This window comes from Kutzneria buriramensis (genome assembly GCF_003387475.1).
GTDB lineage: Bacteria > Actinomycetota > Actinomycetes > Mycobacteriales > Pseudonocardiaceae > Kutzneria > Kutzneria buriramensis.
The window spans coordinates 1-52,339 of the sequence record NZ_QUNO01000037.1 but is presented as its reverse complement, the minus strand read 5'-3'; the positions used below and the strand labels follow the sequence as shown (position 1 = coordinate 52,339).

Genomic DNA, 52,339 nt, shown 5'->3' with positions numbered 1-52,339 from the left:
ACCCCTTGCCGAACCCGGTTTGAAGGCCCCCAGGCTCCTACGGACCCGGGTCTTTGGGGGAGTCATCAACGAGTACCGCTACGCATCCTGAGCTGTGACAACGAGTTTTCGAGCCCCACAGGTCGTGCCGAGAACGTGGACGTAGCGGCTGCCGACCTCCAACACGAACAACACGCAGATCCGCTGGAGGGTGACCGCGCGGTCGACGTGGAAGAAGTCGCACGCCAGCATCGTCGAGGCCTGCGTGCGCAGGAACTGCGGCCAGGTCGTATCGGTACACCGGTCCGGTGCGGGAGGTATGCGCGCCTGCTTCGGGATTCGCCGGATCGTCGAGGAACCGACCCGGTGTCCAAGTTTGAGCAGCTCGCCCTGGATCCTCTTGTAGCCCCACTTGTGGTTCTCGGTGGCCATCCGTTCGATCAGCCTGGTAATCGCCTTATCGACGGTCGGACGGCCGACCCGATGTGGGTAGGTCCATTTCGCGGCGACCAGGCGTCGGTGCCAGCGCAGGATCGTTGCGGGGGTGACCAACCTGTGCAGCCGTAGCCCCGTGGGCAGCAGGCGGACCAACGCGGCGACCACGGCCCGGTCGGCCCAGTCGAGGCGAGGTTTCGGGTTGCCTCTGCGCAGCACGGTGACCTCGTGGCGAAGCACCAGCAACTCGACGTCCTTCGACGCCGACGAGCGACCGAGCAACACCAGCAGGCCCACCAGCCTCAGGAAGATCAGATAGAGCAGACGCAGCACCACGGATGGCGATCATGCCCTGCCCGGCACGTGTCCGTTGCCCCAGGTCGGACGCGTGAACCGACTTCTGGAAGCCCACAGGTGCCCGTGCCCGCTGATGTCCCGGCCGACTTGTTCGGGGAGGGCTTTCTGATCGCGGCACCGAGTATCCACGATGATTTGGTCGCTCTGCTCACCCGGGGTTGAGGTGACGCGCCCCGGCGTGCTGTGGTGAGTGACACTCGCAAAGAAGCGTTGGAAACACGCTAGGGTGGGGAAACGTGACCGACAGTGACGCCATTGCCTTCGACGACGCGAGGTTCTACTCGATCCCGATGACGACCCGGTTCCGGGGCATCACGACCCGGGAGGGGGCATTGCTGCGGGGCCCGAACGGGTGGGGGGAGTTTTGCCCGTTCGACGACTACGACGACGCCGTGGCCGCGACTTGGCTGGGTACCGCGGTGGAGCAATGCACTCTCGGCTGGCCGGCGCCGGTGCGGGACCGGATCCCGATCAACTGCACGGTGCCGGCGGTCGGGCCGGAACAGGCGCACGAGATCGTGGCCAACTCGGGCTGCGGCACGGCGAAGGTGAAGGTTGCCGACCATCCGGACTCGCTGGGCGAGGACATGGCCCGGCTGGAGGCGGCCCGCGACGCGCTGGGCCCGAACGGCAAGGTGCGAGTCGACGCGAACGCGGTATGGGACGTGGACACTGCGATCCGGCATATCCAACAGTTGGAACGGGCGGCCGGCGGCCTGGAGTACGTGGAGCAGCCATGCCGGACGATCGCGGAGCTGGCGGCGGTGCGGCGCAAGGTGGACGTGCGGATCGCGGCCGACGAGTCGATCCGCCGGGCCGAGGATCCGCTCAAGGTGGCGGTGGCCGGCGCGGCCGACGTCGCGGTGATCAAGTGCACCCCACTGGGCGGTGTCCGGCGCGCGATGCGGGTCGCGGAGGCGGCGGGCCTGCCGGTGGTGGTCTCCTCGGCCCTGGAGACCAGCGTCGGTCTGGCCGCGCAGCTGGCGCTGGCCGCCGCACTGCCGGAGCTGGATTTTGCCTGCGGCCTGGGCACTCTGTCGCTGTTGACGGGTGACGTCGTGGCCGCGGACGAGTCGTTCCGGGTGGTCGACGGCCACCTCCCGGCGCCGGTCAAGGCGCCGACGCCGAACCCGGAGCTACTTGACCGCTACGCGATGACCGACCCGGAACGGCTGTCCTGGTGGCGGGACCGCGTTTCCCGCGTCCGAGCTGTGCTCGACGAAGCCTGACTACGCCAGCGAGTCCCGGATTCGCCTGGTCACGGGGGTGTGCTCGGGGACGGGGTCGTGGCCGGGCAGCCGGTGCAGCATCAGCGTGGCCAGGATCTCGGCCTCCTGCTCCTGGTCGTCGGTGTAACCGGTGCGGTGCAACACCTCCCGCACCAGCCGCGGGTCCAAGCCGGGAAATAGGGTGTCGATGCTGGTGTCGTCGAGCACGCCGCGGTGGCCGCAGATCATGTGGCCGAGCTCGTGGGCGATGATGTGTTCCTGGTGCGGCGTGGAGGTGTTCGCGTCGTACACGATGAAGTCCGCCTCGCCGACGGCGAGCCAGCAGCCGGAGGGCGCGGTAGCGCCGAGCGTGGCTGGGAGCAGATGGATGGGCCGTCCCCGGCGCTGGGAGAGCTGGGCGCGGATCCGGTGGAGGTCCCCCAGCGCCAGCCCGGCCAGCCGCGCGGAGCACCGCCTGTGTAGTCGCCGGAGTGTCCGGCGCTGCCGCAGGTTCATTGGTCGTTCTCGTCGTCGACGGGTGGCAGCCCGCGCTGGCGGCGGATCTGGTCCAGCACGGCGGTGATCGCCTCCAGGCTGTCCTGCGGCAGACCGATCGCCCGGAGCGCGATGCCCTGCACGCCGGCCTGCCGAAGTTGGTCCAGCAGGGCCAGCTGGCAGTCGACCTGCTCGGCGTATTCGGCGTCGACGAAGTACGCGGGCGACACGCCGAAGAACTTGGCCAGCGCGGCCTGCAGCTCCGGCGACGGTCGTGTCCGCCGGCCCTTGCGCAGGGCCGACAGGTACGACCCGCTCACACGGAGCTCGGGGTCCGTCTGCTTGATGGCCTCGGCGACTTCGTCGTTGGTCCAGTGGCGGTTGCCCGGCATGCTGAACCGGAACAGCGAGTCCAGTCGTGTGGCCAGCACTGGGTCTCCGGGGTCGGTCATGCGTCGAGATTAGCGGAGTGGACTGACAGTCGAGAAGGATCGCCCTCGGTGCCTATCTGGTTGACTTGTAGTGATCGATTGGGTAGTCCTGGTGGTGTGGGCTCAACTGTTGGTCGAGCGTGACGGACGGTGGAGGACCAGTCGACACTGGGGGCGGCGGCCGGCACGGCCGCAGCCGAGTCGACGGCGTCCGGGCCGGCACGACGGCTGGCCGAACTGCGCAAACCGGCACGAGACGACGGCCGCAGTCAGGGGCGCGCCGCGGTACGCGTGCCGTCGCCACAGCCGCGGCCCACCAGTTCCGGTGTGATCGAAGACGACGGACGGGGCGCCGCAGTCGCGCCCGCGCCCGGCCAATGGGGGATATCGAGTGAATCGGTTTGACAGCACGGTCTCCGCGGCCGACGCCGCGGAGCCGGATGACCATCGCCTACGCGCGGCGGCGTACCTCGATCGGACCGATGTGGTCCTCGTTCCGGTCGGCGCGCTGCTGCCGCCGGACTCGCCCCGGCTCGACGGCGAGAGCGAGGAGCACGCCCGTGTGCTGGCCGAGTCGCAGGCCGATCTGCCGCCGATCTTCGTGCAGCGCGGCACGATGCGCGTGATCGACGGCGCGCACCGGCTGAGGGCGGCGATGCTGCGCGGTGAGCGGGAGATCGGCGTCTGCTTCTACGACGGTGACGACGAGGATGCCTTTGTCCTCGCTGTCGAATCCAACATCGCGCACGGACTGCCGCTCTCGCTCGCTGACCGGACGGCGGCGGCCGCCCGTATCATCGCCGCTCGCCCGCAGTGGTCGGACCGCGCGATCGCCCGCAGCACGGGCCTTGCGCCGAACACCGTCGCGGGCATCCGGCGGCGTGCAACCGCGCAGAGTGCGCAGTTGCACGCCCGGGTCGGCCGTGACGGTCGGTCCCGGCCGGTCAACGGCGCCAGCGGTCGGAAGCTGGCTGGCGAACTGATCGCGGTCAATCCGGAGGCGTCGCTGCGGGAGATCGCCAAGGTCGCCGGCATCTCGGTTGGCACGGCGCGGGACGTGCGGGACCGGGTGCGTCGGGGCGAGGATGTCCTGCCGCCCCGGCAACGGAGCCTGGAGAACCGCGGCGCGGTCGAGGTGAACGGGCGCAAGCCGACCGGCGAGCGGACGTCGACGTTGCAGAACCTGCGGCGGGATCCGTCGCTGCGGTTCACTGAGGCCGGCCGGTTCCTGTTGCGGCTGCTGGAAGTGAACAAAGCGGGCGTGGAGAGCCGGGAGCGGTTGGTGGACACGGTGCCGCCGCACTGCGCGAGCGCGGTCCTGGAGCTGGCCCGGGACTACGCCGCCGATTGGCAGGAGTTCGCGAGCCTCCTGGAGCGGCGACTCCGGGCCAGTGCGTGACATTCCGGGCCAGTGCGTGACATTCGGTCAGAGGTGAGGATCTGTCGTCTGGGAGTGGGCAGATCCTCACCGCGGTGCCGGCGCCGGCTCACGGCGCGGGGCCACCAGGATGGCGGCCGGCAGAGCGACGGCGGCGGCGAGCAGTCCGAGCGCGGAGACCGCGGTCCAGCCGCCGTCTTCCCACAGCTGCGCGCCGAATGCGGAACCGGCGGCAATGCCGAGGAACCGGGTGAAGAAGTACAGGGTGTTCAACCGGTTGTGGTGGGCGGCGTCCAGTCCGAACAGCACCGCCTGGTTCACCACCTGGTTGCCCCACACGCCGATGTCCAGCAGCACGGTGCCGATCACGAACCAGCCGATCCAGTGCGGGCCGACGGCCAGCGCTGTCCAGCCCAGCAGGACCAGGATGAGCAGCGTGAGCTGGCCCAGGCGGGGCCCGAACCGGTCGGTGAACCGACCGGCCATCGGCGATGTCAGCGCGCTGGCCGCGGCGACCAGCCCGAACAGGCCGACCACCGCCGGGCCGAGGCCGAACTCGTGCAGCAGCACGAACGAGAGCGTGTTCCAGAACGCGCCGAACGCGACGCCGACGACCACGCTCGCCGCGCACACGCCGAGCACGGTCTTGTTGCCCAGCAACAGCTTCGGCAACGTGCGGAGCAACGCCGGATAGCCGATGCGCGCCCGCGGCGGCGCGCTCGGCAACATCCGCAGCAGCATCACACCGACGATGACCATCATCGCCACCGAGCACCAGTACACCGCCCGCCAGCCGATGATCTGGCCGACCGCGCCGGCGTACGCCCGCGAGGCGAGCAACCCGACCAGCAGGCCGCCTTGCAGTATGCCGACCACGTGACCACTGCGTTCTCCGCCGGCCAGCGCGACCCCGAGCGGCAGCACGATCTGCGGGATCGGGGTGAGCAGGCCGATCGCGAAGCCGGCCGCGGCCAGCCAGCCCATCGACGGCGCGAGCGCGGCGGCGGCCAGCGCGAGCGTGGTGGCGGCCATCATGGCCAGGATCAGCGGCCGGCGGTTGCGGATGTCGCCGAGCGGCACTAGGAGCAGGATGCCGCCGGCGTAGCCGAGTTGGGTGGCGGTCGGCATGATGCCGGCCGCGCCCTCGCCGATCCGGAGATCGGCGGCGACCTGCCCGAGCACTGGCTGGATCAGGTAGATGTTGGACGAGGTGACGGCGCACGTGGCGGCCAGCACCGCGGTCAGACGACGAGTGAGCACGTGGCCTGAATTTACGGCGACAGACCGGGACCGGCCATGCCGCACGGGCCGGGCCCCGTCGAGATCGGGTCAGTCGACGAAGTACTTGCTCGGCGACACGCCCAGTTCGCGCCGGAACATGGCGCTGAAGGCGCTCGGGCTGTCGTAGCCGAGTTCGACGGCGATCAGCGCCACCGGCCGCCCCGCGGCCAGCATCCGTACCGCTGCCAGCAGACGGGCCTGCTGCCGCCACTGGCCCAGGCTGTAACCAGTGACGGCGCGAAATCTGCGGGCCAGCGTGCGGCGGCTCAGATAGCGGCTGTCGGCCCAGTCCTGGAGGGAGCGATCCTCGTGCGGGCAGCGCAGGATCTCCGCGCAGATGCCGGCCAGTTCGGGGTCGGCTGGCATCGGCAGTTGCAGCGCCGGGATGGCCGCCGGCCGCAGTTCGTCCCGTAGCAGCGCCATCACCCGGCCGTCACGGCTGTCCGGGTCGTAGTCGACGGGGATGCGGGTGGCGGCCTCGATCAGCTCGCGCAGCAGCGGGCTCACCGAGATCACCGTGCAGTGGTCGGGCAGTTCGCGGCAGTGGTTCGGGTCCAGGTAGAGGGTGCGCATGGTGACCACGCCGGCCACCCGCACCGAGTGCTCGACGCCGCCGGGCACCCATACCGCCCGGTGCGCCGGCACCACCCAGGTGCCGTGCGGCGTGCCGACCATCAGCGAACCGCTGGTGCCGTACACCAGTTGGGCCCGCCGGTGCCGGTGCGGCTCGATGAAGTGTGCGTCGGCCAGGTCACGGGCCATCGCCGCGATCGGGCCCGGGGTGTGCTGGTAATCGTCCCGATTCTCGCTCTTGTCGAACATTGTCCCCCTCCCGACAGTCCGCGGCACTCACGCGCAGCTACGCGCATTATTGTCATGGTATTCCACGGCTGTTTCGGTGCTTTGTCGGGTCGAATGCCGTCGGTTGCGCACGTCTCCGGCCTGGCAGTACGGTCGGTTCCGTAGAAATTTCCGTCATTGTTCAGGCCGCTGGTTAATTGTGCGGGTTTCGTTGAGCGCTCGCTTGGCTTGGGGGAGAAGAAACATGTCGAGGGTGGGACCTGTCACACGCGTCGCGGTGGTCGGGATGGGCGCGACCGGCGTCCTCACCTATGTCCACCTGGTCGACCACCTGCTCACCGCCGGCGTCGGCGCCGGCACCGAGATTCATCTGGTCGAGCGGTCCTCCCAGGTCGGGGCGGGGGTGGCGTACGGCACGCAGAGCGATGACCACCTGCTCAACATGCAGGCCGGCACGATGAGCGTCTTTCCGGACCGGCCGAACGATTTCGTCGATTGGCTCGGCGGGAAGCGAGACGCGGCCGCATACATCCCACGGCACCGGTTCGGTGAATATCTACGAGCCAGGTTGTCGGAAGCGATGTCACGAGCTGACGCCGCTGGCATCTCTACCGAGGTCGTGCGGTGCGAGGTGCGCGACTGCTATTTCGACGACAACGAAGTCCGGCTGGTCGCGACGGCGCCGTTGCCGCCATACGACTACGCTGTGCTCTGTGTCGGTGATCTGCCACCGACCACATACCAGGAACTACGTCCGCATCCCCGGTACGTGCACGATCCATGGCGTGCTGGCGCCGCGATGCCACCCGTGGGCGCGCGGGTCGGTGTGCTGGGCTCCAGCCTGACCGCGGTGGACGTGCTGCTGTCGCTGCGCTCGTCCGGGCACGAGGGCCCGGTCACGTGTTTCACCCGCAGCCGAGGCTTGCCCCGGGTGCAGCCAGCGGTGTTGCGGCCGCACCGGCTCCGGCACGTCACCGAGGAGAACCTGCTGCGGCTGACCGACGACGCCGGCCGCAAGCTCGGTCTGGCCGAGGTGGCCGGGCTGCTGCGGTCCGAACTCGGGTCCCTCGTGGACTGGCGTCGAGCCACCGGGCCCCGCCAGGGCGACCCGATTGCGTTGCTGCGTAGCGACATCGACGATGCCGTGCACGGTCGTGCCGGCTGGTACGACGTGCTCGACAGCACCTCGGAGCTGACTCCGTTGGTGTGGCACCACATGACCGACGCGGCGAAGACCGCGTTCCTGCGTCGGCTGCATTCCGGCTGGAGTGGCTGGCGGCATCCGATCCCGCTGGTCAACGCCCGGCGGATCGCGGACCTTGCCGAGCGGGGTCAACTCCGCGTGCGTCCACGCGTCCGGTCTGTGGCGCCGAACGCGGACGGCGGCTTCGACATCGCGCACCAGGTCGGCGACCGCGTGGGGACGACCACCGTCGATCACCTCGTCAACGCGACCGGGACCGGATTCAACCCCTGGCTGGTGGACTCGCCGCTGGTCAGGGCCATGACCCACGCCGGAAGGCTGCGGGCGCACCCGCTCGGCGGCGTGGACGTGGACTTCGCCACCCTGCGGGTCCGTGACGCCGCCGGCGGGCTGGCCGCTCGGGTGTTCTTCGTCGGCCCGCTGACCAGGGGCGTGCACTTCTACACCAACTCCGTGGAGACCAACTTGGTTAACGCCCGCGCGCTGACTGGACAGCTGGCCGCGGCGATGACCAAGCGCGTGCCCGCGCTGTCGGCCTGACCACCAACCGCATTGGACGGACATGAAGATCGCGTTCCTGATCGGCAGCGACCTGACATCGCACCTCATCGTCAACGATCTGCTGCCGGAGCTGCTCGCCCGCGGGCACGAGGTGCTGTTGAACTACACCGCGAACCGGCCCAATTCCCAGGCGCCGGCCGCGCTGCGCCGGTTGTACACGATCGAGCGGGCGCTGTTGGCCGAGCACGTGTACCCGCACGTGACGCCCGATCCGAGCCGGTCCAACTCGCCAGCTGGCATCGCCCAGCTGTACGCGCCGCAGGTCACCGTGCGGCAGGTGGCGAACGTCAACGCACCGGCGTTCGTGGCTTTCCTGGCCGCGCACCAGGTCGGGCTGACGGTGTCGGTGCGCTGCTACCAGAAGTTCGGTCGGCCGCTGATCGAGGTGTTGCGCTCGCACGGCGTGTTCGCCAACCTGCACCCCGGCTTCCTGCCGGCGTACCGGGGCGTGCTGACGTTCTCCCGCGCGCTCGCGGCCGGCGACCGGGACGCGGGTTTCACCCTGCACCACGTCGATGAGCGCTGGGACGCCGGCCCGATCATCGCCATCGGTGGCCGGCCGCTGGACCACGCGGCGTCGGTGCTGGAGAACATGTGCCGACAGCGGGCGGTGGCCGCGACGCTCGTGCTCGCCGCCGTGGACGACCTCGCTGCCGGCAATGCCCTGGAATCCGTGCCCCAGGAGGAGGACCAGGCCCGTTACTTCACGCATCCGACGGCGGCCGAGCTGGCCGAGATGGGGAACCGCGGGGTGGAGCTCTTCCGCGTGCGGCCGATCGTGGACCTGATCGCCCGGGAGTTCGGTGAGCACCTGCGGACCCGGCTGATCGACGTGCTGGACCGGGAACTCGAGCACGCGCGCTGATTCCGGACATGGCAAAGGGCTCGTCACGAAAGCGACGAGCCCCTGGAATTCCGCCGGTCAGACGCTGGCCAGTCGAATCCGGTAGGTCCAGTGCCACGGCTTAGGCGTAGCCAGCCGCCGGCCGGCGACCTTACGCAGCTTGGTCAGGCCGATCTCGTCCTCGCTGGCCCCGCCGTTCAGCAGCGCGATCACGCCGCCCTGGCTGCTGGCGACGTCGATCAGCCGCTGCGCGTCACCGGAATCCTGGTGATGCAGGCACACCTCGGTGACGTGCCGGAACAGACCGCTCTCCCGGAGCCGGCCGAGATGGTCCTTCTTGGCCGCGAAGGTGGGGCGCAAGCCGCGCGCGGCCTCGATGGCCGAGTGCGTCTCCTCGAATTCGCGGTACGCGGCGTCAACCTCGGCGTCCACGGCCGGCGGCCAGTCGTGGTCGAACGCGGCGAGCACGCCGCCCGGGCGGAGCAGGCGGACCACCTCGGGGAAAGCAAGCTTCGGGTCGAACCAGTGCAGGGCTTGGCTCACTGTCACCACGTCGGCGCATTTGTCGGGCAGGCCGGTTGCCTCGGCCGAGCCCGACACCATGGTCAGTCCGCGCGCCTCGGCGATCGCCCGCATCTCGTCGGACGGCTCGACGCCGATGGCGCGCGGCCACAGCGCCGTCGCCAGTCCGGTGCCAGCGCCGATGTCGACCACGGCCGGGTCCTCGAGGCCGATCCACTGCCGGATGAACTCGGCGAGTTCCGTCGGCGGACTGGGCCGGGCGTGGTCGTAGAAATCAGCAAAGTTGCTGAACCTTGTCACCGAATCGGTCATGGTCGGGACGTTAGCATCGGTGACCCGCACAGCGAGTGTTTTGTGAACTCTTTGTGCGGCGCCGGCGTTCTTGTGCGGCGTTGACCGCTCCCGGTTCGTATTGGTACGTTCGGGACGTCGCCAGGGGGAAGTCCGTTCATTTGCCGCTCGGGTAATTCATGCTGTCATCTGCTCTGATCCGCTTCGATCACAAGGGGAGGGGTGTGGCCGCTGTGGGTAATGCAGAGCCGTGCCGGAAATTCGTCAACCGCACCAGGGACGCGCTGTTGGCGCAACAGGCGATCTACCAACGACCGGGCGATGCCGCTGAATCGGTGTTTATGGACATTTTGGCCGGCGTTGCGCCGACCGCGTTCGGCGCGGAACACGGTCTGACCGGCGTGGCGACGCTGGACGGCTGGAAAAAGGCGGTGCCGATCCGCGGTTATGACGAACTGGCGCCCTATGTGCGGCGACAATTGGCCGGAGAGCGCCGGGTGCTGACCCTGGACGACCCGTATGCATTTCTCAAGACGTCGGGAACGACCGGCTCGGCGAAACTGGTGCCGACCACCGGACACTGGCGCCGAAAATATCGTGGACCGGCGCTCTATGCACAGTGGGGCCTGTACTTCGACAAGCTCGGCGGTGAGCCGCTGCCAGCCGGATCGGTCCTCGACCTGTCCTGGGAACCGGCGCCGGTGCGCTTTCGGGAGAACGGGTTCCCGGTGTACAGCATCACCGAGCGTCCGGTCACCGACGACGTCGACGACTGGCTGCCGCCGTGGCGACACGAGAACTGGTTCGCCCGCGATCCGGTGGCCCGCGACCTCGCCGACTCGCTGTACGGCAAATTGCTGCGGCTGGCCGGCGCCGACGTCCGACTGATCGTGTCGGTGAACCCGTCCAAGATCGTCATGCTGGCCGAGACGCTGCGCGCGAATGCCGACCGTCTGATCGGCGACGTGGGTCCTGATCTGGGTAAACGCCTCGCCCGGCGGTTGGCGGGGGACAGTCTGCGGCTCACCGACCTGTGGCCGAGCCTGCGGCTGCTGGTGTGCTGGAACTCTGCCTCCGCCGGCCTCTACGGCCCATGGCTGGCGCAGGTCGCGCCGGACGTGCCGACGCTGCCGTTCAGCACCACCGGCACGGAGGGCATCGTCACGCTGCCCGTGGACGGGCATGAATCGGCCGGTCCGCTCGCGGTGAACCAGGGGTTGTTCGAATTCGTGCCATGGACCGATCTGCACAACGGGGACCCGCTCCCGGCCGATGCGGACACTGTCGGATTCGAGGAACTGGCGGTCGGCGAGAAGTACCGGCTGGTGATGAGCCAGGCCAACGGTCTCTACCGGTACGATGTGGGCGATGTCTACCAGGTCGTGGGCCGGGTGGGCGCCACACCGCGACTGGAATTCCTCGGGCGGGCTGGGTTTCAGAGCTCGTTCACCGGCGAGAAGGTGACCGAATCGGACGTGCACGCCGCAGTGACCTCGGTGATCGGCCTCGACCTCGTGGCCTCTCCGAGGTTCACGGGAATCCCGATGTGGGACACACCACCGTATTACCTTCTTGCCATCGAGTGTACCGACGGGCACGAGGCGGGCGACCTGGGGCGGCGCGTGGACGCGGCGCTGCAGGATGTGAATGTGGAATACGCGGAGAAGCGGCGAAGCGGACGGCTCAGGCCGGTAAGGGTATTGACGCTGGTTCCGGGCGCGTTCCGCAGGCTGGCCGAACACCGGTTCCACGGTGGCGTGGCCACGGCCCAGATCAAGCACCACTGGTTGCAACGGGACAGCGCTTTCCTGGGCAAACTCCAGGAGCTCGGTCTCATCGCCGATGTTTCGGTCTGCGTCTGACCGATGGTGACACGGACCTCGTTTTCGCTCGACCACGTCTGCACTGGCGATGGTACCGAGCTGAAACTGCACTGCTGGCATTCATCCGGCGCGGACGTGGCGGTGTTCTACATTCACGGCATTCAGAGCCACGGCGGTTGGCTGTTCGAGACCGGTCCCGCACTGGCCGCCCGTGGCGTCGAACTCCACGTGCTGGACCGCCGTGGCTCCGGTCGCAGCGGTGGGCCGCGCGGACACCTGCCGTCGGTGGACGCCGTGCTCGACGACTGTGATGCCGCGTTGGCCCGGCTGCGCCCGCGCTACCGACGGATCGTCGTGGTCGGGCAGAGCTTCGGCGGCAGCGTGCTGGCCGCCTGGCGGGCACGTGGCCCGTTGCCGGTGGACGCCCTGGTGTTCTGCGCGCCCGCACTCGGCCAGCAGCGGCGTCGGCACGACGACACCGCGCTGGGCGAACTCCGAAGGCGCGCCGGCCTGACGATGACGCCCGTGCGGTTGAAGGACGAGGACTACACCAGCGACCCGCGATACCTGACGCTGCTCGCCGCGGATCCCCTGATGCTGCGGTCGATCACGGACCGGACCCGGGCCGTCATGGTGGAACTGGAGGACCGCTACGTCGCCGGCTGGCCGCCGCACGACGACCCGGTTTTCCTAGCCACACCGGCACAAGACCGGATCATCGACCTACCGACGGCGCGCCAGGTCCTCACCACGCTGGCGCCGTCGGCGACGGAGCGGAAATTCGTGGCCGACGGTCACTACATCGAGTTCACCGACGCGCGCCGCGACTACTGGGACTGGTTGGCGGCGCTCGTGCGGGGAGGGCGGGAGCGATGATCCACTCGGTCGAGATCCACGTCGCCGAGGTGCCCATGATCAGGTCCTTCGACCACGCCGGTGCCAAGCGTGTCACCACCGCGTCCGTGCTGGTCACAGTGGACGTCGACGGCATCCGGGGGTATGGCGAGGGCGCGCCCCGCCCGTATGTGACGGGGGAGACCGTCGGCTCCGTGGTGGCGGCGCTGGCCGGCCTGGACGTCGCGCTGCTCGCCGAGGTCCTCGACTGGCGGTCGTTCGAGTCGGCGGCGTCTTCATTGGGCCGGTTGGACGTGTCCCGTCTGCTCGGCGGCGCGGCTCCGGCGCCGTCCGCCGCCGCGGCGCTGGAGACGGCGCTGCTCGACGCCGTCTGCCGACACCACGGCCGACCGCTGCGGGATGCCTTGCTGGTGCTGGACATTCCGGCCGAGATGCGTCGGGACGACGGCCCGATCCCGGTGTCGCTGGTCCTCGACCTCAGCCGGGACGAGGCCGAGCTACGGGAGTTGCTGGCGCACCGGCCACGGCATGTGAAGGTGAAGGCGACCAAGGACATCGGGGAGTGCCTGGGGCGGATCGAGCTCGTCCGCGAGCTCACGGCGGCAACGGTGTCGGTGGACGTCAACGGCGCGTGGACGGCCGAGCAGTTGGCCGCGGCGGCTCCGAGCCTGCGGGCACTCGGCATCGCCTGGATCGAGGAGCCGACCACCGCGCGGGACTGGGGCGTGCTCAGGCATTTTCGGCACAGCACCGGCCTGGACGTCATGGTGGACGAGTCCTTCGTGGACGAACAGGACCTGCGCCTCGCTGTGGAGTTCGAGGCGGCCGGTTACGTCAACATCCGGGTGTCGAAGTGCGGCGGTGTGCTGCGCTCGGCCCAGCTCGCGGTGCAGGCCCATGGCGCCGGGCTCGGTTACCAACTGGGCGTGCACGTGGGGGAGACCGGCCCGCTGTGGGGCGCCGGCCGGGCGCTGGCCAGCGTGCTCGACGCCGTGACCGTCGAGGCCGGCCGGCCGGACGAATGGTTCGCCGAGCCGCTGACCGTGCCGGCCTTCGCCGTGGACCGGCGGAACAACGAGGTGGAGCCCTTGACGGGCAACGGAACGGGAGTGGTGCCGGCCGCCGCGCTGCTGCGGCACATGCGCAAGGTGCGCAGCTGGGACGCCGGCGCCGGGAAGTGGACGGACTGGTGAAGATCGGAGTTGCGGCCCCGGTCTCCGGGGCCTGGGCGACCGCGGCCAACCTGGCTCACCTGGCTCGGCGCGCGGAGGAGTTCGGCTACCACTCGCTGTGGACCTTCCAACGGCTGCTGTCGCCGGTTGACGGGTCGTGGGGCGCGGCGCATCGCAGCGTGCTGGACCCGATTGTGACCATGGCCCACCTCGCCGCGCACACCGACGCCATCCGCATTGGTGTCGCCGTGCTGGGCATCCCGCTGTTCACGCCGGCCGTGCTGGCCAAGCAGGTCGCGACGCTGGACGTGTTGTCGGGTGGCCGGATCGACGTCGGACTGGGCATCGGCCGCTCCGACGCGGAACACACCGCGGCCGGTGTGGCGCAGCAGGGGATGGGCCGCCGGTCCGACGAGTTCATCGCCGCGCTGAAGAATCTGTGGACCGAGGAAACGCCCGAGCACGAAGGTGAGTTCTTCCGGATCCCGCGGTGCCGGATGGAACCCAAGCCGGTGCAGGCGCCGCATCCGCCGATCCTGCTGGGTGGCAGCAGCCCCCGCGCGCTGCGCCGCGCCGGCCGGAGCTGCGACGGGTGGATCGGCAGCAGCAAGGCGGATTTCGCCACGATCCGAGCGTCCGTGGCGGCGGTGCGCGACGCCGCCGCCGATCCGGGCCGCCTCCGGTTCGCCTGCCGGGTGGCGGTTCGTGTCCGCGCCCGCGACGAGAACGAGCCGTTCACCGGTACTCCGGCGAAGATCCGCGAGGACCTCTCCGAACTCGCCGGCACCGGACTGACCGAGGCGTTTCTCGACCCCAACTTCGACCCGGAGATCGGGTCCCCGGACGTGGACGCCGAGACGGCCGTGCGCCGCACCGAGGCGGCGTGGGAAGAACTCGCAGACAGGAGTGGAACGTGTTGACTGCTAGGTTCTCCGTCGGTGGCCGAGAAGACCACGGGGTGGTCGACGGCGGTGTGATCCGACGCGTCGTCGGGGACGTGTTCGGCGAATTCGATCTGGCGGACGGGGAGTTCGCCCTCGACGACGTCCGACTGCTGGCCCCGGTTCGGCCGAGCAAGGTGCTGGTGATCGGCCGCAATTACGGCGAGGCGACGACGGACGACCTTGTGGTCAACCTGAAGCCGTCGACCGCGGTGATCGGCCCCGGCGACCCTGTGCTGCTGCCGCCGAACGCCGAGGACGTCCGATTCGAGGGGGAACTCGCCGTCGTGATCGGCGCTCGATGCCGGGACGTGTCGCCGGACGACTGGGGTTCGGTGGTGCACGGCTACACCTGTGGCAACGACGTGACGGCCTGGGACGTCGGTCTGCCTGGCGGTCACTGGACCAAGGCCAAGAGCTTCGACACGTTCTGCCCACTGGGCCCGTGGATCGACACCGCTGTCGACCCGGGCGACCTGACGATCCGCACCACTGTCAACGGCGAGCTCAGACAAGACGGCTCGACGAGTCAGATGATCCGCGATGTCGGCACGCTGGTGGCCCGGTGCAGCCGCCTGATGACGCTGCTGCCCGGCGACGTGATCCTCACCGGCACGCCGGCCGGCGGCGGCTCGATGCGGGACGGCGACGAGATCACCGTGCGCATCGGCGGCATCGGCGAGCTGTCCCACCCGGTGCGCGCCGCCGCCACGGCGTCGGCATGATGAGGAGTACTCTCGGATGTCACGACGTCTTCTGCCTAGGGGTGACATGCTGAGCCGTCGACGCAAGTCACTGGTGCTCGCGATCTGTTGCATGAGCACACTGATCGTCGGCCTGGACAACACGATCGTCAACCTGGCCCTGCCGGCGATCCAGCGCGACCTGAACGCGCCGGTCACGGGTCTACAGTGGACGATCGACGCCTACACGCTGGTGCTGGCCAGCCTGCTGATGTTGTCCGGCTCGACCGCCGACCGGTTCGGCCGCCGGGGCACCTTCCAGGTCGGCCTCGCGGTTTTCGGCATCGGCTCGCTGCTGTGCAGCCTGGCCCCGAACATCGGCGCGCTGATCGCCTTCCGCATGGTGCAGGCGGTCGGCGGCTCGATGCTGAACCCGGTGGCGATGTCCATTGTCACCAACACCTTCACCGAGGCTCGGGAGCGCGCCCAGGCGATCGGTGTCTGGGCCGGCGTGGCTGGCCTGAGCATGGCGCTGGGACCGGTGGTCGGCGGGGTGCTCGTGGACACCGGCGGCTGGCAGTCGATCTTCTGGTTGAACCTGCCGATCTGCGTGCTGGCGATCGTGCTGACCGCGGTGTACGTGCCCGACTCGAAGGCCGACCGTCCACGCCCGCTGGACCCGGTCGGCCAGGTGCTGGTGATCGTCCTGTTGATGACGTCGACGTTCGCGATCATCGAAGGCCCTGGCGCGGGCTGGGGGTCGTCGTCGATCATCGCCTGCCTCGTCGCCGCCGCGGTGTCCGGGGTGTTGCTGCTCTGGTACGAGAGCCGCCGCACGGATCCCTTGGTGGACCCGCGATTCTTCCGCAGTGTGCCGTTCACGGCGGCGACCGTCTCGGCGGTCTGCGGCTACGCCGGCATGGCCGGCTTCCTGTTCCTGAACGCCCTGTACCTGCAGAGCGTTCGGGGACTGACCCCGCTGCAGGCTGGCCTGATCACGCTGCCGATGGCCTTGCCGGCGGCGCTGTTCTCCCCGGTGTCCGGCCGCATCGTCGCCGCGCGTGGCCCGCGGCTGCCGCTCGCTGTCGCCGGCGTCGGCGTCGCCGTCTGTGGCGGGCTGCTCTCGGTGCTCGCCGCCGACACGCCTGTCTGGTATCTCGTCATCGCGTACGTCGTGTTCGGCATCGGCTTCGGCCTGCTGAACGCGCCCATCACCAACACGGCCGTGTCGGGAATGCCGAGATCGCAGGCGGGTGTGGCGTCCGGGATCGCGGCGACCAGCCGCCAGGTTGGCGTCTCGCTCGGCGTGGCGATCCTCGGCTCGGTGGCCACCGCCCGGGTTGTCGGACCGTTCCGCACGGGCTTTCCCGCGGCCAGCCACGCCAGCTGGCTTCTCATGGCTGGTTGCGGCGTTGTGGTACTGGTACTGGGTTTCCTCGCCACGACCAGATGGGCGCTGCGCACCGCGGCCGTCGCCGCCGCCCGCATCGCGGTCCTCGAGGAACCTCGTCTGGCGTCGGTCTGACCGTTCAACTGTGTAATCAAGCCAGTCGCACATGCCCGGCCGCCGGCGGCCGGGCATGTGCGCGTCTCAGCCCAGCGCGTGCCCGCCGTCGGACACGATCGTCTGCCCGGTGATGAACGCGGCGTTCTCGGACACCAGGAACCGCACCAGGGCGGCGATGTCGGCCGGATCACCGAGCCGTCGCAGCGGCGTCCGGTCGATCACCGACTGCACGAACTCGTCCCCGACCGACCGGGTCATCTCGGTGTCGATGTTGCCGGGGGCGATCAGGTTCACCGCCACCTGCGGTGCCAGCTCCCGGGCGAACGACGTGGTCAGCGCGATCACGCCGGCCTTGGCCGCGGCGTACCCGGCGATCACTCCGACTCCCATGCCGGCGTAGGTGGACCCGATGTTCACCACGCGGCCCCGGCCGGTGCGGGCCAGCATCGGTGCGAACACCTGGATGCAGTTGAAGACGCTGGTCAGGTTCACGTCGATGCAGCGCCGCCAGGTCTCCGGAGCCAGCGTCCGCCAGTCCCCGGGCATGGTCGCGCCGGCGTTGTTCACCAGCACGTCCAGCCGCCCGTAGGTCGCCATGACCCGCGCGGCCATCGCCCGCACCGCCACCGGGTCTGCGACATCGGCCTGCACGACCATGCCGCGCTCGAGCCGCCGGGCCAGCGCCCCGGCGTCGTCGGCCGAGTCCCGATGGTTGATCACCACCGCGTAGCCGGCGGCGGACAGCTGCTCCGCGATCGCCCGGCCGATGCCCCGCGACGCCCCGGTGACCAGCGCGACCTGTTCGTCCGCCGCGGTCACCGGTTCGCCAGCCGGCCGGCCAGCATCTCCGCCACCGCGAGCGTCGGCAGCTGGGTGTTGGACCGCGGGATGGTCGGCAGAATCGAGGCGTCGATGACGTGCAGGTTCTCCACGCCTTGCACCTTGGCGTCGCCGTCGACAACGTCACCTAGCGCGCAGGTGCCGATCGGGTGCCAGTAGGTGCCGGCCCGCGAGCGCAGGTGCTCGTCGGATGCGTCCTGCGGCCGGGTCTCGTCGCGCGGGCTGGCCCATGCCTTCAATGGCGCGCTGGCCGCGAGTTCGGCGGCCAGTTCCAGGCCGCGGCGGCCGACCGCGAGGTCCCGGCCGTCCGGGTCGGTGAACAGCGCGGGGTCGATGTCCGGCCCCACGCCGTAGTCCGCGGACCGCAGCCGCAGCCGGCCCCGCGACGCCGGCTTCATCAGGAACGCCGCGATGCCGACCTCGTACCGGCCGCGCGGCAGCGTGCCGAACAGCGGCGCGCCGGCCGTAGGTAGCAGGTGCAGGTCCCAGGCGCCCTCGTCGCAGAACTCCGTCGCCGCCTTGATCGCCACCTGGCTGGCGTACAGGTCGCCGGCCTCCTCCTTCGCCAGCAGCGCGGCGTTCAGCTCGGCGGTCGGAGTCAGCGGCAGCACCAGGCAGGAGTGGTCGACCAGGTTCGCGCCGACGCCCGGCAGGTCCACGACGGTCCGGATGCCGACCTCGGCCAGGTGCTCGGCCGGGCCGATGCCGCTGCGCAGCAGCACCGACGGCGAGCCGTAGGTGCCGGCGGACAGCAGATAGGTGTCCGCGGTCAGGGTGACCTGCTCGCCGGCGAGGTCGACCTCGGCGCCGGTCACCCGGCCGTCGGCCAGCACCAGGCGGTTCACCGTCGCGCCGCTCAAGATCCGCAGATTCGGCCGCGACCGCGCCTCGTCCAGATAGGCGAATGCCACATTCCAGCGGAGATCGCCAATGGCGTTGACCGGCGGACACCCGTAGCCGGGGCCAACCCCGGGCGCGCTCATGTCGGCGTCCTCCGGATAGCCCAGCTCGGCGGCGGCCGCCAGCGAGCTGCTGCTCCACACCGACAATTCGCTGGCCGGAATCGCGCGCAACCTCATCTTCTCGGCAACGATTCGGCGGAATTGCCCCAGCGAGTCGGCCGACCAGCCAGCGCCGCCCAGCGCGGCCCATTCCGCGAAATCGCTGGCCGAACCCCAGGTGTGCCAGCAGCCGTTCACACATGACGAGCCGCCGACCACCTTGGCCCGGATGCGGTAGGGCGCGGACTGCTTCTCCCACACGTCGTCACGCGGCAGCACCCGCGCGTCCAGGGCCTTCGCAGGCCACTTCGCCCGGTCGGGGCCGTAATCGGGACCCGCCTCGACCAGGCAGACCGAGCGGCTCGGGTCCTCGCTCAGGCGCGTCGCGAGCACGCAGCCGGCAACCCCGCCGCCGAGCACGAGAACGTCGTAACCGGTTTTCTCGGGCATGAAATCTCCTCGGGACCAGTCCGGAAGGAAATCGATTCCGGGGCCGCTCCCATGTCCCGCGGCCCCCGGAAACTGTGCGCATCGGACGAGAAAGTCCGGGCTGACGCAGTCTCGCACCGGTGCGTCCGAGGTGTCCACCGTGCCGTTGAACCTCGGTGCCCCATGCGGAACGATGGCCGAGGTCGACGCCGATGGGGAATGGGGAACGATGCGGAAGTACCTGCACTGCCTCGCGCAGCCGCACGCGCTGAGCCTGCTTTCCAGCAATTTCTTCGGTCGCCTTCCCAACGGCATGAGCGCACTGGCTATCGTTCTGTTCCTGCGCGCGCACGACGTGCCGTACGCCGAGGTCGGCACCGCCGCCGCACTGTACGGCCTCTGCTCCGCGGTCGGCGGCCCGGTGCTCGGCCGGATCGTGGACCAGCGCGGGCAGTTGGTCACGCTGCTGAGCGGCGCGATCGGCTCCGGACTCGGCTTCGTGCTGCTGGCCGTGCTCGGCGCGGACTCGCTGCCGATGGCGCTGATCGGGGTGGCGCTGGCCGGCTTCCTGATGCCGCCGCTCGAACCGGCCCTGCGCAGCATGTGGTCCAGCGTGCTGCCGGACGAGTCCACTGTGGAGGTTGCCTACGCGTTGGACACGGCCCTGCAGAACATCCTGTTCGTGGCCGGGCCGCTGATGGTGGTCGGGCTCGCCGCCCTGACCTCGACCACGGCCGCGCTGCTGGTCATCGGCACGCTCGGCATCGCCGGTGCCGCCACGTTCGTGTCCATCCGGCCGGTCCGCGCCTGGCGCGGCGAGCCGCGGGCCCGGGACTGGGCCGGTGCGTTGCGGTCCCGGCTGCTGTTGATGGTGCTGCTCGGCATGATGTGCATCGGGGGCGTGGTCGGAGTGTTGAACGTGGCGACCGTCGCCTACGCGGAACAGGCCGGCCTGCCCGGGTTCTCCGGCGTGCTGCTGGGGGCCTTCTCGTTCGGCAGCTTGATCGGCGGCCTCGGCTACGGCGCGCGGAACTGGTCCGGGGATCCGTTGCGGCGCATGGTGTTTCTGGTGCTGGGGCTGGCGGTCTGCACCTGGCCGCTGGTGTTCATGCTCGGCGCGGCCGGCACCGTGGCGCTCATGGCGGTCGCCGGCTTCGGCCTGGCTCCGGTGCTCACGTGTGGCTTCGTGCTGATCGGCAAGATCGCGCCGCGCGGCACGGTCACCGAGGCGTTCGCCTGGGTGACGGCGGTTTTCCTTGGTGGCAGCGCGATCGGCTCGGCGATCGTGGGGTCGGTGCTGCCCGTCGGCGGCCTGCGCGGGGCGTTCGTGGTGGCCGGGCTGGCTGCCACCGCCGGCTTCTTGGTCGTCCTGGTGGCCGCGTCGGTGCCGGCGCTGCGCCCGCAGCCCTCGCCGGAACCCAACTGAGCCGAGGATTTCGTCCACGCGTCGCCGGGACGCTCTTGCGGATTCGCGGCGCGGTGCCTACTGTCGCTGACAATACGCGACGAACTGGGGGGTTCGAATTGTGTGCTCTCGCCCGCATTAGGGAATTTCTGTGCGTTTCGCGGTGATCGGAGCCGGATTCGGCGCAAATCATCTGAGCTGGTTGGCCGAGTGCGACGGCGTGACCGTCGAGGCGCTCTGTTATCGGAACAACGCGACCCGGGCCCGTGAGTTGGCCCGCCGATTCGACGTGCCGCGGACCAGTGACGACGTGGCGAAGGTGATCGCCGACGGCGGCATCGACGCGATCGCGGTGGCCAGCCCGCCGGACACCCATGAGGAGTTGATCGGCCTCGGCCTGGACGCCGGCCTCACCGTCGTCACGGACAAGCCGCTCACTACCGACGTCGACTCGGCGGCGCGGCTCGCGCGGCGCGGCCGGGCGGCCTCTGCCATGATCACCTTCCAGTGGCGAGCGAACCCGGCGTTCGATCGGCTCCGCGAGTTGTGCGCCGGGCCGCTCGGCCCGCTGGCTCGCGTGGACCTGGAGTTCCACCACGACTTCCTGGCTGGCCCGACGACCTCGTGGCCGTGGCGGCACCGACTGGCCTCGGCTGGCGCCGGCACCCTCGGTGACCAGGGCGTTCACCTGTTCGACCTGCTGCGCTGGCTCGCGCCGGGCCGATGGTCGGTGGTGCACGGCTCGGCCACCGTGATGTATCCGCGGCGCGCGTTCGACGGCCTGACCCTGGCCGCCGAGACCGAGGACATCGCCGAGGTGCTGCTCGCCGACGACGCGGGCCCGACCCGGTCGCGGGTGCTGGTGTCCCGGGTGTCGACCGGACGCCGCGAGGTGCGGATCGTGGCGCAGGGCGCCGGCGGCGTCGCCGAGGTCCGCGCGAACTCGGAGGACGGCAGCGCCACGCTCGCCGTCACCACTGCCGACGGCGGGGCGGAGACCGCGCGGTTCGGCCCGAACTCGATGAATCCCTATCGGGCCCTGCTCGACTCGAATTCGGTGGCCGATTTCGAGGACGGCTACCGGGCTCAGGTTCTGCTCGACGACGCGATGCGCCGCGGTTGCGGCGCGCCGTCCGTCGTCGCTGGATGACCCTTATTCGCGACAGCTCCCGTAATGCCGGCGGGTTTTTGCCGGCCGAATCGACCTGATTGTGGGAAGGTGTGTGATGGTGGCTTCGCTTCGTCTTGCCGTCGCGGGCGTCGGCAACAACATTTCCGCGCTGTTCCAAGGCGCCGAGCTGTACCGTCGGATGAGCGCACAGGGAATCGCCGAATCTGAATTCCCCGGCGTGAAGCGGCCGCGGATCGGCGGCCTCGGGGTGAGTGACCTGCGCTTCGTTGCCGCCTTCGACCCGCACCCGAACAAGGTGGGCCGCGAGTTCCACCAGGCCGTGCTGGCCGAACCGAACAACTACCCCCTGCTGGCCGGCGAACTGCCGGCGGTGGATGTGGGGGTGGACCCCGGACTGTCCGAAAAGGACGTCGACGAGACCTCGCCCGCGTTCCGCCGAGTGGTCCAGCGGCTGCGGGAGAGCGACGCCGAGGTGCTGCTGTACTCGCTGCCGACCGGCCTGCAGTGGGCGGCCACTGCCTACGCCCGCGCGGCACTGGCCGCCGGGGTCGCGTTCGTCAACTGCACCCCCGAGCTGGTAGCGCGGTCGCCGGAGCTGCTCGCCGCTTACGAGCAGGCCGGCGTGCCGCTGATCGGCGACGACCTGGCCAGCCACCTCGGCACCTCGGTGGTGCACCGGGCGCTGCTCGGTCTGCTCAGCCAGCGCGGCCTCACCCTGACCAGCTCGTACCAGCTGAACTTCGGCGGCAACGAGGACTTCCGCAACCTGCGGGAGCAGGGCGCGAGCAAGCGACAGTCCAAGCTCAACGCGCTGGCCCAGGACGGCGTGGACACCGGCAACGTCGAGGTGATCCCGTCCGCTGGCTTCGTCGCGCACCTCAAGGACCACAAGGTGGCGATCCTCAACATCGAGGGCCAGGGCTGGGCCGGCACGCCGGTGTCGCTGGACCTCAAGTTGCAGGTGCAGGACTCCAGCAACGCGGCGGGCGTGATCATCGACCTGATCCGGATCGCGGCGGCGTCGCGGCGGGCCGGCGTCGGCGGCTTCGCCGCGGCGGCCGTGCGGATCCTGAAGTCGCCGGCGGGCGGCCACCCGTCGTATTCCGACGAGGACATCGAGGCCAGTTTCCGGGTCCTGGACACGGTTTCCGAGCTCGCCGAAGCCACGGCCGGCCAGTGACCCGGGTGGTGCTCCTCGCCTATCCGGGCGTCGACGAGCTCGACCTGTTCGGGGCGTACGCGGTGCTGGCGAAGGCCGTCGACGCCCGGATCACCGCGGCCCGACCGCAGGTCACCGGCTCGGCGGGGATCCTGTTCGCGGCCACCGACGGGCTGTCGGTCGCCGCTGATGCCGACGCGCTCGTCGTTCCTGGCGGGCGTGGGGCACGGGACGCAGCCGCCGACCCGGAGCTGCTCCACGTGCTCCGGGCGGCAGGATCCCGTGGCACGGCCGTGTTTTCCGTCTGCTCGGGCGCGCTGCTCGTGGCGGCCGCGGGATTGGCTGCGGGGCGACGGCTGGCCGTGCACCGGAACAAGCGGACGCTGCTGGCCGGGTATCCGGTCGGCGAGGTGGTCACGGGTCTGGTGCGGGACGGGCAGCTCCGGTCCGTCGGCGGCGATCGGCAGGCCTCCGTGAAGGCAGTGGACATCGCGTTCCGGGTGCTGGCCGAGTTCGCGCCGGACACGGTGGACGCTGTCTCGGCACGAACGGAGATCTTGCCGGGACGGGTCCCGTCGTGACCCGGCGCGGCTGGGTGCTGATCACCGGGGCGTCGCGGGGCATCGGCGCGGCAACGGCGGAGTCGTTGGCCCGTAAGGGGTTCGACCTCGTGCTGTGGGCACGGACGGCGTCGGCGCTGACGGCGGAAGCAGCTCGGGCCGCTGGCGCCAAGGTGGTGACGGCGACGGTGGACGTGGCCGATGCGGCGCAGGTGCGGGCCGCGCTGCCGGCCGGGATCGACCGGTTGGCGGGGTTGGTGCTCAACGCCGGCCACGGCGTCTGGCGGCCGTTGGGGCAGATCGATCTGGCGGAGTGGCGCGGTGCCATCAGCGTCAATCTGGACGGCCCGTTTCACGTGCTGACCGCCGTGTTGCCACTGCTCACCGCCCGGCCCGGCGGGATCGTCGTCGGGGTGCTGTCCGATTCGGTGCTGTACCCGTTCCCGGAACGGGCGGCCTACACGGCGGCCAAGGCCGGCATGTCGGCACTGCTTGAGGTGGCCCGCCGCGAACTGCGGCCGCGTGGCGTGCGGGTGAGTTCGCTGCTGCCGAGCCGGGTGGACACGTGCTTCCGGGGCGCGCACGAGGCCGCCTCGCCGGGCGACCGGCCGGGGGCGCTGTCCGCGGCGGAGGTCGCGGAGGTGATTGGCGGGCTGTTCGAGCTGCCCGCCAACGTCGAGATCAGACAGGTCCAGTTGGCGGCGATGACCACGTCGTACGGACCGTTCCCGGAGGGGATGCAGACATGACTTCGACCGTGCGGGCCCTGATCCCCGCCGGACACTCCAAGCCGATCGGCCGGTACTCGCCGGGGGTTTCGGTGGACGGGCTGGTTTTCGTCAGCGGCCAGGTCGCCACCGACGCCGACGGCGCCGTGCTGCACCCGGGCGACGCCGCCGGCCAGACCGAGGTGGTGTTCGAACGCCTCCGCCAGGTGCTGGCCGAGGCCGGCGGCATCCTGGCCGACCTGGTCAGCGTCATCGTCTACGTGGTTGACGTGAAACGGGACTTCCAGGCTGTTTCGGGCGTCCGCAACCGTGTGCTGGCCGAGCCGGGACCGGCCAGCACGCTGGTCGAAGTGTCCAGGCTGGCGGAGGACGGCTGCCTGGTGGAGATCAGCGGCGTCGCGGTGGTCCAGGGGTGAGCGCGCTCGCCGACACCGCCGCCCGGGCCCGGGTGCTGGTGATCGGGTCGCTGAACGTGGACCTGATCCTGCACGCGGACTCGGAGCCCGGTGACGAGGGCGCCACCCTCGTGCGCAAGGTCACTACAGAAGTCGGCGGGCATGCCGGTAACTGCGCGTCGGCGTTGGCCGCGCTCGGGCTGTCCGTCGCGCTGTCGGCGGCCGTCGGTGTGGACGCGGACGGGGATCTGCTGCTCGCGGACCTGCGCGACCGCGGCATCGACGTGACGGGCGTACGCCGGTTCGCGGCCGAGCCGACCGGCCGAGTGGTGATCCCGGTGTTCGGCGACCGCCACTACATGCTGCTCTGCCGCGGCGCCAACGACTTGCTCGGCGCGGAGGACGTACTGGCTTTGGTGGCGGGGGAATTCGACGCCGTGCTGCTGTTCGACCCGAGCGTCGAGGCGTTGTACGCCACAGTCGACGCGATCGGCCGGCTGGACGCGCCGCCTCTGCTGGCGTGGACGCCCGGCGGCGTCTACGCCGGTGATCCTCTGGCCGGCGACATCGTCCCGCACTGCGATGCCCTGTTCCTGAACCGGGCCGAGTATCGGCTGCTCGCCGCCACGCCGGCCGTGGCCACGCAGGTCGTGGTGACGCTCGGCGCGGAGGGATCGCTGCTTCGGCACCACGGCACCGAGTGGCAGGTGCCCGTGCAACCGGTGCCGGTGGTCGATCCGACCGGCGCCGGCGATGCATTCGCTGCCGCGTACCTGCTGGCGTTACTTGCCGGTCTGGAGCCGACTGAGCGGCTGGAAGCCGCCAACCGCAGCGGCGCCCTGGCGGTCGGCGCGGTGGGTGCGCGGGCTCGGCTGGCGAGCGTCGACGACCTGACAGAGGTGAGTCCGCTGTGAGGCTTCGGTCAAGTGCAGACGGGTGGCGCGGAATCATCGGCCAGGGTTTCACCCCGGTGAGCGCGGGGGAGTTGGCCGGCCGCATTGTCGCGGTTTCCGGCGGGAAACAGGTGCTGGTCGGTTACGACGGGCGGCGGTACGGCGCGGCGGCCGGCGAGGTTGTGGCGCGATCGGCGGCAGCGGCCGGCGCTGCGGAGGTTCGGCTGGTGCCGCATCTGCCGACGCCGACCGCCACCGCCGCGGTCCGGCTGGGCCACGCCGACCTGGCGGTGTTGGTGACTGCCAGCCACAACCCGGCGTCGTGGAATGGCGTCAAGATCAAGCTCAGTCCGGGCTGTCCCCCTGTCGCAGACCTGGAACGAGCCATCGACGCGGCCCCGGTCTGGTCCGGAGCCCTGGACGGGATCGCCGTCGACGCGATGGACGCCGACGAACTGGTCAGCGCGCACGTGGCCGACGTGCTGGGCAAGCTGCCGTCGATTCCGCGGCGGCCGTTGCGGGTCGTGCTAGACGGCCTCGGTGGCATCGCCTCCGGAACGGTCGTGCGGCTGTGCGGACGGCTGAACTGGGCGGTGGACCGGATCGGCTCCTGGCCCGATCCCGATTTCGGCGGACTCACACCGGATCCGGCGCTGCCGGCGTCCCGGCGCCGGGCCTGCGAACGGGTCCTGGCCACCGGCGCGGACCTCGGCGTGGTCCTCGACGGGGACGGCGACCGGGTCTTCCTCATCGACGGTCGGGGGCGCACCGTGCAGCCGGCGGAGCTACTGGGCCTGCTGCTGGAACACCGGCACCGCAGGACCGGCCGGGCCGGGACTGGAGTCGCCGTCACGGTCGCGACCGGCACCGCCGTGCGGCGGGTGGCGTCGTGGCTGGGGATGCCGGTGATTGAGCTGGGCGTGGGCTTCAAGCACCTGTCGCCGATGCTCGCGTCAGGTCGAGTGGACGCCGCCGGTGGTGGTGTCGGTGATCTCTGCTTCGTCGAGCACGGCCTGGACCGGGACCCGCTCGCCGCGCTGGCGCTGGTCGCTGAGCTGCTCCAGGACACCGGTCTCGGCCTTGCCGAGCTGGTCGACGACTTGCGGCATCGGGTCGGTGGCCTGCATCCGTTCGAGTCCAGGGTGGACGGTGGTTCCGACCCAGGCCCGCTGCAGCGGATCGGGCTCGAATCCCTGCGTGACAACGGGCTTGTCGAGTCCGTCGAAGAGATCACCGACATCGACGGCATCAAGTTTTGGCTCCCCGGCGGGCAGTGGCTGCTGCTGCGCCCGTCGTCGACGGAAGGGGGCGTGCGGGTGTACGGCGAACTCGCCGTCCCGGTCGTGGCGGACGCGGTCGTCGCGGCCGTCGAGACCCGCCTGCAACGTCAGTAATCCGCTACAGCTGGGAGGAATCGGTTATGGCGCAAGCATCCATCGCGATCATCGGCGGCACCGGCTTCTACAGGTTCCTGGAGGACGCCGAGGACGTGGTCGTCGACACTCCGTACGGGCCGACCAGTGCGCCGATCAGCATCGCCACGGTGTCCGGCCGGCAGGTTGCGTTCGTGCCGCGGCACGGACGCAACCACGACCACCTGCCCTCGGACGTGCCATACCGGGCCAACCTGTGGGCGCTGCGGGAGATAGGGGTCCGCCAGGTGGTGGCGTTCAACACCGTCGGCAGCCTGCAGCGGGACTACCGCAAGGGCGACTTCGTGCTGGTCGACCAGTTCGTGGACCGGACGTGGGGCCGGCCGGACACGTTCTTCAAGGGCAGCCAGGCAGCGCACATCAGCTCCGCCCACCCGTACTGCGGGCGGATCCGGGACCTGGCGGACAAGGCGCTCGCCGACGCCGACGCGACCGTACACCGCGAGGGCACCGTGGTGGTGATCCAGGGACCGAGGTTCTCCACCGCCGCGGAGAGTCGGTGGTTCAGCTCTCAGGGCTGGCACCTGGTGAACATGACCCAGTACCCCGAGGTCGTGCTGGCCCGGGAACTGCAGCTCTGCTACGCGAACCTGTCGTACATCACCGACTACGACGTGGCCGCGGCCGAGATCGTGGGCGACGAGCACGCCGAGATCGTGTCGCACGAGAACGTGCTCAAGGCCTTCAACGCCGACTCCGGCCGGGTGCTGGACATCGTGCGGCGGCTGGTGGAGGCGCTGCCGGAGGCGTTCGAGTGCGCCTGCCAGACGGCTTTGGACGGCGCTCGTACCTGATGTCCCGGCCCGTGCCGGCGCTTCGACGCCGGCACGGGCCGTCGTGGAGGGGAGAAGCGATGGACGTCGTGCTGATTAGGCACGGCCAGACGAAATGCACCGTGCGGGGACGGTTCTGCGGCTCGCACGAGGGGGACCTGACCGATGTCGGGTGGCGGATGGCGGAGTGCGTGGCGGAGAACCCCGCGCTGCAGCGGGTTTCCGCCATCGTCTGCAGCCCGGCGCGGCGGGCCGTGGGCACGGCGTCGGTACTGGCCGAGCGGCTCGGGGCGGCCGTGACCGTGGACGACCGGCTGCGGGAGCTCCACTTCGGTCAGTGGGAGGACCGGCTGCGGGCGGATGTGGATTCGGGCCTGCTCGCACGGTGGGAAGGAGATCCGGCGCTGTTCAGTCCGCCCGGCGGTGAGACCGGGCTGGAGGTCATGGCTCGTGCCGTCGCGGCCGTGCGAGACGTCGCGCTCGGCGGATCGAAGGTCGCCGTCGTCACGCACAAGGCGCCGGTTCGGTTGGTGCTGGCATACTTCCTGGGGCTCGCGCCGGGGCGGTACCGGGACATCGGCGTTGTCTCGGTCGGGTCGGTATCGAGGGTGCAACTCGAAGGGGGCCGTGCCGTGCTGAAGGCGTTGGGGGACGTGTCACACCTGCCGGCTGCGTGGCGCGCCGACCCGGATCACGCGGTCGCAATGGCGGGGGAGTCGGTATGAGGATCGAACACATCGTCTGGGACTGGAACGGCACCCTGTTCGGCGACAGCGTGGCGCTGATCGAGGCGACTATCGAGGCGTTCGTGGCGGCCGGACTGCCGGCAGTGACCCGGGAACGGTACCAACGGCACCACACGCAGCCGATTCCGTTGTTCTACAACCGGCTGGCCGGGCGGGAGCTGTCCGACGCTGAGCAGGAGGTGCTGGCCCGACACTTCCAGGATGCCTATGTGCGGCGGCGGGACTCAATTCCGCTGACCAGCGACGCGGTTGATGCCTTGCGGCGGTGGCAGGGGACCGGGCGGACGCAGTCGCTGCTGTCCATGTACCCGCACGAGGAACTCTTGCTACTGGTGGACAAGGCCGGGATCGGCGGGTTCTTCGCGGCGGTGGACGGGTTGCAGGGTACGGAGCGCGGGTACAAGGCTCCGCACCTGCGGCGACAACTCGGGAAGTTGGGAGTCAACCCGTCGGCGGTGTTGCTGGTGGGGGACAGCGCCGATGACGCCGCCGCGGCGCGGGAGTGCGGGACGCAGTTCCGGCTGTACCACGCGGGCGCTGACGCGCTGCATGCTCGGGGCCATTTCGACGAGCTGCGGGGACACATCGTGGACAGCCTGACTGAGGCGGTCGAGGCGGCCGCTAGGCCCGCGTGAACGCCTCTGCCAGCCGAGTCAGCCAGGCGACCTCGCTCGAGAAACTCTCGCTCAGATAGGCCTCCGGCACCTCTGCGGCCTCCGTGCGCCGGCCGTCCCTGCGCGCCGCCAACGCCGCCTTCAGCTGACGGGCCTCGACGAACGCCCGCAACTCCAGCCCCTCACACCCCGCCGCCCTGCCCTGCTCCTCCGCCCGCCGGGCGATGTCCGGATCCAGGTCCTGCCGGACGATCCGCCACCCGTCCCGGATCTCGATCACCGTCCGGTACAGGTGGTAGTGCGCGTCCCCGAGCCTCGACCCCGGCGACTCCAACGCGATCTCTGGCACCGCCTCGTACAACGCCCGCCACAAGGGTCGGATCTTCCGGTACACCCTATAACTCTGCAGCCACCCCGCCAGCGCGGCCACCCGCCTGTGCCACAACGGAAACGGCAGCCCGATGACGATCAGCACGGTTCCCACGCCGATCGCCGCCAGCGAGACGGTCTCCCAGGACAGCGGGTTCAGGTCCACCGCGTCCGCCACGAGCGAAGCCGCCCGGTTCAATGGATGGACGAGGTAGATCACCGACCCGACGGCCGTCAGGCGCAGCCCGATCCGCAGCGTGTGGCTCTGCGTGCTGGGGGTGTACCGCCAGCAGATCCGCACGATCTCCACCAGTCCCAGGCTGAACATTGCGGTGTACACGAGCAGATAGGCGGCACCGCTCGGCCGGTCGGCGTTGGCCACCAGATAGTGCGTCAGCCGCCCGCTCACATTGGTGTCGGTGAGCAACCACAATGCTACCAGCACAAACGCGGCAGCGACGCCGGCGACGACACGGATTTGCGCTGCCCGGCGGGCTTTGTCGGGTGGGAATGACCAGTGCACCAGCACCACCAGCACGGCCGCGGTGAACGCCACCCCTCCGGTGAGGTGTTGCAGGAGGATGGCGATGTTGGGTACACCGAGCCCGTGGTCGATGGCGGCCAGGACGTGCGAGTTTGCCAGCGTGAGCGCGATCGCCTTGCAGATGAAGACGAAGAGCAGGCCGCGAAACGCCGGGTCGTCGGCCTTCTCCCGCCAGCTGGGCAGCATGAAGGCGACGGCGAGCCACCACATGGCAGCGCAGCAGCCGAAGACCAGGTCCTCCAGCACCGCTACGCCAGCGAGTCCCGGATGGGCCTCACGACCGGCGCGCGCTCGGTCACCGCCCGGATCACGTCCGGATCGTCGGAGAACCCGCTGACCAGATCTACCCGTGCCATGCCACGCCCCCCGCTTGGTCCAAGGCCATCCGCGCGATCGACGCAGCACGCGCCCCCGCCGGTTCCTGAGAGTACAGAACTCCTCTACACACCGTGGCCCCGATCGTCCGGGAACCACAGGCCAATGGTGTACCGCCCCAGATGGGATGCGATCCGTCGAGTAGCGGTGATGCTGCCCATGTTCAGGCGGCTGACCTGTATTCCTTGATCAGGCCGTCCAGTAACCGGTGGCGTCGGACCGGCACATCGTCGGGACCGTCGGCGGGCGCTTCACACTGGATCGTCTGGAGCAGAACTGGAGCAGGGATGTGTGTTGAACCTACATTGTGGTGATCTCACCAAGATCCGTACGTCGAGAGCTAAGCAGACGGACCCGAGCCTGACAGGCAGATAGATCGTCAATGGGCTAAAGACCCTGGCAGAAGGCCGGGGAGTCCTTGGTAGGACTGGATTTGCGAAGATCAAGTCCGAACCAGAAGGCTCCCCGTGATCACCTATCGAGCCACACTCGACGTCCACCACGACCTGGCCCGCTACCTCGGCCGACTGCTGCGGGCCGAACGCCACCGACGCGGCACTCGCATCCGCACCAGAGCCCTGACCTTGTGCGTGCCGAAAAACCCGTCCACGCGGGTCAAGCGGCATGTCGATACGCATGGAGGACTCCGCCGAGGCGGTCTCGCCGGCGTACGGTGAGGCGTTCGATCCGGTCGTGCTCAAGGGACTGGGGCCGGGCTCGCAGGGGTGCCGCAGCAGCGAGTGAGCGGTGGGTTCGGTGCTGGTTGTAGTGCCGCTCGTACTCGCGGAGCGCGTGCCGGAGGTGGGTCTGGTTCCAGATCAGCGCGCGGTCCAGGAGTTCGGTGCGGAGTGCCTTGACCCAGCGTTCGGTGATCGCGTTCATGCGGGGCATCCGGACACCGGTCAGCACCGTGGCGATCCCTGCAGCACTGAGGATCTCGCCGATTAGCGCAGGGTATTTGGCGTCGCGGTCGCGGACGAGGAATCGGAGCCGTGCGGCGCGTCCTGCGTCCTCGAGATCCATGATCAGGTTGCGAACGGCCTGCGTTACCCAGGTGTGGGTGGGGTGCGCGGTGGTGCCGAGAATCCGGACGCGCCGGCCACTGTGGTGTATGGCGGCGAGGATGTACTGGCGTTGCCCGGTGAGGGTGATGGTCTCGATGAAGTCCATGGCCAGGATCGCGTCGGCCTGGGAGCGTAGGAAGGCCGCCCATGTGGTGGTTGCCCGGTGTGGGGCGGGGTCGATGCCCTTGGTCTTGAGGATCTCCCACACGGTGGAGGCGGCAATCGCGATGCCGAGGAGGGCCAGTTCGCCGTGGATGCGCCGGTAGCCCCAGGAGGGGTTCGCGGTTGCCAGGCGCAGGACGAGGCGGCGGATGGAAGCGACCGTGCGTGGACGCCCAGCCTGCGGCGCTTGCTTGCACGAGCGTGGCGGCGTTTCACCAGATCCCGATGCCACCGCAGCACCGTGTCGGGGCTGACCAGCAACGGGAGCCGGCGTAGCGTCACGCGGGCCAGGGGCGCGAGCAGGGCTGTGAGCAACGCCCTGTCCTCGGGCCGCAGTCGTGGCCGGTGGTAGCCGAGTTGTCTGTGCATGACCGTGAGTTGATGGCGTAAGGCAAGGATCTCGACGTCCTTCTCGCGGTCGGTCATGCGTAGTAGCCGTAGCGCGGCGAAGGCGTTGGAGACGGCGAGGTCGATCTCAGCGGTTACTTGAGTGAATTCACTTGCGTTGCCACGGTAAGCATGCCGGCCTGTGGTCTGCGGCGGAACCTTTGACGGTACAGGCTCGTTCTGGGGTGCTAGCGGATTTCGTATGTTCCGTCCAGCCGGGCGCGGCCGATGGTGTGGCCCGCGATGGCGGCGATCGCCTCGTCTAAAGCGAAGCCAGCCGGCAGCCCGGGGGCCTGGTCGAGGGCGAAGAGCTGGAAGGCATAGGCGTGGGGTCCGTGTGATCGGATCGGCATGGGGCCGGCCCAGCCACGATGGCCGAGCGGGCCTTTCCCGTGCCGGATGCCCGGAATCGGGCTGGGGTTGGCCAGGGCGTTCTCTGGGATGCCGCCCAGCGAGGGGGCGATGCCCAGCGTAAGCGCATGGGTGGCAGGCTTCCCGAAAGGGACGTCGGGATCTTGCACGATGAGCACGAGCTCAACGGTGCCGGCCGGCGGCTGCGTCCAGTCGAGGGCGGGCGAGATGTTCGGGCCGAACAGCCTGCCGCGGTGCTTTTCCGGTATGGCAGCCCCGTGATCGAAGGCGGGGCTGGTCAGGGTGAAGTTCTCCGGGGCCTGCAGGTCGGGGCGGGCCCAGACGAGGGTGTGGTGACCGGCGCGCCGGTTACGCAGTGCGACACCGAGAGGATTTGCGGGCACGACTTCAACTCCTTCTCACTGTGAATCTGGCTATCGGTGAGGCTGGACCACGGTCAGCGGACGGCGTGGGCCGAGCCGCGGAACCGGCGGGTGACGAAGTCGATGATCTCGACGCTGGTGGCGGTCTCGCCGAGCTTGGGGAAGACGCGTTCGAGGCTGTGCCAGTGGGAGTCCGGGTCGGGGTCGGCCATCGCGTCCGTGGCGAGAACGACGTGGTAGCCGTGGTCGTGGCCGGAGCGCGCGGTTGATTCGACGCCGGAACTGGTGGAGACGCCGGCGAGCACGATCTGGGTGACGCCCAGGTCGCGCAGCAGGGTGTCCAGGCCGGTGTCGTGGAAGGCGCTGCGGCGTCGCTTCGTGATCGGGTGATCGCCCGGCTGCGGCTCAAGCTCGTCGATGATGTCCGCCCAGCCCGCAGGAAGCGTGCCGATGCTGCCGTGGCTGGCACCGCTGTTCGCGTCGGTGCGGCCGGGCGCGCGGCCGGTGACGTTGACCAGTACAACCGGGAGGTCGTACTCGCGGAATGCTCTCGCCAGGGCTGCCGCGTTCGGCGCGACGTGCGCAACCGAGCCGGAGACGATCCCCTTCTGCAAGTCGATGACGACGAGGGCGGGTGTGGGGTCGAGAGTGGTCAGCGGCATGGATTGCGCTCCTTCGGGATGTCAGGCAGGGATGCGGTCAGGGCCGGGCCTGGACAGCTGGGGTCACGGCGGCCGCTGCTTCGGCCGGCGGCCTGCTGCCGCCGCGCAGGAGGGAGACGATCGCGGCGATCACGCCGAGGGCCGCGGAGACGGCGAACACGATGACCAGTCCGTTGTGGAACGGGCCGGAGATGAGGTTCGGGAAGAACTCGCGCCCGGTGAGCAGGTCCCTGTTCGCCGGTGTCAACTGCGAGGACGCCTCGTACTGCGACAGCAGGTACTGGATGGGGTTCACGCCGAGCATGGCCGCGAACAGGGACGAGACCGGCGGGAGGCTGCCGATGTGCGCGGCGACCTGGTGGGTGACGCCGTGTTGGGTGAGGCCGCCTGTGAGGGTGCGCGGCAGGGCGCTGGCCAGGCCCGCGATCATCAAGGAGGAGAACACCGCGATCGACAGCGAGGTGCCGGAGTTCTGGAAGGTGGACCGCATCCCGGAGGCGACGCCGCGGTACTCGGCCGGGACGCTGGACATGATCGAGGAGGAGTTCGGCGAGCTGTACATCCCGATGCCCACCCCGTTCAGGGCGATCAGCAGGGCGAACGGCCAGTACGGGAAGCTCACCGGCAGGACGAGCAGGCCGACGAAGCTCAGGGCGAACAGGAGCATGCCGCCGGAGGCGAACCAGCGCGCCCCGAACCGGTCGGACAGAATGCCCGACAGCGGGCCCGCGATGAAGAATCCGGCCGTCAGCGGCAGGAGGAAGATGCCTGCCCACAATGGCGTCTGGCTGTAGTCGTAACCGTGTAGCGGCAGCCAGATGCCCTGTAGCCAGACGACCAGGACGAACTGGAGGCCGCCCTGCGCGAGCCGTGCGATGAACCCGGTGAGGGCGCCGGCCGTGAACTCCCTGATCCGGAACAGGCGCAGCCGGAACAGCGGCTCGGCGACCCTCTGCTCGATCGCCGCGAACGCGGCCAGCAATGCCGCGCCGCCGGCGAGCCCCGCGATCACCGCCGGGTTCGACCAGCCCATCGTCTGACCGTTGTAGGGCTGGATGCCGTAGGTGACCGCGACGAGGATCGCGCTCAGGCCGGCCGCGAAGGTGGCGTTGCCCCACCAGTCGATCCGTGCCGGATGCCGCGTCCCCGTGTCCCGCAGCCGGAAGTACGCCCACAGCGTCCCCGCGATGCCGACCGGCACGTTCACCCAGAACACCGCCCGCCAGTCCCACGCCGCGAGCAGACCCCCGGCGGTCAGCCCGATGAACTGCCCGGCGAAGACCGCGGCCTGGTTCACGCCCAGCGCGAAGCCGCGCCGCTCCCGTGGGAACGCGTCGGTCAGGATCGCGGCCGAGTTCGCCGTGAGCATCGCGCCGCCGAACGCCTGCAGGAAGCGCCAGCCGATCAGCCACAACGCCGCATGCGAACCCATGAGGGGATCAAGCGACAGCAGGATCGAGGCCACCGTGAACACGACGAAACCGAGGTTGTAGATCCTGACCCGGCCCAGGATGTCGCCCAACCGGCCGAGACTCACCACGAACACCGCCTGCACCAGCCGGTAGCCCATGATCATCCACAGCAGGTAGGCGATGTTCGCGGGAGCCAGTGGATCCAGATGAATGCCGGTGAAGATCGCCGGCAGGGCGATCAGGATGATCGACCCGTCCAGGCTCGACATGAACACGGCCATCGTGGTGTTCGTCAGTGCCACCCACCGGTACCGGTCGGCCTCCGAGGAGCGGGGCCGCACCGTTCGTGGTGACCGGTCCAGCTGGTTGCCCATCACGTCTCCGGCTCGCCACGCGCCTTGCGGTACGGGGCACCGTGCGGTGAGCGCGGAGCCCTCACCCACTTGTTTAGGTATAAGAAAGACATGTTTAGGTATACTAACGAGCCATGGAGAAGGACGCAACGGAGGAACAGCCCGTCGAGGCCCAGGAGGCCGACCTCGGCGGGCTGGTGCGCTCCGCCGTCGGGCGCCTCTACCGCCGCTTCCGCAGCGAACGCCCCGAAGGCAGCCTCGGAGACGCGGCACTCGCCGTGCTCACCCGTCTCCACAAGCACGGACCGCAGACGCTCACCGAACTCAGCGAGCACGACCGGGTCTCGCCCGCCTCCATGAGCCAGATCGTGAACCGCCTCACCTCAGCCGGCTACGCCGTGCGCACCCGCGACCCGGAAGACGGCCGCAAAGTACTCTTCAGCACCACCGCAGAAGGCGACGAACTCGCCGGCGCCGCCCGGGCGCAGCGCAACGCCTGGCTCGACGACCGGCTACGCGCCCTCAGCGCCGAAGACCGCGCAGCAATCGCCCGCGCCACAGCACTGTTCAGCAGCATCGCCGACTCCTGACGCCAGTCGGACTTCCCGTTTTCGGCAGAGGGGACGTTCCACGACCTCGTGATCGATATCGCCATCGCCTGATCCGTAGGTCTGACGTGCCTGACGTCTCCCGATCTATCGCATGTTGCCGACCACGATCTCTCGTGCCGACCTATAGATAACCGGCGGCTCCATGCAGTTCCTGCAGAGCACCTTCGACGCCACGGTCGCCCGCCACCCGCTCCCGCCGGCGGGGCGACGCCGCCGTCGCGGTACGACCCGCACGACGCGATCTTCGCCTACAGCCACGCCGACTGGTGTGTGCAGGAAGTGCTCGACCAGGCAAATACGTACGCTCAACAGGCGCTGAACGTTTCAGCGGCGTCCGGTACTTTTCAGCAGACCGTTCCGCGGCGCGCCGCAGCTTTCAGCGGAAGCTACGCGATGGTGGCGGTCGGGTTCGCCTGTGCGCAGCGGGGGAAGCCGTACGTGTGGGATGGTAACGGTGACCGTGGTTTCGACTGCTCTGGGTTTACGAAGGCCGCCTACGCCGCTGCCCGGCGACTTGGTGTTCTTCGGCACCAGCGCAAGCACCATCACGCATGTCGGAATCGCCCTCTCGTCGACAGAGATGAACAATGCTCCCGACGTCGGTCTTCCGGTTGAGGTGGACAGGATCAGCGGTCACCTGGTCGGCATCACCCGTCCCGCCGCCTGACTGCCGCAGTGAGACGACGAGCAAGTGCTGGCCGGATGCGTTGCTGGAGTGGTCAGTAGGCGATGGTGGCCAGGAAGGTGTCCTGTTGCGGCACGGGTGCGCCCTGGCCGTGGAGTTGTTGTTTGACGTAGTTGGCGTTGAACAGGATGTGAGCGATGCCGTTGACCGCGTTGATCTGGAAGTAGCTGCCGATGAACGGGTGCGGGAGATTGGGGTCGACGCCGGGTTGGTTGGACACCGAGGTGACACGCACCCGATCGACTGGGTGCGGCTGCCGGATGTCCCAGATGTCGGCGAAGACGTCCTGGGCGGTGTCGAACCGGGGATCGAGTTCGGTGCTGTAGTAGGCGATGACCAGCCGGTCGGTGGTGTGGTCGACGCTGAGGGTGGGGAAGTAGCGGTTGCCGTGGGTGGGTGGGGTGACGCTGTCCGGGGTGGTCCAATGGACACCGTGGTCGTCGGACCAGGTCAGTACTATGCGCGAGTCTTCGCAGACTGTGCGCACGCGGGCTCCACACCGGTCCCAGGTGGCGAATATCCGATCGTGTCCGTCGGGCAGGGTGGCGACGTCGGTTTTGGGATAGGCGTCGGCGACGAGGAAGTCGTTGCCGTTGAGGCGCCCGCCCAGCGGCATGACGTGGTCGTCGACGGCGACAATGCGGGTCGGCCCGGGTGTGATCGCCCCGGGTTCGGCCGTGCGGAGCTTGACGGTCATGATCGTGTGATCTGCCTGGCCGGTGATGGTGCGCCAGGTGAAGTACACACGGCCGCTGGGGGCGATGGTGATGTCGCCGAACTCGGGGTCGTCGTCGCCGGGATCGGACAGGCGTTGCGGCGGCGTGCAGAGCGTGAGGTCGGCGGCGCAGCGGCTGATCATGGCGACCCCGCTGGTGGGATCGGTTGCCGGGCGGTCGATCCAGATGAACCAGGCGACGGTGCCGGCGGTGCCGCTGTTGCCGACCGCCATCCAGTCCTTGTCGTAGAACCGACCGGGTGGGGCGACCGCGACCGGTGTGGCCATGGGCCAGCATGCTTGATTGCGGCAGGATCCGGTGAGGGTGGTTCGGGGACTGTAGAAGCCGGCGATCGCGCTGGTGAATCCGGGGCTGGTGGGTTCGTTGGTGAACGCGAGTGCCGCGGCGTACAGCGGGCAGGACGGTCCCGGTCCGATGGCGGTGACCGGGTCGGCCGAGGTACGCACGACTCGTTGTCCAATATGGACGGCTGGAAGCGGGCCGTCTTTGGCAAGGGCTCGGCCGTCGACCGACAGTGCCCAGGACACGATGCCCCGGTCGGGGTCGTCTTGGCCGCGGCCGTCGTCGCTGGCGCCGAGCACCAGGCGCGGATCGGTGCCGCAGGTCGCCACCGATTCCTCGGTCTGGGCGGCGCCGGTGGTGTCGGAGGTGAACCGCTGCATGTCCACCAAACGAGCGCCATGTCCGGTCGTCGAGGGGGCGGCCGCTGAGACGGCGCACGCGGATGTCGCCACTGCCAGGACACAGGCGACGAGTCGGTGACGGATGGGGAGCCTCATCGGTGCGTTCCGGTTGTGCTGACAGCGGTCGCTGCCTGGTGTTGCATGAGCGCGAGATAGCCGTCTTCCAGGCCGGGTTCGGTCGGTGTGGAGCCCGGGTGCGGACGGGTGCCGGCGACCACGCGGTACCGGATGGTGTCGGCCAGGGTCATGGTGGACACCACGGTGGTCTCGGGCGGCAGCAGGTCGTTGGTCTCGACCGTCCAGACCTTGCCGCGGGCGGTGTCGATCAGCCCGGCGGTGTCGCCGAAGTAGGCCACCCTGCCCTGCCGGAGCACCGCCAGCTGCCGGCAGGTGGCGGCGATGTCCTCGACGATGTGCGTGGACAGGATGATCGTGCGGTCCCCGGCCAGCCGGGACAAGATGTTGCGGAACCGCAGCCGTTCCTCCGGATCCAGGCCGGCCGTCGGCTCGTCCACGATCAGCACGGACGGGTCGTTCAGCAGCGCCTGGGCGATGCCGACACGGCGCAGCATGCCACCGGAGAAGCCGCCGACCTTGCGGTCGGCCTCCGCCGACAGCGCCACGGTGTCCAGCAGGCTCTCGACGCGGGACCGCCGCCGCGTGCGGTCGCTGATGCCCTTGAGGATTGCCACGTAGTCGAGCAGGCCGCGTGCGGTCATGTCCGGGTACAGCCGCAGGTCCTGCGGCAGGTATCCCAGCGTCTGCTTGAACTGCCGCTGGTCGGCGTGCCGGGCCAGGTCCCACGGCCCGACCCGGATGGCGCCGCTGGTGGGCCGCTGCACGCCGGCCAGCAGCCGCATCAGCGTGGTCTTGCCGGCGCCGTTGGCCCCCAGCAGGCCGAACATGCCGGGGGTGATGGTCAGGTCGACGTCGTCCAGCGCGGGCCGGCGCTGGTTGCGGAACCGCTTGCCGACGCCGGTCATCTCGATGATCACGGTGACTCCTTGTTTCACGCGGCGGTCCGGCGCCGGCGTTCGAGGTACTGCAGCGCGACGACCAGCACCGCGCCGGTCACGGTCAGGACGGTGATGCTGGCGACGCCGTCGGCGACGGTCAGCGACGGGTAGCCGAGGTCGGCGTGGAAGACCGCGGACAGCGTGATGCCGCCGATCGGGGTGAACCAGGTGGCCGACGGGGACGGCATCAACTGGGTGGGCACCAGGTTTCCCCAGAACCAGTAGACGACGAACACCACCCGGAACAGCGCGATGCCCAGCACGGCCGGGCCGAGCAGGCTCAGTGCGCACACCACGACCAGGCCGGGCAGGACTCCGCCGGCGAAGGAGGCCGCCGCGAGCAGCAGTGCGTTCGAATCGTGCCTGATGACGGCGATGTGCGCGGCCGCGACCAGCCACACCGCCAGCACCGGAAGCGCGGATCCGACCACCAGACCGAGGAACCGACCCCACAGCCGCGGTGCGATGCCGACCGGGAGTGCGTCGAGCACCTCCTGCACGCCGAGCAGGCGGTCGCGGACGAACCGGTCCGCGAGCACCACGCCGATGGCCACCGGCGCGAACGTGTTCATGAAGTACGTCTGCGCCACCACGATCTGTGTGGTGCTGCCGTCGTAGAGGTGGTGATACGTCAACAGCGGAAACGCGGCCAGCGCCACGATGACCGCTACCACGCCGGGTCGACGCAGCAGCGCCACCAACTCCACCCGCGCGGTCGCGGCTGCGATGCGAATGCTCACAACGCACCCCGCAGCAGGCGTTCGGGCCGACGGGCCAACACGACCGAGACGGCCGTGACCACGAGCGCCGCCACACACAGCACCAACCGGTCGTGCCACCACGCGTCGGTGAGCCCGGCGGCGTCATGGAACGGCGCGCCCGGCACGACACCGTCGGCGAACAGGTACAACGGCTGCCACGGCCGGCCGACGAACAGCGACGACTGCGCGGCCTCGACAATCCACAGCACGCCGACCACCGCCGTGCCCAAGGCCGCGGACGCGGTGGCCAGCGTCGCCAACGCGCCGATCCCGGCGAGAAACAGCACCGGGGCCAGCCACACCAACTGTGCGGTGAGCACGCCCGGCGCGTCGTGCCAGTGGCCGGCGAGTATCGCGCCGATCGTGAGCAGCGCCGCGCCGACGGCCGTGGCGGCCAGGGTCGGGGCGAGCCGCCGGGCCAGCGTGCCGCCGTAGCCGGTCGGCAGGCTCAGTTGGAGCTCACGGGCCGGATCCCGGCCGATCGTGGTGGCGACCGCGACGCCCGCGGCCAGCGCCGGCAGCGTCTCGATCGCGCCGGGCACCACCCGCCCGACGAGTCCGCCGCCGGCCACGGCCGCGACGAGGCCGGCCCCCAACACCGTTGTCGCCGCCGGGACGGCCAGGACCGGCAGGCCCACCCGCCGCACCTCGTATATCCACAGCGGACTGTTCATGCCAGTTTCTCCTGTCGTCCCACCGCGAACACGGCCGCCGCCAGCACGGTCACTGCCGTCAGCACCGCGGTCGGTGTCGTGGTCCAGATCCAGTTCACGGGCACCGCCACCACCGCTGGGCGCGCCGGCGAGAGCGCCGCCACCCGTAGCGACCACAGCAGCAACGCGACGCCGATCCCGAGCCACGGCCGGTAGAGCACGCTGAGCAGCACGCTGATCGCGGACAGCAGCAGCAACGGGCCCAGCCAGGCCAGCATCAGCGACCACAGCCCGCCGGCCGCACCGACCGTCACCACCAACACCGTGCCCAGGAAGCCGACCGCGAGGTCGTAGCCGGTCACCACCAGCAGCCGCGCCACCAGCACCGTTCGCATCGACACCGGACACGCCTGGCTGATCTCGTAGGCCGGATCGGCGTCACGGCCGTAGATCATGGCCATGCCACAGGCCGCGCCGACCGGCGCGATCAGCGCGAACAACGGCCCGGCCGCCGCGTCGGAGACAGCGAGCAGCAGGCATCCGATGCCGACCACCACCGCCGTGGCCGCCCACACCTGCCGGCGTACCACCGAAATCTGCGCCAGGACGACCGCCGTCGCCTGTCGCACCCGCGAATCCGCGCGAACCGGCACCTGCGTCGGAGCCAGCGGCCGCGGTTCGGGCAGGCGCATTTCCCAGGCTGCCAACGACGAACGGAGCGTCGACCACGCCGCGGCCTGCCGTTCACACCGCACGCAATCCCGCACGTGACGGTCGACGGCCGCATCCGATGCGCCGCCCGCCACCCACGCCGCGATCTCGTCGGCGGACGGGTGTTGTTCAGCCCTCATGACCGACACTCCCGATCTCGACACCGAGCTGAGCGGTGAGGGCCTGCCGCGCGTGGTGCAGGCGGCTTTTCACCGTTCCCTCGGCGATCCCCAGCACCTGCGCGGTCTCCCGCACGCTCAGGCCGCGATAGGCCACCAACAGCAGCACCTCCCGATGCAGTGCGGACAACGCCGCGAAGCCCGCGATCACCGACTCCGCGTCGGCCCGGGCCAACACCACCGCCTCCGGCTCGTCCACGCGCGACCCCGCCTCGTCGACCAGCCGCTCGTCCGAGACCGAGGTCGGACGGCTGGCCCGCAGGAAGTCCCGGGCGGTGCGGCGGGCGATGGCGTACAGCCAGGTGCGCACCGACGACTCCGCCCGGAAGTCCTTGGCGTGGTGCCAGACCTTGAGCATCGTGTCCTGCAACAGCTCCTGGGCGATCTGCTCGTCCGGGCACAGCCCGATCAGGTAGGCCAGCAGTTCGCGGGATCGCCGCCGGTACAGGTCGTGCAACGCCTGTTCGTCGCGGGACGCGATCGCGCGCAGCAGGGCCCGTTCCTCGTCGGCGTTGTCCGCGGACCCGGACCTCGCCCGCACCCCGCGCGCCACCTCCGTCGTCACCGCCGCTGGATCCGCGCCCACAGCCAGCCGGCCAGCCCGATCGCCACGCCGGCGACAAGGATGGCCACCTTGATCGCGGTCTTGTTCTCCGGCGCGTACAGCAGGGCCCCGGCTCCGACCAAAACGAGTATTACGGCTGCCACCGCCGTACCCCGTGAAGCCACGCGCATCCGTGTTCCCTCCGATCGTGCCGTCGATCGGGTAGAAGCAGCCGGAGGCGACCGGGTTCACCCGCGTCGATCGAGCCCTGTGAGGAATGGGCCATCGCCCGGAGCCCGAGAGATACGGTGGAGCTTGCTGAGTTGATCAGGTTCACTGCCGCTGGTCTCGCCGAACCTCCACGCGCGCCGAAAGCGCGATCCGGCTATCGCGTCCCGGACCATCCCGCTGTGCTGAAATGTGCCGACCGCCGATCCGCCCACTTCAAGATCACAGACGACAGTCAGCTCCCAGCTCAGCGTGCCGGGCTACGGAAGGCTTCAACCGCGCTTCACAAGTGCGCTGCCGCCACCGTGGTGATCGGCACAGGCGACTGCAACGCCATCCAGGCCCCCGATGCCCGCGCGCTTGCAGCGGTCAACTATGCCTGCTTCCGTATGTGGAGCCATGCTCAAGACCTGTGGATCGAGCTCGGGGAGCACGCGAAGGCGTACCTTCCCGAGTGATCGACTGATGGTCATCGAGTAGGCCGGTGTTCGCAGCACCGGTCGGGTAGGCACGCCCGTGCTCAGCGTAGTCAACGACGGCGGCATCACCGCCGACAGCTTGCTGATCGACGAGATCGTCCGCGAGGGAGCGAGGAGGATGCTGGCCGCCGCCTTGGAGGCCGAAGTCACGGCGTATATCGCCGAGTTGGCCGATCAGCGGGACGAGACCGGCCGTCGGCTCGTGGCCCGTAACGGCTACCACCAGCCCCGGCAGGTCACCACCGCGGCCGGCGCGGTCGAGGTGAAGGCGCCGCGGGTGAACGACAAGCGCGTCAACGACGCCACCGGCGAGCGCAAGAGGTTCTCCTCCGCGATCCTTGTGCGTGCCGAAACTACGTCCGCGCAGGTCAAGCGGCATGTTGATACTCATGGAGGACCCGCCGAGACGGTCTCGCCGGCGTATGGCGAGGCGTTCGATCCGGTCGGGTTCAAAGGGTTGGGGTCGGGATCGTAGGAGTGCTGCGGCGGCGAGTGATCGGTGGGTTCGGTGCTGGTTGTAATGCCGCTCGTACTCCCGAAGTGCGTGCCGTAGGTGGGGCTCGTTCCAGATCAGCATGCGATCCAGCAATTCCGTGCGCAGCGTCTTCGCCCAGCGCTCCGTGATCGCGTTCATGCGGGGCATCCGGGCACCGGTCAGCACTGTGGAGATCCCAGCGTCGCTGAGGATCTTGTCGAGCAGGGCGGTGTATTTGGCGTCGCGGTCACGGATGAGGAACCGGACCCGTGCGAGGTTCCCGGTGTCCTCCAGGTCCATGAGCAGGTTGCGGAGAGCCTGCGTCACCCAGGCATAGGTGGGGTGCGCGGTAGTTCCGAGTAGCCGCAGCGCGGCGAAGGCGTGGGAGACGGCGAGGTAGGCGAAGCGGACCAGCACGAGCTGCGATCATGCCGGATGGTGACCGGTCACGTGCCGATGCCTGCTGACCTGCACGGACATAGTTCTCGGCACGCACAAGGTCGACGATGTCGCCGCCCCCGCCCGCCGACGCCATGTCCGCCAGCAACGCTTCGGTGATCTCCGCGGTGCGCGGCCGCGACTGCGCGATACGCCCCGGCGTGAACGCCTTGTGCATGAGGCCGCGTGCCGTGGTCGAATGGCTCGGACGTCGCCGTCACCGGCAGCCCGGCGCCCGCGGCGAGCGCATGCCACTCGGCCATGGTCCGCTCGCAGCCGCAGAAGTAGACGGCCCCTGCCTCGGTGACGGGATTCGCTCGGGACGGCAGCGCCGGCGCCATGGGACTCCGCGGCTGAGTAGACGTACTCATGACAGGGCCTAGCGGGGCTGTGACCATTGGACCATGGCCGATGATCGCAAGATGGGACGCAGGCGCCATCTGTGGCTGGCGATCGGCATCCTGTGCTTCCCGCTGGGAATCGCCGCGATCCTCAGCGGCGCACCGTTGGCGTTCCTCGAGGTTGGTGGCTGGCCCTGGAACACGACGATCTACGGTGAGCCCGGCACGGACCATGTGGTGCTGCAGTTCGATGACGGCCGGGTCGAGGAGTTCACCGGGTCCCCGGCCGACGCCACGGCGTGGGTCTCCAAGCGGCATGAGGAACTCAAGCTGGCCTACGGGTTCGATCACAAGATCGCCCTTGGTCGCGCGCTGTGTATCACAGGATTTTCGCTGCTGGCCGTTGGTGTCGTCGTCCTGCTCTGGAGGCTGGTGACCTTCGTCGTCCGACGATGGCCGACGAGGGCGGGACCTGGTTTGGCCTGAGCGGGAACAGGGTCTCCCTTGCGGGGAACCGGGTGTCAACGGCCAGGTCGGCGGTCGCTGTACAGCAGCGAAGTGCAGCGACCGTCCGTCGACGTCAGCGACCTGCGGCCTGCCTGCCGACAGTTCACACCGAAGGGGTCACTTGTTCTGGAGGGTGAACAGGAGGTACGCGGCGAGCGTGGGGCCGTCGGTGATGGTTCCGTTGCGCACCATGCTCTCGACGTCGGCGCGCGAGAACCACTGTTGGCGCATGTCCTGCTCGGTCACTTCGCGGTGTGGCGTGCCCGAAGTGAGGTCGGTTGCGAGGAATACGTGGAACCCTTCGGCGGTGAGGCTGTTGGAGCAGTGGAGGTAGCCGAGCTTCGTGATCGTTCCGGCGGTGAATCCGGTCTCCTCGGCCAGCTCGGCCGCGGCCATCTCCTCGGCGGTGCCGGTCTTTCCCGCGGGGAAGGAACCCGCCGGGAACTCCCAGGACCGGCGCTGGATCGGGTAGCGGTACTGCTCGACCAGGTGGAAGCCGTTGTCGTCGAAGGGAATGACGACCGCGAAGTCGGGCCGGTCGATCACCGAGTAGAGACCGGGGGATCCGTCGGCGTGCTCGATGCGGTCTTCACGCAGGGAGATCCAGGGGTTCTGGTAGATGACCTTGGACGACAACGTCTTGATGGACATGGCTGGAGTATCGCAGCGGGTGGGGCGTCAGCGGATGCCGCCGGCGGACGTGAGGTCGGCGACGGTCTCCGGGGCGAGGCCCCAGGATCCGAGGGCGGCGGCGGTGCGCTGGCCGGATAGGGGAGCGGGGACGCCTGCGGGGTACGGGAGAACCGCGGCCTGGGCGTCGGGCACGAGGATTTCACCGACAGTGCCGCGGCGAATACGGAAAGGCTCGACCCGGCCGCTCGGGTGCGGTGTCATCCGGACCCTGGTGCGATCAGATATTTCCCCACCAGTTCCCGGCGGTGTTGCGGGTGCATTTGCGGGACGGTGGGGTGATGGAGGAGCGGGTCGCGGTGAACCGGGGCGGGCCGGGGAATTCTTTGAGCCGGGAGGAATTGGCGGCGAAGTTCCGGATGAACGCCGGGGAACGGGTGGACGCCTCGGCTGTGATCGCGGAAGTGGCCGCGCCGGGATCGCGGAGCTGCTGGGACGGCCGTGATGCTCCGACCCGCGGACGTTTCCGCAGGTCGGAGCATCCCTCTGGTCAGCCCTGGGGGCCGCCGCCGCAGTACGTGGTGGCGTCGCCGCCGGCGGTGTTGCCGCCGGTGTTGTAGTCGTGCGTGTCGGTGTAGGCCGAGCAGACGACGGCGCCGCTGGAGTTCGTGATCACGGCGTGCGCGCTGAAGGAGTCGTAGTCCTGGTGGATGTCGACGCCGTAGGAGTAGTTGCCGATACCGGTGCTGACCAGCGGCGACCACTGCCCGCCCTCGCCCCGGAGCGCGCTGCCCTGCGGCGTGTTGTCCATGACCTCCAGACCGAGGTTGAAGCTGCCCCGCGCCGGATAGTTGTTGAACCACGTCGTGGAGTGGAAGTTGGCCGCAGTGTGCTTGCAGGAGGCCGACTGGCCCGAGTACCACTGGTCCACGTAGCCGACGTTGTAGTACGACGGGCCCGGGCCGTTCCACAGCCACATGACGACGTTGGTGCGGTGGCCGACGTGCACGTTGTAGCCGCAGCCGTCCCCCGGCAGGCCGGCGTGCGCGACGCCGGTGGTCCCCAGCACCGTGACGCCGAGCGCCACCGCCGCCGCGGCGGCAGCAGATCTGATCCTGTGCTTCATGGTGATCCCCTCCGTCAAATCGACCGCCCAGTGGGCGTCGGTGGTGACGCTAGGGATCGGCGTCCTTCGGCCGTCCTAGATCCGTCCTAGGCACGGCGAAAAGTAACGGTTGGATCAAGTGATGCATCCATACCGACGGGTGGGCGTCTTTGTTGCCACATGAGGCAAAGGGGAATTACGTGAGCAAGCGAGCCGATTTCTACGACGCGCCGGCGCACGACTATCTGCGTTACTGGGACGGCCGTGACTACGAGAACGCGGCCGAGCAGGCGGCCATTCGGCGGCTGCTGCACGGCCGGCGTTTCGGCCACGCCGCCGACGTCGGCGGCGGCTACGGCCGGCTGTGCGTGCTGTTGCAGGAGTTCGCCGACCGCGTGACCCTGGCCGAGCCGAGCAGCCGGCAGCTGGAGATCGCCGAGAACTTCCTGGCCGGCCATCCGCGCATCGAGCGCCGCCAGATGCAGGCCGACGCGCTGGCGTTCGAGGACGGGTCGCTGGACCTGCTCACGATGATCCGGGTGATGCACCACATTCCCGAGCCCAGCACCGAGTTCGCCGAGATCGCCCGCGTGCTGCGGCCGGGCGGCACGGCCGTGATCGAGGTGGCCAACCTCGCGCACGCCCGCAACCGCGTGCGGTATCTGCTGAAGGGGCAGCGGATCCCGCACCTGCCGGTGGACATCCGGTCGCCGGAGAACCGGCACGACGAGGAGATCGCCTTCGTCAACCACAATCCGCACACGGTCATCGAGCAGCTGGCCCGGTGCGGTCTGCGGACCGAGGGCATGCTGTCCGTGTCCAACCTGCGCAGCACCACCCTCAAGAAGGTGCTGTCACACCGGGTTCACGTCGCCGCGGAGGTCGCCTGCCAGCGGGTGCTGGCCCGGACCTTCTTCGGCCCGAGCGCGTTCCTGTTGCTGCGCAAGGACTGATCGCCGGCCCGAGGACGGCCCGTCGCTGACCTTCGTCGACGGGCCGGGCCGTTCACCGCTCGCGACGGCCGCGCGCCACCGCCAGCGGATCGCCGTCCACCCGGGGGACCTCGATGTCGCCGAACATCTCGCGCTGCTCGGCGGGGGACCAGGCGACGGTCGCCTCCGACGGCGACCGCTCGGCCCCACGGGCCGGCGCCTGTTCGGGTTCCGCCTGCTGCTTGCGGCGCCGCCACCGACGGCTCGGCTCCCGATCGACCTGCGGGGTCGGCTCGTAGCTGCCGACCGCCCGTTGGGCGGCTTCGCGCAGCGCGGCCTCGCGCTGCTCCGCTTCCCGTTGCGCCGCTTCCTGCTGGGCGATCTCCCGCTGCTCGGCCTCCCATTGGGCGGCTTCCTGCTGGGCCATCTCGCGCTCGCGCTGTTCGGCTTCCCACTGGGCCGCCTCCCACTGCGCGGCCTCGCGCTGGGCCATCTCCCGCTGCTCGGCTTCCCATTGGGCGGCTTCCCGCGCCGCCTCGCGCTGCGCCATCGCCTGCTGGGCCATCTCGCGCTGCGCCGCCTGACGCTGGGCGGTCTCTCGTTGGATCATCTCGCGCCGGGCCGCCTCGCGTTGCGCCGCCTCACGCTGCGCGGCTTCGCGCTGGGCCGCCTCGCGTTGCGTCGCCTCCCACCGGGCCAGGTCGTTACGGGACAACGGCTGGGAATGCGGCACCGGAGACAGGGGGCTCGGCGCCGTACCCCAACCCGACTCCCTGGCCACCAGCTCCCGGAACTCCGACTCCCACTGGTCCGGCGCCCACTGGGACGACGCCCGCTGTGGCCGCTCGACCTGAGTCCGCTGCTCGACCGGGGGCCGTTCGACCGGCGGGCGCTCCAGCGGGGGCCGCTCGAACCGGGGCGGCTCAACCTGGGATCGCGGGGGCTGCTCGACCCTGGACCGCTCCATCATCGGCCGCCCGACCGGGGCCCGCTCGACCGGGGGCTGGGGCTCGACCTGGGGCCGCTGGTGCTGGCCCGACCGCGGTTGGCCGGCTTCCCGCGTCCGTGCGGCCTCCATCTGCGCGGCCGCTGCTTGCACGCCCTTCAACAGGCTCGTCTCGGCCACGTTGACCTGGGCGGCTGCCGCCTGCGCGCCGCGCAGCAAACTCGTCTCGGCGACGTCCACGTGCGCGGCCGCTGCCGGCGCGCCCCGCAGCAGGCTGGTTTCCGCAACGTCAACATGCGCGGCTGCCTGTGCGCGCCGCAGCAGGGTCGTCTCCGTCACTTCCGGCTCGCGGTGGGCCGGCTCCTGCCGGCGTGGCTCCCGAGCCGCCGGTGCCACCGGTGCCGCTGGGCGCGCGTGCTCGAGGTCGACGGGCCAGCTCTCGTCGCCGACGGTGTGCTGCACGTCGGCACGGGTGGCGAACTTCTCGATGTACTCGATCCAACGGGCGTACGCGCTCGACCGCTCCCAGTCGGCCAGCGAGCTCTCGCCGTCGAACCGGTAGAAGATCTCCCAGTCACGCCCGGTCGCCGTGGTGCCGGTGACCCCGGCGCCCAGGTAGCCCGGCTGCCGCGCCGCCGTGCCGATGAGCGCCGTCGCCGAGACGGAGAACTGGCTCGCACGTCCGCGGCGCACCTGATAGCTCAAAGTGACGGTGATCGGCCCGCTCATCTTCGCGGCACACCCCCTTCAGGCATCCGGATGTGGAATACGCGGAGCGGCGGCGTCGGGTTCAGCCGTGACCGTGACGATCAGCGGCCGAGTCGCCGGCTCAGCTCGGGCACGCCGTCGCCGCCGAGGTCGGCCAGGACCGCCGGTCGCCCCGCCATGGCCATGACCAGGGACGACAGCGGTCCGTTGACCTCGGGACCGGTGCCGGCCCGGAAGTCGGCGTCGGTCGCCCGCAGCGCCAGATCCTTGACGACGGTCCTGCTCTTGACCGCGAAATCCCGGCCGGCGAGGAAGCGGGCGACTGCGAGCAGGCCGGCGGCGTCCGGGGCATGCCGCAGGCCCAGCGGCCGGCGGATGTCCTCGGCGTGCACGATCACCTCGCTCAGCCCGAACGGCGACGACTTGACCGGCAGGACGATGGGCCCGACCTGGCGGAACCGCTCGAGCGTCTGCTGCGGGGTGGCGCCGCGGAACTCCTCGAGGCGCCGCCGGTTGTGCACGTCCGGGTCGAACCGCGCGCCGACCATGCTGCGGATCCACCGCCACTGGGTGAACCTCGTCGCCGAGCCGAGGTGTGCGACGACTTCCTCGACGTCCCAGTCGGCGCACAACGTCGGCGAGCGCCACTGCCGCGGGTCCAGCGCGCCCAGGTCGTCGGCGAGCGCCGCGAGTTCGCCCCGCTGGATCCCCGCGAAATCGGTCACGCCGCGACGATAGGCGATCCACGGCGAAGCGGGGGGACGGCGGTGGCCGTCCCCCCGCTTCCGTCAGGTCAGCCGCAGGTCGGTTCGTCGGACTGCGCGGGCACGCTGATCGCGTCCCAGGCCGCCTTCACGGTGTTGAACTCGGTGCAGCCGTCGGGGAAGAGGCTCTTGGCGGCGTTCAGCGTCCAGGTTCGGTAGTTCAGGTAGGAGCTGTCGGACGTCTTGAGCAGCATGGCGTTGTAGAAGATCTTCAGCGCGGTCTGCACGCCCAGCCCGGTGACGGCGGTGTTGTTGCAGGTCGGGCTGGTGGGCTGGCCGTTGGTGGGATTCGTGCCCTCGGCCAGCAGGTAGAACCAGTGGTTGCCGGGGCCGGCCGCGGAGTGGACCTCGGTGCCGGGGATCGAGTCGTCGTAGCAGTTCTTGTCGCCCAGCTGCGACGGGTCGTACATGTTGCGGATCGGGCCCTGGCCGACCAGGTTGACCTGGTTGCCGACGAGGAAGTCCGGCGCGGCGTAGGGGGCGGACTCGTTGGCGAACCACTCGGTGGAAGCGCCGAAGACGTCGGCCACGAACTCCTGCGTGCCGTTGCCGGAGATGCCGCCGGGGGTGTGGTCGTCGATGCCGTGGCCGTGCTCGTGGGCGATCACGTCAATGGCGGGGATCCACTGGCCGGCCGTGTTGTGGCCGATCTGGACCTGGCTGCCGTCGTAGTACGCGTTCTCGTCGTCGAGGCCGACGCGGATCGGCCAGCCGCCGCCGTTGCCGTCGAAGCCGTTGCGGCCCAGCCACTGCGACAGCATCTTGTTCTCGGCCTGGATGCTGAACAGGGCGTCGACGCAGCCGGTCTCCTTGTTCGTCTCGTCGCCGTTGCCCCACGTGTCCGTCGACTTGGTGAACGTGGTGTTGTTCGACGCGTCCTGGCAGCTGACGTTGGTCAGGTTCGGGTCCTGGAGCGCGTAGCCGCCGCTGGTCTGGGTGGTGTCGATGTGCAGCGGCTCGGGGCCGTTCCACACGCCGGTGCCGTCGCCCCACAGGACGTGCTCCTGGGTGTGCAGCACCTTGCCGGAGGTGGCGTCGACGATGACGTCGAGCTTGCTCGGGCCCTCGGCGTTCTTGCCGACGACCGTGCTCGTCCACGCCAGCGTGGGCGCGCCGAGCGCGTAGGTGACGAGGCGAGCTTTGCTCACGCTGTCGACCTTCGGCACCTGCGTGCGCGCGATCGCCTCGGCCTTCGCGGCGGTCAACTTCGGCGTGGTGGACGGCAGGTTGATGGTGGTCTTCTGCGCCACCGACGTGGCGAGGACGTGGCCGGCGGAGTTCGTCGCCACCACGAAGTCGCCGCCGATGACCGGCAGGCCCTTGTAGGTGCGGTCGTACGGCACGTACTTGAGGCCGTTGGTGGAGGAGATCACCTTGTGGGCCAGGAAAGCGTCGTTCGCGCTGGCGTGTAGGGCGGCGGGCCGGGAGGCGACGAGGCTCTGCGCGGCGTTGGCCGCCATGGCCTCCGCGGTCATCGGTGTGGCGGCAGGGGTCTGCGCCTGGGCGGCCGCGGTTGTTGTCGCGGCCGCGGCGAGCATGCCGGCGGCGAGCAGGACTATGGGGCGTCGCAAGGACATCAGCGGTGTTCTCCTCCTGGCAGGGTGAACGTCGGCCCGGGCGGGCCGCGCTCGGAGGTGGACGGGTGCCGAACGTGACCAAGAATCGCGTTTCGCCGATCCGCGATCAACCCGACGAAGGTCGTGAAAGTCGGCGCCACCTGTGGGGTCAAAGTGACGTTTGGTCGGGTTTGACGCCGCCTGCGATCGATTGGTCCGTTTGGCCGATTTCGCGACGGCGTGGGCCCAGCCCGCTGCCGGCGCCGGTCACGGGCCCGACTGGGCCACTGATCGGCTCCGACCTACCCGTCGAGATCCGCGGCGGTGATCACCTGGTCCAGCACGTCCCGGGAGTTGACCAGGTCGGCGATCATGCGGTCGATGCGGTCCCGTTCGGCAACCAACTCGGCGGCCAGCCGAGGGGTCGCGATCTCGGAGGGCCCGCCGTCGGCGTCCCGCATGCACGGCAGCAGCTGCGCGATCTTCCTGCTGTGCAGCCCGGCGGCGAACAGCTCCTGGATGCGGATCACGCGATCCACGGCCCGATCCGGGTAGTCACGGTGCCCGCCGTCGGTGCGGTTCGCGGTGAGCAGGCCCTGCTGTTCGTAGTACCGCAGGGACCGCTCGCTGACACCGGTGCGCCGGGCGAGCTCGCCGATCCGCATCACGCCTCCGCACCTTGAACCTGACACTGATGTCAGACTTTACCGTCCAGGCATGGCACTCTTCGACTACAGCCCGATCATCGAGCGTCCAGTGATCACGTGGCCCGGCGGCAAGAAGGTCGCGGTGTACGTGGGACTCAACATCGAGCACTTCCTGTTCGGCCGCCCGTCCACGAGCATCTGGCCCGGCACGGCCGATCTGGTGCCGGACGCGCTCAACCACGGCTGGCGCGACTACGGGGCGCGGGTCGGGATCTGGCGCGTGATCGACATCCTCGACCGGCGCCGCATCCGGGCGAGCGCGCTGGTGAACTCCTCGGTGGTCGACCACTACCCGCAGATCATCGCGGCCGGTCGGGCGCGGGACTGGGCCTGGCTGGCCCACGGCCGGACGAACTCGGTGCTGCACACCGGTTTTTCCCGCGACGAGGAACGCCGCGAACTCGGGGAGATCGTCGACACCATCGCCGCCGGCACCGGCCGGCGGCCACGGGGCTGGATGGGGCCGGGATTGACGGAAACCGCGCACACCCCCGAACTGCTCGCCGAGCTGGGCCTCGACTACGTCCTGGACTGGACCAACGACGACCAGCCGTATCCGCTGACCGTGCCGGGAATGATCAGCGTGCCGTACACCGTCGAGCTGAACGACCTGCTGGTGTTCGCCCGGGGCGTCACCGGGCCGGACTACGTGCGGATGGTCGAGGACCAGTATGAACAGCTGTGCGCCGAGGGCGGCCGGGTGTTGGCGCTGGCGCTGCACCCGTTCGTGATCGGCCAGGCCTTCCGCGCGAAGTACCTGGACCAGGCGCTGGAATTCCTCGCCGCGCAACCGGATGCCTGGCTCACCACCAGCGACGACATCGCCGCGCACTACCTGGGCGGTGCTGGGTGACGTCGGTGTCAGGGGCGGTGTCAGGACGGTGGCCGGGTGGTGTCAGCGGGGCCGGCGAACGTGGTTCTCGTCAACAACGGAAACCACTCGCCAGGAGCCCACGATGACCACCTTCGCCACCCCCGCCCCGATCTCCGCCGTCCTGACCATCC

53 protein-coding genes and 3 pseudogenes are annotated in these 52,339 nt (G+C 69.7%); 28 read left to right on the top strand and 28 right to left on the bottom strand.

The features are described from left to right. Nucleotides 1–78 precede the first annotated feature (78 nt). Nucleotides 79–750 carry a helix-turn-helix domain-containing protein gene (locus BCF44_RS58380; protein WP_116182219.1) on the bottom strand — a complete coding sequence of 224 codons (672 nt, stop codon included), beginning with the start codon at nucleotides 748–750 and terminating at the stop codon, nucleotides 79–81. 257 nt (nucleotides 751–1,007) lie between these two features. Here BCF44_RS58380 and BCF44_RS53045 point away from each other — a divergent pair, with 257 nt between their 5' ends. Then, nucleotides 1,008–2,000: an o-succinylbenzoate synthase gene (locus BCF44_RS53045; protein ID WP_281283275.1), complete on the top strand. Its 993-nt coding sequence runs from the start codon at nucleotides 1,008–1,010 to the stop codon at nucleotides 1,998–2,000. On the opposite strand, the gene BCF44_RS53040 is transcribed toward BCF44_RS53045, so the two are convergent. Further along, the gene (locus BCF44_RS53040) at nucleotides 2,001–2,495 is read right to left on the bottom strand and encodes an ImmA/IrrE family metallo-endopeptidase (protein ID WP_116182218.1); all 495 of its coding nucleotides are present in this window, start codon (nucleotides 2,493–2,495) and stop codon (nucleotides 2,001–2,003) included. After that, nucleotides 2,492–2,926 (bottom strand): helix-turn-helix domain-containing protein, encoded by a 435-nt coding sequence (locus BCF44_RS53035; protein ID WP_116182217.1) that lies wholly within the window; start codon nucleotides 2,924–2,926, stop codon nucleotides 2,492–2,494. Before BCF44_RS53035 ends, BCF44_RS53040 begins: the two co-directional genes overlap by 4 nt. 370 nt (nucleotides 2,927–3,296) lie before the next feature. Between BCF44_RS53035 and BCF44_RS53030 the strand changes: the two genes are divergently transcribed. Further along, the gene (locus BCF44_RS53030; RefSeq protein ID WP_246016317.1) at nucleotides 3,297–4,304 is read left to right on the top strand and encodes a ParB/RepB/Spo0J family partition protein; all 1,008 of its coding nucleotides are present in this window, start codon (nucleotides 3,297–3,299) and stop codon (nucleotides 4,302–4,304) included. Between the two features lie 66 nt (nucleotides 4,305–4,370). On the opposite strand, the gene BCF44_RS53025 is transcribed toward BCF44_RS53030, so the two are convergent. Further along, nucleotides 4,371–5,543, bottom strand: a complete 1,173-nt coding sequence (locus BCF44_RS53025) for an MFS transporter (RefSeq protein ID WP_170218254.1) — start codon at nucleotides 5,541–5,543, stop codon at nucleotides 4,371–4,373. A 69-nt stretch (nucleotides 5,544–5,612) separates the two neighbouring features. Further along, complete coding sequence (locus tag BCF44_RS53020) at nucleotides 5,613–6,386, bottom strand: AraC family transcriptional regulator (RefSeq protein ID WP_116182215.1); 774 nt, start codon at nucleotides 6,384–6,386, stop codon at nucleotides 5,613–5,615. Nucleotides 6,387–6,618: 232 nt separating this feature from the next. Between BCF44_RS53020 and BCF44_RS53015 the strand changes: the two genes are divergently transcribed. Together BCF44_RS53015 and BCF44_RS53010 are read left to right on the top strand one after the other, a co-directional pair. Continuing rightward, nucleotides 6,619–8,109 carry an FAD/NAD(P)-binding protein gene (locus BCF44_RS53015; RefSeq protein ID WP_170218253.1) on the top strand — a complete coding sequence of 497 codons (1,491 nt, stop codon included), beginning with the start codon at nucleotides 6,619–6,621 and terminating at the stop codon, nucleotides 8,107–8,109. 22 nt (nucleotides 8,110–8,131) lie between these two features. Then, nucleotides 8,132–8,995 (top strand): formyltransferase family protein, encoded by an 864-nt coding sequence (locus tag BCF44_RS53010; protein ID WP_116182213.1) that lies wholly within the window; start codon nucleotides 8,132–8,134, stop codon nucleotides 8,993–8,995. A 57-nt stretch (nucleotides 8,996–9,052) separates the two neighbouring features. Here the strand turns inward: BCF44_RS53010 and BCF44_RS53005 are convergent, their stop codons facing one another. Further along, nucleotides 9,053–9,808: a class I SAM-dependent methyltransferase gene (locus BCF44_RS53005; protein ID WP_170218252.1), complete on the bottom strand. Its 756-nt coding sequence runs from the start codon at nucleotides 9,806–9,808 to the stop codon at nucleotides 9,053–9,055. Nucleotides 9,809–10,011: 203 nt separating this feature from the next. On the opposite strand from BCF44_RS53005, the gene BCF44_RS53000 reads away from it, so the two are divergent. The 6 genes from BCF44_RS53000 to BCF44_RS52975 all read left to right on the top strand — a co-directional run bounded on the left by BCF44_RS53000 (nucleotide 10,012) and on the right by BCF44_RS52975 (nucleotide 16,786). Continuing rightward, nucleotides 10,012–11,649 carry a GH3 auxin-responsive promoter family protein gene (locus tag BCF44_RS53000; RefSeq protein ID WP_211353676.1) on the top strand — a complete coding sequence of 546 codons (1,638 nt, stop codon included), beginning with the start codon at nucleotides 10,012–10,014 and terminating at the stop codon, nucleotides 11,647–11,649. 102 nt (nucleotides 11,650–11,751) lie between these two features. Beyond that, nucleotides 11,752–12,486 (top strand): alpha/beta hydrolase, encoded by a 735-nt coding sequence (locus BCF44_RS52995; protein WP_170218251.1) that lies wholly within the window; start codon nucleotides 11,752–11,754, stop codon nucleotides 12,484–12,486. Then, nucleotides 12,483–13,658, top strand: a complete 1,176-nt coding sequence (locus BCF44_RS52990) for an enolase C-terminal domain-like protein (protein WP_116182210.1) — start codon at nucleotides 12,483–12,485, stop codon at nucleotides 13,656–13,658. The genes BCF44_RS52995 and BCF44_RS52990 overlap by 4 nt, the downstream gene beginning before the upstream one ends. Continuing rightward, on the top strand, nucleotides 13,655–14,557 hold the full coding sequence (locus BCF44_RS52985) for a TIGR03619 family F420-dependent LLM class oxidoreductase (RefSeq protein ID WP_116182223.1): 903 nt from the start codon (nucleotides 13,655–13,657) through the stop codon (nucleotides 14,555–14,557). Before BCF44_RS52990 ends, BCF44_RS52985 begins: the two co-directional genes overlap by 4 nt. Then, nucleotides 14,551–15,303: a fumarylacetoacetate hydrolase family protein gene (locus tag BCF44_RS52980; protein ID WP_116182209.1), complete on the top strand. Its 753-nt coding sequence runs from the start codon at nucleotides 14,551–14,553 to the stop codon at nucleotides 15,301–15,303. Before BCF44_RS52985 ends, BCF44_RS52980 begins: the two co-directional genes overlap by 7 nt. 91 nt (nucleotides 15,304–15,394) lie before the next feature. Continuing rightward, nucleotides 15,395–16,786: an MFS transporter gene (locus tag BCF44_RS52975; protein ID WP_246016316.1), complete on the top strand. Its 1,392-nt coding sequence runs from the start codon at nucleotides 15,395–15,397 to the stop codon at nucleotides 16,784–16,786. 66 nt (nucleotides 16,787–16,852) lie between these two features. Here the strand turns inward: BCF44_RS52975 and BCF44_RS52970 are convergent, their stop codons facing one another. Next, a complete protein-coding gene (locus tag BCF44_RS52970) occupies nucleotides 16,853–17,587 on the bottom strand; it encodes an SDR family NAD(P)-dependent oxidoreductase (RefSeq protein ID WP_116182207.1) in 735 nt (244 codons plus the stop codon). Then, nucleotides 17,584–19,059: a GMC family oxidoreductase gene (locus BCF44_RS52965; protein WP_170218250.1), complete on the bottom strand. Its 1,476-nt coding sequence runs from the start codon at nucleotides 19,057–19,059 to the stop codon at nucleotides 17,584–17,586. Before BCF44_RS52965 ends, BCF44_RS52970 begins: the two co-directional genes overlap by 4 nt. Nucleotides 19,060–19,231: 172 nt before the next feature. On the opposite strand from BCF44_RS52965, the gene BCF44_RS52960 reads away from it, so the two are divergent. The 11 genes from BCF44_RS52960 (at nucleotide 19,232) to BCF44_RS52910 (ending at nucleotide 28,897) form a co-directional block, all read left to right on the top strand. After that, on the top strand, nucleotides 19,232–20,464 hold the full coding sequence (locus tag BCF44_RS52960) for an MFS transporter (protein ID WP_170218249.1): 1,233 nt from the start codon (nucleotides 19,232–19,234) through the stop codon (nucleotides 20,462–20,464). Between the two features lie 130 nt (nucleotides 20,465–20,594). Then, nucleotides 20,595–21,593 carry a Gfo/Idh/MocA family protein gene (locus tag BCF44_RS52955; protein WP_116182205.1) on the top strand — a complete coding sequence of 333 codons (999 nt, stop codon included), beginning with the start codon at nucleotides 20,595–20,597 and terminating at the stop codon, nucleotides 21,591–21,593. Between the two features lie 79 nt (nucleotides 21,594–21,672). Further along, a complete protein-coding gene (locus tag BCF44_RS52950; protein ID WP_211353675.1) occupies nucleotides 21,673–22,755 on the top strand; it encodes an inositol-3-phosphate synthase in 1,083 nt (360 codons plus the stop codon). Beyond that, nucleotides 22,752–23,315 carry a DJ-1/PfpI family protein gene (locus tag BCF44_RS52945; RefSeq protein ID WP_116182203.1) on the top strand — a complete coding sequence of 188 codons (564 nt, stop codon included), beginning with the start codon at nucleotides 22,752–22,754 and terminating at the stop codon, nucleotides 23,313–23,315. Before BCF44_RS52950 ends, BCF44_RS52945 begins: the two co-directional genes overlap by 4 nt. Continuing rightward, nucleotides 23,312–24,043, top strand: coding sequence for an SDR family oxidoreductase (locus BCF44_RS52940; RefSeq protein WP_116182202.1), 732 nt, complete (start codon nucleotides 23,312–23,314; stop codon nucleotides 24,041–24,043). The genes BCF44_RS52945 and BCF44_RS52940 overlap by 4 nt, the downstream gene beginning before the upstream one ends. Continuing rightward, entirely contained in the window at nucleotides 24,040–24,438 is a 399-nt protein-coding gene (locus tag BCF44_RS52935; RefSeq protein ID WP_116182201.1) for a RidA family protein, read from the top strand. The genes BCF44_RS52940 and BCF44_RS52935 overlap by 4 nt, the downstream gene beginning before the upstream one ends. Next, complete coding sequence (locus BCF44_RS52930; RefSeq protein WP_170218248.1) at nucleotides 24,435–25,331, top strand: carbohydrate kinase family protein; 897 nt, start codon at nucleotides 24,435–24,437, stop codon at nucleotides 25,329–25,331. Before BCF44_RS52935 ends, BCF44_RS52930 begins: the two co-directional genes overlap by 4 nt. Further along, entirely contained in the window at nucleotides 25,328–26,704 is a 1,377-nt protein-coding gene (locus tag BCF44_RS52925; RefSeq protein ID WP_116182199.1) for a phosphoglucomutase, read from the top strand. Before BCF44_RS52930 ends, BCF44_RS52925 begins: the two co-directional genes overlap by 4 nt. A gap of 26 nt (nucleotides 26,705–26,730) precedes the next feature. Further along, complete coding sequence (locus tag BCF44_RS52920; RefSeq protein WP_116182198.1) at nucleotides 26,731–27,537, top strand: S-methyl-5'-thioadenosine phosphorylase; 807 nt, start codon at nucleotides 26,731–26,733, stop codon at nucleotides 27,535–27,537. Nucleotides 27,538–27,596: 59 nt separating this feature from the next. Beyond that, nucleotides 27,597–28,241, top strand: a complete 645-nt coding sequence (locus BCF44_RS52915; RefSeq protein WP_170218247.1) for a histidine phosphatase family protein — start codon at nucleotides 27,597–27,599, stop codon at nucleotides 28,239–28,241. Next, nucleotides 28,238–28,897, top strand: coding sequence for an HAD family hydrolase (locus tag BCF44_RS52910; RefSeq protein WP_116182196.1), 660 nt, complete (start codon nucleotides 28,238–28,240; stop codon nucleotides 28,895–28,897). Before BCF44_RS52915 ends, BCF44_RS52910 begins: the two co-directional genes overlap by 4 nt. On the opposite strand, the gene BCF44_RS52905 is transcribed toward BCF44_RS52910, so the two are convergent. The 5 genes from BCF44_RS52905 to BCF44_RS52880 all read right to left on the bottom strand — a co-directional run bounded on the left by BCF44_RS52905 (nucleotide 28,884) and on the right by BCF44_RS52880 (nucleotide 34,959). Next, nucleotides 28,884–30,035, bottom strand: coding sequence for an MAB_1171c family putative transporter (locus BCF44_RS52905; RefSeq protein WP_116182195.1), 1,152 nt, complete (start codon nucleotides 30,033–30,035; stop codon nucleotides 28,884–28,886). The two genes, BCF44_RS52910 and BCF44_RS52905, sit on opposite strands and share 14 nt — an antisense overlap. A gap of 744 nt (nucleotides 30,036–30,779) precedes the next feature. Then, on the bottom strand, nucleotides 30,780–31,622 hold the full coding sequence (locus tag BCF44_RS57175) for an integrase core domain-containing protein (RefSeq protein WP_246016314.1): 843 nt from the start codon (nucleotides 31,620–31,622) through the stop codon (nucleotides 30,780–30,782). Nucleotides 31,623–31,965: 343 nt separating this feature from the next. Next, complete coding sequence (locus BCF44_RS52890) at nucleotides 31,966–32,532, bottom strand: YbhB/YbcL family Raf kinase inhibitor-like protein (protein WP_116182194.1); 567 nt, start codon at nucleotides 32,530–32,532, stop codon at nucleotides 31,966–31,968. 53 nt (nucleotides 32,533–32,585) lie between these two features. After that, on the bottom strand, nucleotides 32,586–33,173 hold the full coding sequence (locus BCF44_RS52885; protein ID WP_116182193.1) for a cysteine hydrolase family protein: 588 nt from the start codon (nucleotides 33,171–33,173) through the stop codon (nucleotides 32,586–32,588). Between the two features lie 37 nt (nucleotides 33,174–33,210). Continuing rightward, nucleotides 33,211–34,959, bottom strand: coding sequence for an MFS transporter (locus BCF44_RS52880; RefSeq protein ID WP_116182192.1), 1,749 nt, complete (start codon nucleotides 34,957–34,959; stop codon nucleotides 33,211–33,213). Between the two features lie 113 nt (nucleotides 34,960–35,072). Here BCF44_RS52880 and BCF44_RS52875 point away from each other — a divergent pair, with 113 nt between their 5' ends. Both BCF44_RS52875 and BCF44_RS59065 read left to right on the top strand, forming a co-directional pair. Then, a complete protein-coding gene (locus BCF44_RS52875; RefSeq protein ID WP_116182191.1) occupies nucleotides 35,073–35,528 on the top strand; it encodes a MarR family winged helix-turn-helix transcriptional regulator in 456 nt (151 codons plus the stop codon). Nucleotides 35,529–35,942: 414 nt separating this feature from the next. Next, nucleotides 35,943–36,216 (top strand): annotated as a pseudogene (locus tag BCF44_RS59065) (NlpC/P60 family protein). 52 nt (nucleotides 36,217–36,268) lie between these two features. Here the strand turns inward: BCF44_RS59065 and BCF44_RS52865 are convergent. From BCF44_RS52865 to BCF44_RS56365, 7 genes are all read right to left on the bottom strand, one after another. After that, nucleotides 36,269–37,633, bottom strand: a complete 1,365-nt coding sequence (locus BCF44_RS52865) for a hypothetical protein (RefSeq protein WP_116182190.1) — start codon at nucleotides 37,631–37,633, stop codon at nucleotides 36,269–36,271. Between the two features lie 113 nt (nucleotides 37,634–37,746). Beyond that, a complete protein-coding gene (locus BCF44_RS52860; RefSeq protein ID WP_211353674.1) occupies nucleotides 37,747–38,649 on the bottom strand; it encodes an ABC transporter ATP-binding protein in 903 nt (300 codons plus the stop codon). Nucleotides 38,650–38,663: 14 nt separating this feature from the next. After that, on the bottom strand, nucleotides 38,664–39,410 hold the full coding sequence (locus tag BCF44_RS52855; protein ID WP_116182189.1) for a hypothetical protein: 747 nt from the start codon (nucleotides 39,408–39,410) through the stop codon (nucleotides 38,664–38,666). Next, nucleotides 39,407–40,105 carry a hypothetical protein gene (locus BCF44_RS52850; protein WP_116182188.1) on the bottom strand — a complete coding sequence of 233 codons (699 nt, stop codon included), beginning with the start codon at nucleotides 40,103–40,105 and terminating at the stop codon, nucleotides 39,407–39,409. Before BCF44_RS52850 ends, BCF44_RS52855 begins: the two co-directional genes overlap by 4 nt. Continuing rightward, nucleotides 40,102–40,935: a hypothetical protein gene (locus BCF44_RS52845; RefSeq protein ID WP_147329048.1), complete on the bottom strand. Its 834-nt coding sequence runs from the start codon at nucleotides 40,933–40,935 to the stop codon at nucleotides 40,102–40,104. Before BCF44_RS52845 ends, BCF44_RS52850 begins: the two co-directional genes overlap by 4 nt. Then, the gene (locus BCF44_RS52840; RefSeq protein ID WP_170218246.1) at nucleotides 40,925–41,539 is read right to left on the bottom strand and encodes an RNA polymerase sigma factor; all 615 of its coding nucleotides are present in this window, start codon (nucleotides 41,537–41,539) and stop codon (nucleotides 40,925–40,927) included. Before BCF44_RS52840 ends, BCF44_RS52845 begins: the two co-directional genes overlap by 11 nt. Further along, entirely contained in the window at nucleotides 41,536–41,682 is a 147-nt protein-coding gene (locus BCF44_RS56365; RefSeq protein WP_170218245.1) for a hypothetical protein, read from the bottom strand. Before BCF44_RS56365 ends, BCF44_RS52840 begins: the two co-directional genes overlap by 4 nt. Nucleotides 41,683–42,262: 580 nt before the next feature. Between BCF44_RS56365 and BCF44_RS52835 the strand changes: the two are divergent. Continuing rightward, a pseudogene (locus tag BCF44_RS52835) lies at nucleotides 42,263–42,565 on the top strand (transposase); the annotation flags it as partial. A gap of 207 nt (nucleotides 42,566–42,772) precedes the next feature. Here the strand turns inward: BCF44_RS52835 and BCF44_RS58375 are convergent. After that, nucleotides 42,773–42,859: pseudogene (locus BCF44_RS58375) on the bottom strand (hypothetical protein); the annotation flags it as partial. 683 nt (nucleotides 42,860–43,542) lie between these two features. Between BCF44_RS58375 and BCF44_RS52825 the strand changes: the two are divergent. Further along, nucleotides 43,543–43,965 (top strand): hypothetical protein, encoded by a 423-nt coding sequence (locus BCF44_RS52825; RefSeq protein WP_116182185.1) that lies wholly within the window; start codon nucleotides 43,543–43,545, stop codon nucleotides 43,963–43,965. 138 nt (nucleotides 43,966–44,103) lie between these two features. Here the strand turns inward: BCF44_RS52825 and BCF44_RS52820 are convergent, their stop codons facing one another. Together BCF44_RS52820 and BCF44_RS56360 are read right to left on the bottom strand one after the other, a co-directional pair. Then, nucleotides 44,104–44,637: an NUDIX domain-containing protein gene (locus tag BCF44_RS52820; RefSeq protein ID WP_116182184.1), complete on the bottom strand. Its 534-nt coding sequence runs from the start codon at nucleotides 44,635–44,637 to the stop codon at nucleotides 44,104–44,106. Between the two features lie 27 nt (nucleotides 44,638–44,664). After that, nucleotides 44,665–44,880 (bottom strand): hypothetical protein, encoded by a 216-nt coding sequence (locus tag BCF44_RS56360; RefSeq protein WP_170218243.1) that lies wholly within the window; start codon nucleotides 44,878–44,880, stop codon nucleotides 44,665–44,667. Between BCF44_RS56360 and BCF44_RS58370 the strand changes: the two genes are divergently transcribed. Beyond that, a complete protein-coding gene (locus tag BCF44_RS58370; protein WP_342775762.1) occupies nucleotides 44,874–45,236 on the top strand; it encodes a hypothetical protein in 363 nt (120 codons plus the stop codon). The two genes, BCF44_RS56360 and BCF44_RS58370, sit on opposite strands and share 7 nt — an antisense overlap. Here BCF44_RS58370 and BCF44_RS52810 read toward each other — a convergent pair. Then, nucleotides 45,167–45,742 (bottom strand): hypothetical protein, encoded by a 576-nt coding sequence (locus tag BCF44_RS52810; protein WP_147329046.1) that lies wholly within the window; start codon nucleotides 45,740–45,742, stop codon nucleotides 45,167–45,169. The genes BCF44_RS58370 and BCF44_RS52810 overlap by 70 nt on opposite strands. A 179-nt stretch (nucleotides 45,743–45,921) precedes the next feature. Between BCF44_RS52810 and BCF44_RS52805 the strand changes: the two genes are divergently transcribed. Beyond that, nucleotides 45,922–46,674, top strand: a complete 753-nt coding sequence (locus BCF44_RS52805; protein WP_170218244.1) for a class I SAM-dependent methyltransferase — start codon at nucleotides 45,922–45,924, stop codon at nucleotides 46,672–46,674. A gap of 52 nt (nucleotides 46,675–46,726) precedes the next feature. Here BCF44_RS52805 and BCF44_RS52800 read toward each other — a convergent pair whose 3' ends face one another. The 4 genes from BCF44_RS52800 to BCF44_RS52785 form a co-directional block, all read right to left on the bottom strand. Beyond that, a complete protein-coding gene (locus BCF44_RS52800; RefSeq protein ID WP_116182181.1) occupies nucleotides 46,727–48,328 on the bottom strand; it encodes a hypothetical protein in 1,602 nt (533 codons plus the stop codon). A gap of 80 nt (nucleotides 48,329–48,408) precedes the next feature. Further along, the gene (locus BCF44_RS52795; RefSeq protein WP_116182180.1) at nucleotides 48,409–49,032 is read right to left on the bottom strand and encodes a maleylpyruvate isomerase family mycothiol-dependent enzyme; all 624 of its coding nucleotides are present in this window, start codon (nucleotides 49,030–49,032) and stop codon (nucleotides 48,409–48,411) included. A 68-nt stretch (nucleotides 49,033–49,100) separates the two neighbouring features. Further along, nucleotides 49,101–50,648, bottom strand: coding sequence for a M4 family metallopeptidase (locus BCF44_RS52790; protein ID WP_211353673.1), 1,548 nt, complete (start codon nucleotides 50,646–50,648; stop codon nucleotides 49,101–49,103). Nucleotides 50,649–50,929: 281 nt separating this feature from the next. Further along, the gene (locus BCF44_RS52785) at nucleotides 50,930–51,292 is read right to left on the bottom strand and encodes a MerR family transcriptional regulator (protein WP_116182179.1); all 363 of its coding nucleotides are present in this window, start codon (nucleotides 51,290–51,292) and stop codon (nucleotides 50,930–50,932) included. Nucleotides 51,293–51,344: 52 nt separating this feature from the next. Between BCF44_RS52785 and BCF44_RS52780 the strand changes: the two genes are divergently transcribed. Continuing rightward, nucleotides 51,345–52,187, top strand: coding sequence for a polysaccharide deacetylase family protein (locus BCF44_RS52780; protein ID WP_116182178.1), 843 nt, complete (start codon nucleotides 51,345–51,347; stop codon nucleotides 52,185–52,187). Nucleotides 52,188–52,339: the final 152 nt, after the last annotated feature.

Excerpts from the sequence above, each read along its gene's own strand:
- BCF44_RS53040 (WP_116182218.1), bottom strand. The coding sequence starts at position 2,495 with ATGAACCTGCGGCAGCGCCGGACACTCCGGCGACTACACAGGCGGTGC.
- BCF44_RS53035 (WP_116182217.1), bottom strand. The coding sequence starts at position 2,926 with ATGACCGACCCCGGAGACCCAGTGCTGGCCACACGACTGGACTCGCTG.
- BCF44_RS53020 (WP_116182215.1), bottom strand. The coding sequence starts at position 6,386 with ATGTTCGACAAGAGCGAGAATCGGGACGATTACCAGCACACCCCGGGC.
- BCF44_RS53010 (WP_116182213.1), top strand. The coding sequence starts at position 8,132 with ATGAAGATCGCGTTCCTGATCGGCAGCGACCTGACATCGCACCTCATC.
- BCF44_RS53005 (WP_170218252.1), bottom strand. The coding sequence starts at position 9,808 with ATGACCGATTCGGTGACAAGGTTCAGCAACTTTGCTGATTTCTACGAC.
- BCF44_RS52990 (WP_116182210.1), top strand. The coding sequence starts at position 12,483 with ATGATCCACTCGGTCGAGATCCACGTCGCCGAGGTGCCCATGATCAGG.
- BCF44_RS52975 (WP_246016316.1), top strand. The coding sequence starts at position 15,395 with ATGAGCACACTGATCGTCGGCCTGGACAACACGATCGTCAACCTGGCC.
- BCF44_RS52965 (WP_170218250.1), bottom strand. The coding sequence starts at position 19,059 with ATGCCCGAGAAAACCGGTTACGACGTTCTCGTGCTCGGCGGCGGGGTT.
- BCF44_RS52960 (WP_170218249.1), top strand. The coding sequence starts at position 19,232 with ATGGCCGAGGTCGACGCCGATGGGGAATGGGGAACGATGCGGAAGTAC.
- BCF44_RS52935 (WP_116182201.1), top strand. The coding sequence starts at position 24,040 with ATGACTTCGACCGTGCGGGCCCTGATCCCCGCCGGACACTCCAAGCCG.
- BCF44_RS52920 (WP_116182198.1), top strand. The coding sequence starts at position 26,731 with ATGGCGCAAGCATCCATCGCGATCATCGGCGGCACCGGCTTCTACAGG.
- BCF44_RS52915 (WP_170218247.1), top strand. The coding sequence starts at position 27,597 with ATGGACGTCGTGCTGATTAGGCACGGCCAGACGAAATGCACCGTGCGG.
- BCF44_RS52910 (WP_116182196.1), top strand. The coding sequence starts at position 28,238 with ATGAGGATCGAACACATCGTCTGGGACTGGAACGGCACCCTGTTCGGC.
- BCF44_RS52885 (WP_116182193.1), bottom strand. The coding sequence starts at position 33,173 with ATGCCGCTGACCACTCTCGACCCCACACCCGCCCTCGTCGTCATCGAC.
- BCF44_RS52880 (WP_116182192.1), bottom strand. The coding sequence starts at position 34,959 with ATGGGCAACCAGCTGGACCGGTCACCACGAACGGTGCGGCCCCGCTCC.
- BCF44_RS52875 (WP_116182191.1), top strand. The coding sequence starts at position 35,073 with ATGGAGAAGGACGCAACGGAGGAACAGCCCGTCGAGGCCCAGGAGGCC.
- BCF44_RS52865 (WP_116182190.1), bottom strand. The coding sequence starts at position 37,633 with ATGCAGCGGTTCACCTCCGACACCACCGGCGCCGCCCAGACCGAGGAA.
- BCF44_RS52850 (WP_116182188.1), bottom strand. The coding sequence starts at position 40,105 with ATGAACAGTCCGCTGTGGATATACGAGGTGCGGCGGGTGGGCCTGCCG.
- BCF44_RS52845 (WP_147329048.1), bottom strand. The coding sequence starts at position 40,935 with ATGAGGGCTGAACAACACCCGTCCGCCGACGAGATCGCGGCGTGGGTG.
- BCF44_RS52825 (WP_116182185.1), top strand. The coding sequence starts at position 43,543 with ATGGCCGATGATCGCAAGATGGGACGCAGGCGCCATCTGTGGCTGGCG.
- BCF44_RS52820 (WP_116182184.1), bottom strand. The coding sequence starts at position 44,637 with ATGTCCATCAAGACGTTGTCGTCCAAGGTCATCTACCAGAACCCCTGG.
- BCF44_RS56360 (WP_170218243.1), bottom strand. The coding sequence starts at position 44,880 with ATGACACCGCACCCGAGCGGCCGGGTCGAGCCTTTCCGTATTCGCCGC.
- BCF44_RS52810 (WP_147329046.1), bottom strand. The coding sequence starts at position 45,742 with ATGAAGCACAGGATCAGATCTGCTGCCGCCGCGGCGGCGGTGGCGCTC.
- BCF44_RS52800 (WP_116182181.1), bottom strand. The coding sequence starts at position 48,328 with ATGAGCGGGCCGATCACCGTCACTTTGAGCTATCAGGTGCGCCGCGGA.
- BCF44_RS52790 (WP_211353673.1), bottom strand. The coding sequence starts at position 50,648 with ATGTCCTTGCGACGCCCCATAGTCCTGCTCGCCGCCGGCATGCTCGCC.
- BCF44_RS52785 (WP_116182179.1), bottom strand. The coding sequence starts at position 51,292 with ATGCGGATCGGCGAGCTCGCCCGGCGCACCGGTGTCAGCGAGCGGTCC.
- BCF44_RS52780 (WP_116182178.1), top strand. The coding sequence starts at position 51,345 with ATGGCACTCTTCGACTACAGCCCGATCATCGAGCGTCCAGTGATCACG.